The sequence below is a fragment of the Paenibacillus polygoni genome (assembly GCF_030263935.1).
Lineage (GTDB): Bacteria > Bacillota > Bacilli > Paenibacillales > Paenibacillaceae > Paenibacillus > Paenibacillus polygoni.
Window position 1 is genome coordinate 92,501 of the sequence record NZ_CP127162.1, and the last position, 47,500, is coordinate 140,000.

At 42.0% G+C, this 47,500-nt stretch carries 44 protein-coding genes, 1 tRNA gene, 2 rRNA genes, 1 other RNA gene and 1 riboswitch (2 of these 49 cut by a window edge); of the genes, 38 read left to right on the forward strand and 10 right to left on the reverse strand.

Features of this window, described 5'->3' with window-relative positions:
- From QPK24_RS00405 to QPK24_RS00455, 11 genes are all read left to right on the forward strand, one after another.
- Window positions 1-511, forward strand: a 23S ribosomal RNA gene (locus QPK24_RS00405) (it extends 2,418 nt beyond the left edge of the window).
- Window positions 512-626: 115 nt separating this feature from the next.
- Window positions 627-743, forward strand: a 5S ribosomal RNA gene (rrf, locus tag QPK24_RS00410).
- 933 nt (window positions 744-1,676) lie between these two features.
- Window positions 1,677-3,134 carry an IMP dehydrogenase gene (gene guaB, locus QPK24_RS00415; RefSeq protein WP_285745324.1) on the forward strand — a complete coding sequence of 486 codons (1,458 nt, stop codon included), beginning with the start codon at window positions 1,677-1,679 and terminating at the stop codon, window positions 3,132-3,134.
- Between the two features lie 402 nt (window positions 3,135-3,536).
- Complete coding sequence (locus QPK24_RS00420) at window positions 3,537-4,856, forward strand: D-alanyl-D-alanine carboxypeptidase family protein (RefSeq protein WP_285748984.1); 1,320 nt, start codon at window positions 3,537-3,539, stop codon at window positions 4,854-4,856.
- A 213-nt stretch (window positions 4,857-5,069) separates the two neighbouring features.
- On the forward strand, window positions 5,070-5,951 hold the full coding sequence (gene pdxS, locus QPK24_RS00425) for a pyridoxal 5'-phosphate synthase lyase subunit PdxS (protein ID WP_285745325.1): 882 nt from the start codon (window positions 5,070-5,072) through the stop codon (window positions 5,949-5,951).
- Window positions 5,952-5,969: 18 nt separating this feature from the next.
- Window positions 5,970-6,554, forward strand: a complete 585-nt coding sequence (pdxT, locus tag QPK24_RS00430) for a pyridoxal 5'-phosphate synthase glutaminase subunit PdxT (RefSeq protein WP_285748986.1) — start codon at window positions 5,970-5,972, stop codon at window positions 6,552-6,554.
- 134 nt (window positions 6,555-6,688) lie between these two features.
- Window positions 6,689-7,969: a serine--tRNA ligase gene (gene serS, locus QPK24_RS00435; protein ID WP_213535753.1), complete on the forward strand. Its 1,281-nt coding sequence runs from the start codon at window positions 6,689-6,691 to the stop codon at window positions 7,967-7,969.
- A 99-nt stretch (window positions 7,970-8,068) separates the two neighbouring features.
- Window positions 8,069-8,157: transfer RNA gene (locus QPK24_RS00440), tRNA-Ser, on the forward strand.
- Window positions 8,158-8,312: 155 nt separating this feature from the next.
- The gene (locus QPK24_RS00445; protein ID WP_213535755.1) at window positions 8,313-8,654 is read left to right on the forward strand and encodes a hypothetical protein; all 342 of its coding nucleotides are present in this window, start codon (window positions 8,313-8,315) and stop codon (window positions 8,652-8,654) included.
- Between the two features lie 12 nt (window positions 8,655-8,666).
- Window positions 8,667-8,816 (forward strand): small acid-soluble spore protein P, encoded by a 150-nt coding sequence (locus QPK24_RS00450; protein ID WP_213535757.1) that lies wholly within the window; start codon window positions 8,667-8,669, stop codon window positions 8,814-8,816.
- 183 nt (window positions 8,817-8,999) lie between these two features.
- Window positions 9,000-10,079, forward strand: a complete 1,080-nt coding sequence (locus QPK24_RS00455; protein ID WP_285745326.1) for a hypothetical protein — start codon at window positions 9,000-9,002, stop codon at window positions 10,077-10,079.
- Window positions 10,080-10,211: 132 nt separating this feature from the next.
- On the opposite strand, the gene tadA is transcribed toward QPK24_RS00455, so the two are convergent.
- Window positions 10,212-10,730: a tRNA adenosine(34) deaminase TadA gene (gene tadA / locus QPK24_RS00460; protein ID WP_285745327.1), complete on the reverse strand. Its 519-nt coding sequence runs from the start codon at window positions 10,728-10,730 to the stop codon at window positions 10,212-10,214.
- A 330-nt stretch (window positions 10,731-11,060) separates the two neighbouring features.
- Here tadA and QPK24_RS00465 point away from each other — a divergent pair, with 330 nt between their 5' ends.
- The gene (locus QPK24_RS00465) at window positions 11,061-13,346 is read left to right on the forward strand and encodes an ATP-binding protein (protein ID WP_285745329.1); all 2,286 of its coding nucleotides are present in this window, start codon (window positions 11,061-11,063) and stop codon (window positions 13,344-13,346) included.
- A gap of 44 nt (window positions 13,347-13,390) precedes the next feature.
- Window positions 13,391-14,092: a 23S rRNA pseudouridine(2604) synthase RluF gene (gene rluF / locus QPK24_RS00470; protein WP_285745331.1), complete on the forward strand. Its 702-nt coding sequence runs from the start codon at window positions 13,391-13,393 to the stop codon at window positions 14,090-14,092.
- A gap of 58 nt (window positions 14,093-14,150) precedes the next feature.
- Here the strand turns inward: rluF and QPK24_RS00475 are convergent, their stop codons facing one another.
- Both QPK24_RS00475 and motA read right to left on the reverse strand, forming a co-directional pair.
- A complete protein-coding gene (locus tag QPK24_RS00475) occupies window positions 14,151-14,945 on the reverse strand; it encodes a flagellar motor protein MotB (RefSeq protein ID WP_285745333.1) in 795 nt (264 codons plus the stop codon).
- Window positions 14,932-15,732, reverse strand: coding sequence for a flagellar motor stator protein MotA (gene motA, locus QPK24_RS00480; protein ID WP_285745335.1), 801 nt, complete (start codon window positions 15,730-15,732; stop codon window positions 14,932-14,934). Before motA ends, QPK24_RS00475 begins: the two co-directional genes overlap by 14 nt.
- A gap of 147 nt (window positions 15,733-15,879) precedes the next feature.
- Between motA and QPK24_RS00485 the strand changes: the two genes are divergently transcribed.
- Both QPK24_RS00485 and QPK24_RS00490 read left to right on the forward strand, forming a co-directional pair.
- The gene (locus QPK24_RS00485) at window positions 15,880-16,173 is read left to right on the forward strand and encodes a hypothetical protein (protein WP_213535771.1); all 294 of its coding nucleotides are present in this window, start codon (window positions 15,880-15,882) and stop codon (window positions 16,171-16,173) included.
- Window positions 16,174-16,381: 208 nt separating this feature from the next.
- Entirely contained in the window at window positions 16,382-16,678 is a 297-nt protein-coding gene (locus QPK24_RS00490; protein WP_160037032.1) for a 4a-hydroxytetrahydrobiopterin dehydratase, read from the forward strand.
- Between the two features lie 56 nt (window positions 16,679-16,734).
- On the opposite strand, the gene QPK24_RS00495 is transcribed toward QPK24_RS00490, so the two are convergent.
- The 5 genes from QPK24_RS00495 to QPK24_RS00515 form a co-directional block, all read right to left on the reverse strand.
- Window positions 16,735-17,100: a c-type cytochrome gene (locus QPK24_RS00495; protein WP_285745339.1), complete on the reverse strand. Its 366-nt coding sequence runs from the start codon at window positions 17,098-17,100 to the stop codon at window positions 16,735-16,737.
- A 109-nt stretch (window positions 17,101-17,209) separates the two neighbouring features.
- Window positions 17,210-17,716 carry a GNAT family N-acetyltransferase gene (locus QPK24_RS00500; protein WP_285745341.1) on the reverse strand — a complete coding sequence of 169 codons (507 nt, stop codon included), beginning with the start codon at window positions 17,714-17,716 and terminating at the stop codon, window positions 17,210-17,212.
- Between the two features lie 166 nt (window positions 17,717-17,882).
- Window positions 17,883-18,350 (reverse strand): C40 family peptidase, encoded by a 468-nt coding sequence (locus QPK24_RS00505; RefSeq protein ID WP_160037035.1) that lies wholly within the window; start codon window positions 18,348-18,350, stop codon window positions 17,883-17,885.
- A gap of 3 nt (window positions 18,351-18,353) precedes the next feature.
- A riboswitch (cyclic di-AMP (ydaO/yuaA leader) is annotated at window positions 18,354-18,493 on the reverse strand.
- A 247-nt stretch (window positions 18,494-18,740) separates the two neighbouring features.
- Entirely contained in the window at window positions 18,741-19,571 is an 831-nt protein-coding gene (locus QPK24_RS00510) for a hypothetical protein (protein ID WP_285745345.1), read from the reverse strand.
- Between the two features lie 10 nt (window positions 19,572-19,581).
- Window positions 19,582-21,561 carry a M1 family metallopeptidase gene (locus tag QPK24_RS00515; protein ID WP_285745347.1) on the reverse strand — a complete coding sequence of 660 codons (1,980 nt, stop codon included), beginning with the start codon at window positions 21,559-21,561 and terminating at the stop codon, window positions 19,582-19,584.
- 103 nt (window positions 21,562-21,664) lie between these two features.
- On the opposite strand from QPK24_RS00515, the gene QPK24_RS00520 reads away from it, so the two are divergent.
- Window positions 21,665-22,174 carry a YwhD family protein gene (locus QPK24_RS00520; protein ID WP_285745349.1) on the forward strand — a complete coding sequence of 170 codons (510 nt, stop codon included), beginning with the start codon at window positions 21,665-21,667 and terminating at the stop codon, window positions 22,172-22,174.
- Between the two features lie 74 nt (window positions 22,175-22,248).
- On the opposite strand, the gene QPK24_RS00525 is transcribed toward QPK24_RS00520, so the two are convergent.
- A complete protein-coding gene (locus tag QPK24_RS00525) occupies window positions 22,249-24,303 on the reverse strand; it encodes a transglycosylase domain-containing protein (protein WP_285745350.1) in 2,055 nt (684 codons plus the stop codon).
- A gap of 184 nt (window positions 24,304-24,487) precedes the next feature.
- Here QPK24_RS00525 and QPK24_RS00530 point away from each other — a divergent pair, with 184 nt between their 5' ends.
- The 10 genes from QPK24_RS00530 (at window position 24,488) to argS (ending at window position 34,755) form a co-directional block, all read left to right on the forward strand.
- The gene (locus QPK24_RS00530) at window positions 24,488-27,400 is read left to right on the forward strand and encodes a Na+/H+ antiporter subunit A (protein WP_285745352.1); all 2,913 of its coding nucleotides are present in this window, start codon (window positions 24,488-24,490) and stop codon (window positions 27,398-27,400) included.
- 2 nt (window positions 27,401-27,402) lie between these two features.
- The gene (locus tag QPK24_RS00535; RefSeq protein WP_160034311.1) at window positions 27,403-27,741 is read left to right on the forward strand and encodes a Na(+)/H(+) antiporter subunit C; all 339 of its coding nucleotides are present in this window, start codon (window positions 27,403-27,405) and stop codon (window positions 27,739-27,741) included.
- Window positions 27,734-29,218: a Na+/H+ antiporter subunit D gene (locus tag QPK24_RS00540; RefSeq protein ID WP_285745355.1), complete on the forward strand. Its 1,485-nt coding sequence runs from the start codon at window positions 27,734-27,736 to the stop codon at window positions 29,216-29,218. Before QPK24_RS00535 ends, QPK24_RS00540 begins: the two co-directional genes overlap by 8 nt.
- 3 nt (window positions 29,219-29,221) lie before the next feature.
- A complete protein-coding gene (locus QPK24_RS00545) occupies window positions 29,222-29,698 on the forward strand; it encodes a Na+/H+ antiporter subunit E (RefSeq protein ID WP_285745357.1) in 477 nt (158 codons plus the stop codon).
- Window positions 29,698-29,982, forward strand: coding sequence for a Na(+)/H(+) antiporter subunit F1 (locus QPK24_RS00550; RefSeq protein WP_285745359.1), 285 nt, complete (start codon window positions 29,698-29,700; stop codon window positions 29,980-29,982). The genes QPK24_RS00545 and QPK24_RS00550 overlap by 1 nt, the downstream gene beginning before the upstream one ends.
- Entirely contained in the window at window positions 29,966-30,364 is a 399-nt protein-coding gene (mnhG, locus tag QPK24_RS00555) for a monovalent cation/H(+) antiporter subunit G (protein WP_285745361.1), read from the forward strand. Before QPK24_RS00550 ends, mnhG begins: the two co-directional genes overlap by 17 nt.
- 306 nt (window positions 30,365-30,670) lie before the next feature.
- Window positions 30,671-31,498, forward strand: coding sequence for a polyamine aminopropyltransferase (gene speE / locus QPK24_RS00560; RefSeq protein WP_285745363.1), 828 nt, complete (start codon window positions 30,671-30,673; stop codon window positions 31,496-31,498).
- Window positions 31,499-31,514: 16 nt separating this feature from the next.
- Window positions 31,515-32,384, forward strand: a complete 870-nt coding sequence (gene speB / locus QPK24_RS00565; protein ID WP_285745365.1) for an agmatinase — start codon at window positions 31,515-31,517, stop codon at window positions 32,382-32,384.
- A 267-nt stretch (window positions 32,385-32,651) separates the two neighbouring features.
- Window positions 32,652-33,071, forward strand: a complete 420-nt coding sequence (locus tag QPK24_RS00570) for a YwiB family protein (RefSeq protein WP_285745367.1) — start codon at window positions 32,652-32,654, stop codon at window positions 33,069-33,071.
- A gap of 4 nt (window positions 33,072-33,075) precedes the next feature.
- Window positions 33,076-34,755 (forward strand): arginine--tRNA ligase, encoded by a 1,680-nt coding sequence (gene argS / locus QPK24_RS00575; RefSeq protein ID WP_285745369.1) that lies wholly within the window; start codon window positions 33,076-33,078, stop codon window positions 34,753-34,755.
- 122 nt (window positions 34,756-34,877) lie between these two features.
- On the opposite strand, the gene QPK24_RS00580 is transcribed toward argS, so the two are convergent.
- Entirely contained in the window at window positions 34,878-36,032 is a 1,155-nt protein-coding gene (locus QPK24_RS00580) for a S8 family peptidase (RefSeq protein WP_285745371.1), read from the reverse strand.
- A 414-nt stretch (window positions 36,033-36,446) separates the two neighbouring features.
- Between QPK24_RS00580 and rpoE the strand changes: the two genes are divergently transcribed.
- From rpoE to QPK24_RS00640, 12 genes are all read left to right on the forward strand, one after another.
- Complete coding sequence (rpoE, locus tag QPK24_RS00585; RefSeq protein WP_285748988.1) at window positions 36,447-36,992, forward strand: DNA-directed RNA polymerase subunit delta; 546 nt, start codon at window positions 36,447-36,449, stop codon at window positions 36,990-36,992.
- Between the two features lie 331 nt (window positions 36,993-37,323).
- On the forward strand, window positions 37,324-38,934 hold the full coding sequence (locus tag QPK24_RS00590; RefSeq protein ID WP_285745373.1) for a CTP synthase: 1,611 nt from the start codon (window positions 37,324-37,326) through the stop codon (window positions 38,932-38,934).
- Window positions 38,935-39,129: 195 nt separating this feature from the next.
- On the forward strand, window positions 39,130-39,504 hold the full coding sequence (locus tag QPK24_RS00595; RefSeq protein WP_160034335.1) for a response regulator: 375 nt from the start codon (window positions 39,130-39,132) through the stop codon (window positions 39,502-39,504).
- A gap of 189 nt (window positions 39,505-39,693) precedes the next feature.
- Window positions 39,694-40,548 (forward strand): class II fructose-1,6-bisphosphate aldolase, encoded by an 855-nt coding sequence (gene fba / locus QPK24_RS00600; RefSeq protein WP_285745376.1) that lies wholly within the window; start codon window positions 39,694-39,696, stop codon window positions 40,546-40,548.
- Between the two features lie 171 nt (window positions 40,549-40,719).
- Window positions 40,720-41,973, forward strand: a complete 1,254-nt coding sequence (locus tag QPK24_RS00605; protein WP_285745378.1) for a UDP-N-acetylglucosamine 1-carboxyvinyltransferase — start codon at window positions 40,720-40,722, stop codon at window positions 41,971-41,973.
- Window positions 41,974-42,249: 276 nt separating this feature from the next.
- The gene (gene rho, locus QPK24_RS00610; protein ID WP_285745380.1) at window positions 42,250-43,566 is read left to right on the forward strand and encodes a transcription termination factor Rho; all 1,317 of its coding nucleotides are present in this window, start codon (window positions 42,250-42,252) and stop codon (window positions 43,564-43,566) included.
- 107 nt (window positions 43,567-43,673) lie between these two features.
- Window positions 43,674-43,871 (forward strand): 50S ribosomal protein L31, encoded by a 198-nt coding sequence (gene rpmE / locus QPK24_RS00615; RefSeq protein WP_076315723.1) that lies wholly within the window; start codon window positions 43,674-43,676, stop codon window positions 43,869-43,871.
- Between the two features lie 120 nt (window positions 43,872-43,991).
- Window positions 43,992-44,259: signal recognition particle sRNA large type (gene ffs, locus QPK24_RS00620), an RNA gene on the forward strand.
- A 214-nt stretch (window positions 44,260-44,473) separates the two neighbouring features.
- On the forward strand, window positions 44,474-46,207 hold the full coding sequence (gene dnaX, locus QPK24_RS00625) for a DNA polymerase III subunit gamma/tau (protein ID WP_285745384.1): 1,734 nt from the start codon (window positions 44,474-44,476) through the stop codon (window positions 46,205-46,207).
- Between the two features lie 41 nt (window positions 46,208-46,248).
- Window positions 46,249-46,560 carry a YbaB/EbfC family nucleoid-associated protein gene (locus tag QPK24_RS00630; protein ID WP_160034347.1) on the forward strand — a complete coding sequence of 104 codons (312 nt, stop codon included), beginning with the start codon at window positions 46,249-46,251 and terminating at the stop codon, window positions 46,558-46,560.
- 30 nt (window positions 46,561-46,590) lie between these two features.
- A complete protein-coding gene (gene recR / locus QPK24_RS00635; protein ID WP_285745386.1) occupies window positions 46,591-47,190 on the forward strand; it encodes a recombination mediator RecR in 600 nt (199 codons plus the stop codon).
- A 225-nt stretch (window positions 47,191-47,415) separates the two neighbouring features.
- Window positions 47,416-47,500 carry the beginning of a DUF2508 family protein gene (locus QPK24_RS00640; RefSeq protein WP_285745388.1) on the forward strand. 227 nt of this gene lie beyond the right edge of the window, so 85 of the gene's 312 nt are visible here — the first part of the coding sequence; the start codon lies at window positions 47,416-47,418; its stop codon lies beyond the right edge, outside the window.

Sequence of the window (47,500 nt, forward strand, 5' to 3'; positions counted from 1 at the left end):
CGGGCTTAGTGATCCGGTGGTACCGCATGGAAGGGCCATCGCTCAACGGATAAAAGCTACCCTGGGGATAACAGGCTTATCTCCCCCAAGAGTCCACATCGACGGGGAGGTTTGGCACCTCGATGTCGGCTCATCGCATCCTGGGGCTGAAGTAGGTCCCAAGGGTTGGGCTGTTCGCCCATTAAAGCGGTACGCGAGCTGGGTTCAGAACGTCGTGAGACAGTTCGGTCCCTATCTGTCGTGGGCGTAGGAAATTTGAGAGGAGCTGTCCTTAGTACGAGAGGACCGGGATGGACATACCGCTGGTGTACCAGTTGTTCCGCCAGGAGCATCGCTGGGTAGCTATGTATGGAAGGGATAAGCGCTGAAAGCATCTAAGCGCGAAGCCCACCTCAAGATGAGATTTCCCAATGAGTAAGACCCCTTGAAGACGACGAGGTAGATAGGCTGGGGGTGGAAGTGCAGCAATGCATGGAGCTGACCAGTACTAATCGGTCGAGGGCTTATCCTACAAGCTTTCTGAAGGAAAGCTACTTCGGAAGCATAAGCTAATAAATCGCAAAGATTGTTTCGTATCTAGTTTTCAGGGAGCAATTCCTTGAATATCGCATTTGTAAAAATGCTCGTTTGGTGGCGATAGCGGAGGGGTTCCACACGTACCCATCCCGAACACGACCGTTAAGCCCTCCAGCGCCGATGGTACTTGGACCGCAGGGTCCTGGGAGAGTAGGACGTCGCCAAGCAAATAGAAAACCGTTGTTGACATTATGTCAGCAACGGTTTTTTTGTAATATGCCCTTTCTAGCAAGTGGAATGGCTCCAGCGAAACTTTGTCAATATGAGCAGTGCAGGAAGCATGGTATTCAATATCAATAACTTCACTCTATATTTATCATCGCAGTATCGACGGCTTGGCTCGTTCAGAGAACGGTGCTACCGAACTTGCCACGGGACTAGCATACTTGGTAATGAGTACTCAGTTAATGCTATGTAGATTAATACAGGTCAGTTAGCAGAAGATTTATTAGCTTGCGTCGGGAGAAGGATGCGTCTTAGGGATAGAAATGCTTCAGTCCGATGTATTAGGAGGAATTATTATTAGACTGGTTACAGCCATGCTGCACAATAAGCTACAACAGACAGCACATGGCTGCAGGATCGACATTGCAGGTAAGCTCTACAAAACGCTAATAACCAATTTATCGATCGTATTAGACGACACCGTATTTGGCCTCTATCTGTATATAATTTAGCTAGGGAACGAATTACTATATAGTAGTTTACTGCCGCAAAATAAAAAAACAAAATAAGTAGGCATTCTCACTATATAAATGAGATTAATACACGGTTAGTTTATAAAGGATAGTAGAGGAGAGAAAAGAAAAGTACAAAACAAAGCAAAGCAATTCATTTTCAAAATGATATGCATTAGTTTTGGTTTTACATTTTGTCGTTTATAGCTAAAATGTATGGAATAACCCAGAATGTCCATCAGGGACATACAGTTGTTTTTGTACAGCAATACACTCTTTCACAGCAGGTTACTTTTCCTTGACAGTGCAAATGGGCCTTTGCTAAGATTGCAATAATATATTTTCAGAAAATGTTCATTAGATCCATAAATGCTTTCATTTAGAGATCTACAGTCTATATATATTAAAAGGAGGAACATCGTAGTGTGGGGAGATAAGTTTAGTAAAGAAGGTTTAACATTTGATGATGTTTTGTTAGTACCGCGTAAGTCTGAGGTACTTCCCAAGGAAGTTGATGTTTCGGTTCGTTTAAGTGATAACGTGAAGCTTAATATTCCACTGATCAGTGCTGCGATGGATACTGTTACAGAAGCACCTTTGGCGATTGCAATTGCGAGAGAAGGCGGCATTGGTATCATTCATAAAAATATGCCGGTTGAACAGCAAGCGGAAGAAGTTGATCGTGTAAAACGTTCCGAGAGCGGCGTAATTACGAATCCTTTCTCTTTAACTAAAGATCATTTAGTATCTGATGCAGAGAATGTAATGGCAAAATATCGTATCTCTGGGGTGCCTATCGTTGATGAAGCACAGAAATTGGTCGGGATTCTAACCAACCGTGATTTACGTTTTATTAAAAACTATGACATTAAGATCTCCGAAGTGATGACAAGTGAGAATCTGGTGACAGCACCAGTAGGTACTACGCTTGTACAAGCTCAAGAGATTTTGCAAAAACATAAAATTGAGAAGCTTCCTCTTGTTGATGAATCAAATACTTTAAAAGGTCTAATCACCATTAAAGATATCGAAAAAGCAATTCAGTTCCCGAATGCTGCTAAAGACAGCCAAGGAAGATTGGTTGTTGGTGCTGCTGTTGGTGTATCCAGTGACTTGTACGAGCGTACAGAAGCATTGGTAAAAGCAGGTGTGGATCTGATCTCGATCGATTCCGCACATGGTCATAGTAAAAACATTCTTGATTCGGTTCGTAAACTTCGCGAACTATATCCAAGTCTTACAATTATTGCGGGTAACGTAGCAACGGGTGAAGCAACTCGTGATCTGATTGAAGCAGGGGCATCCGTTATTAAAGTAGGTATTGGACCTGGATCTATCTGTACAACTCGTGTTGTTGCTGGTATTGGTGTACCTCAAGTAACCGCAGTTTATGATTGTGCAAATGTAGCTCGTGAATACAATATTCCTGTCATTGCTGATGGCGGTATCAAGTATTCCGGTGAAATTACAAAAGCAATCGCAGCAGGAGCTCATGCAGTAATGCTGGGAAGTCTGCTTGCTGGTACAGAGGAAAGCCCAGGCGAGTTTGAAATTTATCAAGGTCGCCGCTTTAAAGGATATCGCGGTATGGGATCCATTAGCGCAATGAAGATGGGTAGTAAAGACCGTTACTTCCAAGATGATGATAAAAAACTTGTTCCTGAAGGTATCGAAGGACGTGTTGCTTATAAAGGTCCACTTAGTGCAACAATTCATCAGCTGATTGGTGGTCTTCGCTCTGGTATGGGATATTGCGGTACAGCAACGATCGACGAACTTCGTAACGATACTCAGTTCATTCGTATTACGAGTGCAGGACTTCGTGAAAGTCACCCACATGATGTTCAGATTACAAAAGAAGCACCAAACTATACATTGTAAGACAATTATTTTTCGTCATATAGCAGGCAGGCAAGGTGAAATTCACTTTGCCTGTCTTTTTTTGCGGAATATCGTGTGTTAAAATGAAACAGGACTTGTATAAGTATACAAGCAAGCATACGAACCTTATGAAAAACATGACAAGATGATCTCTATTTGATGTAATAGAGACATTACATATAAATCAGTTATTCTCTGATTCAATGGGTTCTTCTTTTGGTCCTTGTTAACCATTTCGATTATGCTCCACATTTACAAATGAACAGATTGCTATTATTGCCTATAGCGGCACTATGAAAGATTAGAGGAGGATTTATTCCATTGAAAAAGAAGTACAGTCATTCTTTGATTCGTTCTGAACAAAACGAGAGATCAAAGTTTAAGAAACGCGTTGCTACATTAATGGTTATGAATATGCTTTGTATGTCGGTGATTCCTGCAGCAGTGTCTGCTGAACAAGTAACTCAGGTAGCGGCGGCTGCCACTACAAGTGATACGACTAAAACAGCTGTTTCTAAAGTACCTTCGCCTGATACTCTAGGACTTGCAGTAAAGTCAGCAGTACTGATGGAAGCATCAACAGGTCAAATTCTATTATCAGTCAACGCAGATCAAGCTTATGCGCCAGCAAGTATGACAAAGATGATGACAGAATATATTGTTTCTGAAAAAGTGAAACAAGGCGAGATATCTTGGGATGACACCGTGACAGTTAAGAAGAATGCATCCTTAAGTGTGGGCTCCCGTATTTTCCTAGCTGAAGGGGATCAACATTCCGTTAAAGAGCTGTATATTGCTATGGCTATTGGCTCTGCAAATGATGCAACCGTTGCTCTTGCAGAATATGTGGCAGGTTCTGAGGAAGAGTTCGTAAAACTGATGAACGCAGAAGCTAAACGTATGGGGATGAACGATACACACTTTATTAACTCAACGGGTCTAAACCGTGAAGATATGCCGGCTGGTTTCCAGCCAGAAGATGACCGCGAAACCGTAATGACAGCGAAAGATGTCGCTACTTTGACTAGATATATTGTTCAGGATCATCCTGACTTTTCTGAATTTACCTCTCTTCAGTCCTATGATTTCCGAGGGAAAGATAAAATTATTAACTGGAACTGGATGCTTGAAGCAAACAAAAACATTACAAACTTTAAACAGTATGCGTATGAAGGTCTTGACGGTATGAAGACAGGACATACGAAAGCTGCAGGTTATTGCTTTGCAGGGACTGCGGAGCGTGATGGAATGCGTCTGATCAGTGTAGTAATGGGCGCTTCAACAGAGCCAGGCCGTTTCAACGAAACAAAAAAAGTACTGGACTACGGTTACAATAACTTTGAAGTGAAGCAAGTAGTTGCAGGTAAGACAACGGTAACTGGTGCAGAAACGGCACCTGTATCTAAAGGTAAAGAAGCAACTGTTCCGGTTGTAACGGAAGAAGCGGTTAATTTTATCGTTCCAAAAGGCACAGAATCTTTTGAACCTGAATTCACAACTAATTTTGAAGGTGAAGCGCTTGAAGCACCAATCGAAGCAGGTACTAAAGCCGGCACGATCACATACACCTACAAGGTAGAAGGTATGGATGAAGTGCAGGAACAAACCGTGAACCTTGTTACTTCCGAGAAAGTTGAAAAGGCAGGATGGTTCCGTCTTATGTTCCGAGGAATTGGTGATTTCTTTGGTGACATGTTTGATAGCATTAAAAACCTGTTTTAATTAAAAACAGCATTTATTTTCTTTCTGTAGCACACCTTTCTATAATTCTGTATTTAGTAAAATAGTTGTATAATCAGGATTCATACGGTAAAATATCAAGTTAGAATTCAAATTGGAAACTTTTGATAGGTACGAGTCTTTTTCTATAGGATATTACCTTTTAAAAGGGCATTGAATTGGAAAAACTGCAGATATAATACGGGGGGCTTAAACATGGAAACGGGCACATCACGCGTTAAAAGAGGAATGGCAGAAATGCAAAAAGGCGGCGTCATCATGGACGTTATGAATGCAGAACAGGCTAAAATTGCTGAAGCAGCAGGGGCCACAGCAGTTATGGCTCTTGAACGTGTACCATCTGATATTCGTGCAGCTGGCGGCGTAGCTCGTATGGCTGATCCAACGATTGTAGAAGAAGTGATGAAAGTCGTATCAATCCCAGTTATGGCGAAGGCTCGTATCGGTCATTTTGTTGAAGCGAAAGTGCTCGAATCCTTAGGTGTTGACTACCTTGATGAAAGTGAAGTATTAACTCCAGCAGATGAAGTTTTCCATATTGATAAACATGAATTTACTGTACCGTTTGTGTGCGGAGCCAAAGATTTAGGTGAAGCACTTCGCCGGATCGGTGAAGGTGCTTCGATGATTCGTACCAAAGGTGAACCAGGAACAGGTAACATTGTTGAAGCGGTACGACATATGCGTTTCATTAACAGCCAAATCCGTAAAGTTCAGAATATGTCCAAGGACGAGCTGTATGCTGAAGCTAAAAATTTGGGTGTGGCTTATGATCTTTTGCTTGATGTACATGAGAACGGGAAACTTCCTGTTGTAAACTTTGCAGCAGGTGGTGTTGCTACTCCAGCTGATGCTGCTCTGATGATGCATCTTGGTGCAGATGGTGTATTTGTAGGTTCTGGTATCTTTAAATCAGACAACCCTGAGAAATTTGCTCGTGCTATCGTAGAAGCTACGACTCATTACACAGATTATAAGCTGATTGCGGAAGTCTCTAAGAACTTGGGTGCGCCGATGAAAGGGATTGAAATTTCTTCATTGTCCCCTGCAGAGCGCATGTCGAATCGTGGTTGGTAAGAGAGAAGGATGTCTAGAGTGAAAATCGGAGTATTAGCGCTACAAGGTGCTGTTGCTGAACATATTCGCACTACGGAGCTTGCCGGAGCAGAAGGCATAGCTGTAAAGAGAGTAGAGCAACTTCATGAGCTGGATGGTTTAATTATTCCAGGCGGGGAGAGCACTACGATTGGCAAGCTGATGCGTAAGTATGGTTTTATCGAGGCAATTAGGCAGTTCTCTGAAGAGGGGAAGCCGATCTTTGGTACTTGTGCCGGTCTTATCGTTATGGCCAAGCAAATATCTGGGCAAGATGATGCTCATCTTAGCTTAATGAACATAACCGTTTCTCGTAACGCATTTGGACGCCAGCGTGAGAGCTTTGAAACAGATTTAGAAGTAGTAGGCATTGATGAACCTGTGCGTGCAGTGTTCATCCGTGCTCCGCTTATCGAGTCTGTTGGTGAGGGTGTCGAAGTTCTTTCCACCTATCATGATGAGATTGTAACCGCTCGTGAAGGTCATCTATTAGTTTCTTCTTTTCATCCAGAGCTTACGGATGACTACCGGTTGCATCAATATTTCGTAAATATGGTGGAAAGCAGCTTGAAATCCTTGAGATAAGATAACAATATAACGATCTTGACTCTCGTGATATTTGAAGACTTTCCCTTATGCTGGCCTGTAAAGCTCGTATAAGGGTGGAGTCTTTTCTCTGGTCGCAGGTCAAGATTATTTTTTTTAGGAGGGAAATTTGCGTGTTAGATATTAAAATATTGCGTAATGATTTTGGCAGAGTAGAGGAGGCCCTCAAGCGCCGTGGTAAATCCGTTGATTTAATTGCTGATTTTCCAAAGCTTGATGTACGCCGCCGTGAACTTCTTCAAGAAGTAGAAACATTAAAGAATCGGAGAAATACGGTATCTGGTGAAGTTGCCAAACGCAAGAAAAATAAAGAAGATGCGGATGAATTAATCGCTGAAATGCGCCAAGTGTCAGATAATATCAAGCAAATGGATGAGGAAATCCGTGAACTTGAAGCGCAAATTAATGAACTGACGATGGCTATTCCTAATATTCCTCATGAGAGTGTACCCGTAGGGGCATCTGAGGATGATAATGTAGAGATCCGCCGCTGGGCTGAACCACGTGAATTTACGTTTAAACCGAAAGCACACTGGGATATAGCGCAAGATCTGGGTATTCTTGATTTTGAAGCAGCAGCTAAGGTTACAGGATCGAGATTTACATTTTATAAAGGGCTTGGAGCACGTCTTGAACGGGCGTTGATCAGCTTTATGATGGATTTGCATAGTGATCATCACGGGTATGAAGAAATTCTTCCTCCGATGATTGTTAACAAAGACAGCCTTTACGGAACAGGTCAGCTTCCCAAGTTTGAAGAAGATCTCTTCAAAATTAAAGACACAGAGTATTACCTGATTCCTACTGCCGAGGTTCCTGTGACGAACTATCACCGCGAAGAAATTATTGATGCTGAGCAGTTACCACAGAAATTTGTAGCATACAGCTCTTGTTTCCGTTCTGAAGCAGGGTCAGCAGGCCGTGATACCCGTGGTCTGATTCGTCAGCATCAATTTAATAAAGTGGAGATGCTGAAATTTGCGTTGCCAGAACACTCTTATGACGAACTTGAATCGATGACTAAAAATGCAGAACGCGTTCTAGAGCTTCTAGAGCTTCCATATCGAGTTATGGCACTCTGCACTGCAGACATGGGCTTTACATCAGCCAAGACGTATGACCTGGAAGTGTGGCTGCCTGAGAGCGGGATGTACCGTGAAATATCTTCATGCTCAAATTGTGAAGATTTCCAAGCAAGACGTGCCAATATTCGTTTCCGCCGTGAAGCGAAAGCCAAACCTGAATATTTGCATACACTCAATGGTTCAGGACTTGCTGTAGGAAGAACTTTTGCTGCTATTCTTGAGAATTACCAACAAGAAGATGGCAGTGTGAAGATTCCGAAAGTGCTCGTTCCTTACATGGGCGGCGTGGAAGTTATTTCCCCAAAATAATTTTCGAATAAAAGTTGCATATGGGGACAATCTATGATAAAATAATTTTTGTTGAGCGTTAAGTAAGTTGCTAAAACGTTAATAAAATTATTTTATCCTGGAGAGGTACCGAAGCGGTCATAACGGGGCGGTCTTGAAAACCGTTAGGGTGCAAGCCCACATGGGTTCGAATCCCATCCTCTCCGCCATAACACATAAATGACAAGCCATTTTCCTTATTTAAGGAGAATGGCTTTTTTGGTTATCCAAAAAGATAGGTGCGAGAAGACAAGAATGAACAGTATTGAACAGTGCATAAAAAAGCGGTGAAAATCACACGTTAAAAGGTGTGGAGGTGTTACTAATGAGTGAAATTTTTAATATTGATCAAACCCAGCTTGTTCATGCTTGGAATGAGAGTTTGCCGAATGTGCTGAATAAAGGTGACCAAGCACAGGTAAAACCTGATGAAGCAGATCAACACACCCTTCGCATTCATATCGATACCGCAGGGCACCAGATGTACTCTTTTGATTTCAAATGCGCATATGTAGATAACCGTGAAGTCAAAGTCGATTTGATGGATGTAGAGAAAGACGGACGGCATGTTGATGAACGTACGGATACCATTCAGCAGCTTACGCATGATTATATGCGTCATATCCACGAGTGTGCACAAGCAGTGCAGTATTTAACAAACCCTTAAGGAGAGGATCTAATGAGTAAGCCAAAAGCGATTCCTGTACCGGAAGCACAGCCAGCTGGTGTGAGACATAAAAAGGATCATTCCTCTGGCCCAGAGCCCCTTTCGGGGTCCAAGAAGGTCAAGAACCGTAACCACGTAGATCATAATAATCCACAAGGCTGATTCTTTTATATCTTCATCATTACGAAGGGTTCTCCTCAAAGAGGGGGACCCTTTCTCTGTATACAACTCATTTTTATAAATCTTATGAACCAAATATCTCCAAAAGTGTTTATCTTATCTGAGAAATGAGATATCATTCTAAAGGTGTTTATGAAAAGGATGAATGACGAGAGGGGAGCAATCATGAACAAGAGTTACACAAGAGTCTTGTTAACAATGATGCTGGCGGCAATCGTCGTACTAGCAGGTTGTGGAGCTAAACAAGAACCTAAGGAAGCAGTGAGAGATGCTGCAGCTAAAGCAACGGAGATGACTTCGTTTGCACTTACAAGTAAAGTAGTGATTAATAACTTTTCCATGAGTCAGTCTGATGAACTTCCTGAAATGGAAATGGTCCTAGCCATGCTGAAAGATGCAGAGCTAAGTGTAGACGGGGTGTTCCAGAATGACCCAATGCAAAGCGAGTTCACTATTGGTATTCATCTGAAAGGTGATATGGAGTTTGCATACAACATTCCTGTTGTGATGACGGCAGATAAGATGTACATTAAAGTGCCGAATATCCCTATGCTTGGTATTCCAGAAACACTAGTGAATAAATACATTGAGATAGATATGAAGAAACTGGCTGAAGAAGAGGGAGTAGAGTGGAGTCCAGCAACTATGGATTTAACCAAATCTCAGCAGTTCTCTAATGAAGTGACAGACGCGGTATTATCCGAATATGATCAGGACACCTATTTTAAGAGTATTGAAAAAGAAGAGTTCTCTGTTCCTGAGGATGTTGATGCTAAACAGCTTGTTCAGTTCCAAGTAACAAATGATAATGCCAAAGAAGCGATTACCATTCTATTGAACAAGGTTATGCCTAAAGTAATTGATATTATGAGTAAAGCGGAATATAAAGAAATGCTTCAAATCACGGACGAACAAATAGCTGAAATGAAAGAAGAACTAAACAGTACAGACGAGAGCCAAATAGCTGCCGATCTTGAAGAGCTGAAAAACCACTTAACCATTAATACGTTTACTATGAATACTGCCATCAATAAAGAGGGAATTCCAGCTTACCAAGAAGGAAATGTTGATGTTATCATTAATGATCCCGACACAAGTGAGACAGTGAATCTAGACATGACGATCACTCAACACTATAAAGACATTAATAAAACGCAAAAATTTGAAATTGGCATCCCTGCGGGGGACGATGTCGTAACGATGGAACAATTTCAGGAATTATTAAGCGAAGCGTACAGTTACTAAGTAAAGAAGAAGAAAGGTCAAGTGAAGGATCTAGATCCCTCGCTTGACCTTTTTTGCGGAGAATAACAGTACAGTTATCCGGCTCTAAATGAACCTCCAAACATGGGAAAAGTCGAGTCGTTTGCTGTCACTTTATGATCCTTCTTTAGCACTATGTTTATGTCTTAGACGTCTAAAGAAGGAAGTGAGTAAGGAAGCGCAGGTTTCCTGCAGAACTCCGCTTGTAACTTCCGTTTGATGATTAAATCTAGATTCTTGCAACAAATTCATAAGCGTTCCAGCGCAGCCTGCTTTCGGATCGGTTGTCCCAAATATGACGTGAGGAACTCTAGATTGGACGATAGCCCCAGCACACATAGGACAAGGTTCAAGTGTTACATATAATTTGCAGCCAAGCAGGCGCCAAGCTTGCAAATGAGCACTTGCTTCTTTGATTGCTAAAATCTCAGCATGAGCCGTTGCATCATAATTAACTTCGCGGAGGTTATGACCTCTTCCGATAATTTGATTATCTTTGACGATGATCGCACCGATAGGCACTTCGCCAAGTGCTTCTGCTTTTAACGCTTCTTTAATTGCCTCATTCATCCAATACTCATCTGTATATAAGGAATCATCCTCAGTATGAATTTTTGGTTGGTCCTGTTTCATAAACGTAGTACATCCCTTCTGACGAGCATTTATCCAACGAACAAATATTCGGGTTGTTAACATGTTGTGCATAAGTTTGTGGATAACCTACTAGTTTTACACAGACTTATACACATATTATCCAAAGGCTTGTGGATTTGTTAACAACTTTGTGTATTACTTCTTTATTTTATTCAATACTTGTCGATATATCAATTTCATAACTACGTATGCAGTCATTCCTTTTCAAATAACTTGTAAGAAGGTATGATGTTCTTATACATAAATCCCTAGAAAGTCGTACATATAGTCACTTTTCGCCAGGATACGAGCCAAGAGGTGAGCTGGAGATTGTCCATTAAAATTAAATTGTCTTTGGTGATGTCGTTCTCGTTATTAATTTTACTTGGACTCAACATCGCGCTCAGTTATTACACGACCCAGGAAAATTTGCTGCAAGATAGTGAAAAACGAATTGAATCTGCAGCAAAGCAAATTGCACTGGCCATGGAGCAGAATCAAGACAATGCAGATGTCGTTAAGAAGCAGGTAGCTAAAAATTTATGGCTTTCTGCGAAGTATGCAGCTAAAAGTTTGGACCCGGATATTAATAAGATAACAAATGAGCAGTTAGAAGAACTAAGTGAAGAGATAGGGGTATCTGCTATTTCTCTAATGATTCAGACAGAAGATGATATTGTTGTTACCAAATCCTCAGATCCTAATGAACTTGGGTTATCAACAAGAAAAATGACATTTTGGTATATTGCATTTAACCAGCTTTTTAAAGAGTATCAAGTGACAATCCCCCAAGGGATAAAATATGACCATTATTGGTCAAATGGATTTGAATATGCTACATCGGACCCCGGGAATGTAAACATTTGGGGCTATTATCATGACGGGAAAAGAAATTATATAATCAATCCATTCATGAATTCAGATGAGATTGAGGACTATGTTCTTTTTTTCAACCCCGAAGGGAATATTAAAAAGTTTCAAGATGTGAATCCATCGATTCTTTCCATTGCTGGAATTAATCCTGCTACGTTCGGACAACCAACGATGGAGGAAGATGGAACAGATGAACTCTACCCTAAATTTATCAATAAACCTATATTCTTTGGGGAATATCGATATGGAGAAGTTGAAAGGGATAAAAAAGCAGTTAATAAAGCGATTGAAACCGGAAATAATGTGTCATATACCTCTTTAGTGGATGGAAAAAAAGTATTGAAAAATATGATTCCCATTACTAACTCTGTAGGACAGAAATATGTGATTAGTATTGTGACCGACTATCATGAAATTGAAAGTGTAATGTCAGAACAGTTAACTAGTCATATTGCGGTATCTCTTGTACTGATGGAAATCGTTATTTTTGGAAGTTATTTATTTGCTTCTGCTTATACAAAACCGATACAGACTATCCTTTCTAAAGTGAATGAAGTAGGAGACGGTCATTTTAATTATGATCTCAAACTAAAGCGCAACGATGAATTGGGACAATTATCGAACGGGATCAATGCAATGATTCGGAATCTCGGACATTATACGAGCAGACTAAAGCAGATGTATGAAGAAAATCGAGCGGTAAAGGAACATTTGGAGTCTGTTATCAATCAGACAGCGGATGCTATTCATATTACCGATGAAAAAGGAAATATTATTCAGGTCAATCGTGCTTTTGAACAATTATATGGCTGGTTAAGTAAAGAAGTCATTGGTCAGCCCCTTAGTAATATTCCTGAAGAATTAATGGAAGAAGAACAGGAGCAACGGAGGAAACTAAGCAGCGGGCTAACCATCCCCTCAAATGAATCATATCGATATGCGAAAGACGGCAGCCGCATCGAGGTTAGTGTCAGTACGGCGCCAATCAGAGATGATGAGGGGAAGATAACGGGCTATATTAGTATATCAAGAGATATAACGGGCCGTAAGCGAATGGAAGAGCTCTTACGTCGCTCTGAGAAGCTTACAACCGTAGGTCAGCTTGCTGCTGGTGTTGCGCATGAAATTAGAAACCCGCTTACGACATTGAGAGGCTTTATACAACTTCAGCAGCAGACTCAGAAAATGAATCCTCGTCATATTGATTTGATGTTATCTGAACTGGATCGAATTAATTTAATTGTCGGAGAGTTTCTTATTTTAGCTAAGCCGCAGGCTACCAATTTTACTCCTAAGGATATCCGTTTTATTATGGGTGATGTGATCTCTCTTTTAGACAGCCAAGCACATATGCTTGGTATTGAGATCTTCCTGGATGCAGAGGTTCCTACCATTGTTCACTGCGGAGAGAACCAGCTGAAACAAGTATTTATTAACCTTCTAAAAAATGCGATGGAAGCGATGGCGGAAGGTGGAACAATAAAAATCAGAATTAGAGTGAACGCTGGACAGAATGCTGAGATTATAATTCAAGATGAAGGCGAGGGCGTCCCTGAAGAGTTACTGCCTAAGCTGGGCGAACCTTTCTTTACAAGTAAAGAATCGGGAACGGGTCTTGGACTAATGGTAAGTCAGCGTATCATTCAAGCCCACAAAGGAACAATGGAAATTGATAGTATCCAAGGCCAAGGAACTACAGTTACCATTCTGATGCCAGCTTTGAATCACAGTAAGTTTAAATAAATAGTGAATCAATAAAATATATGAAAATAAGGTGTGTGATCCGATTGCGGATAAATAAATTTATAAGTGAAACCGGATATTGCTCTCGCCGGGAAGCGGATAAGCTTGTAGACAGTGGGAGAGTAACGATTAACGGAATAGTTGCAGTCTTAGGAAGCCAAGCGGAAGAGGGCGATGAGGTACTGGTAGACGGCAAACCTTTGAAGGAAAAGAAGAATACAGTCTATATCGCCCTTAACAAGCCGGTTGGAATTACAAGTACTACCGAACAGCATATCGAAGGAAATATCGTCGATTTTGTGGGTCATAAGGAAAGAATATTCCCTATTGGCAGACTAGATAAAGACTCTGAAGGATTAATCCTGCTAACGAATGACGGAGATATAGTAAACAAGATATTACGATCCGAAGGCAGACATGAGAAAGAATACATTGTGACCGTAAATCGGCCGATAACCGAATCGTTCATAAGAGGAATGTCTACTGGTGTGAAAATTCTCGGGGAGAAAACTCTTCCTTGTACGGTTACACGGATCTCAGAACGTACTTTCCGAATCATACTGACAGAAGGAAAGAATCGCCAAATTCGGCGGATGTGCAGTGCTTTTGGCTATGAAGTGCAGCATCTACAAAGAATTCGAATCATGAATATTCAGCTGGGTTCTCTGAAAAAAGGTTCTTGGCGTGATTTAACACCAGACGAAAAGACAGAGCTTGGCCGTATGCTTAACTATCGTCTGCTTTAATTCTATAAATAGAAGAAGCTGTGCTCTGGGCACAGCTTCTTCTATTTTGAGTCTTTAATTATTGTACATTTGTTGTTTTCGTTTCTCCGTTATACTTCCGAATGATGGAGATTTCAACTCTTCTGTTTTTTGCACGTCCTTCTGCCGTAGCATTCGACTCAACGGGATGGTATTCGCCATATCCACTTGGGGTGAATTTAGAAGGGTCTAATTTAGAATTCTGAAGTACGATTTTCAAAAAATTCAGCGCACGGTCACTGCTCAAATCCCAGTTATCTGTGTACTTGTAATTGCTAATAGGCATATTATCTGTATGTCCGGTAACAATGACATCATAAGAGGGGAATTGTTCAAGCATTCGGGAGATATTTTTGGCAAGCACTTTTGCCTCTGGTTTCACATCCGCCGCTCCTGATGCAAATAGAGCATTATCCGCGATAGTAATCATAAGCTGGGATTGATTGAGCTTCGTATCAAGCTGATTAGTTAAGCCGTTTTTATCAATATAATCGTCGAGCTGTTTCTTTAATTTTTCTAAGTCTTCTTGCTCCTTTTTCGCAAGTGCAGCATCTGTCGCCGTATTTGGATTACTGGAAGGACTCTTGTTTTTACCAAGATCCGCACCAGGGCCAGCATCGTAAGAGGAGGAATGTTCTAGAACTCCTGTACCTCCATTAAGAGCACTGCTAAGTGCCTGGGACATCTCTTCAAACTTCTTAGCATCTACGGAACTCATGGAGAACAAGGTGATGAATAAGGCGAGTAAGAGTGTCATGAGATCTGAATAAGGCAAGAGCCAGCTTTCGTCTGCATGTTCTTCGTGTTCTTCGTGACGCTTATTACTCTTTTTCACCTGTTCCTCCCTCCTTATTAGCAAGTTCAGCGCGTTCACGCGGGGTCAGAAATACAGATAATTTTTGATTAATGGCAATGGTAGAAACACCGGATTGAATGGAAAGGAGACCTTCCACCATCATCAGTTTGACCTCTGCTTCCTGTTTAGACATACGCTTCAGTTTGTTAGCAATGGGATGCCACAGCACATAACCTGAGAAAATACCGAGCAAGGTAGCGATAAAAGCGGCTGCGATGGCATGAGACAACTTTTCCATATCGCTCAGATCAGCCAGAGCTGCTATTAAACCAACTACTGCTCCGAGCACACCGAGAGTTGGAGCATACATACCTGCTTGTGAGAAAATAAGAGCACCTACTTTATGGCGATCTTCGGTTGCATGAATATCTTCCATAAGTACGTCGCGTACAAATTCCTGATCATTACCATCAATAATCATTCGCATACCGCCGCGAAGGAAATCATCATCGATTTCTTCTACTTTCGATTCCAAGGCAAGCAGACCTTCACGTCTAGTAATGGAAGCCCATTCGGCAAACATACTAATGAGCGTAATTTTCTCGATAAGTTTTGGTTTTGTGAAGACAATCTTGAACAGCTTCGGTATTTTTTTGACTTCAGACATGGGAAATGCCATGAATATCGTGGCAATGGTACCGCCAAAAATGATAAGGTAAGCCGCAGGGTTATTTACCAAGTTGATAATTGGCGCTCCCTTCAGGATCATACCAAATACAAGTGCAACGATTCCTAAGATTAATCCGATAATAGTTGAAATTTCCATGATACACCTCGTCCGTGAGATTTAATCTGAATCCTTTCATTGAGACATCCGGCTCATTTATTTTATTTATCGACATGTGATTCGTTTTTATGAAGGTTTATTTTCGGTATAATAGAACTACGATATGGAAATGGAGTGAACATTCAAATGGGTGTAAAACATGGACGCGAGTATAATGATATTTTGCAAGATTTAATACAGGCTCTTGGAAAAATACCGGATCGGTATATCTTTTTCGAGATGGAGGAAGAAGACTGGGCGAGACTCGGAGAAAAAGATCGTTTGGAAGTAGATGAAGCACTTGCAGAGGATCTGTTCTACGCGTTGGGATCTGAGAAAATGATTAGCGTTGGCAGCGGGGTTGTTATTCATGATCAGGAACTCCATCGCTTAAATATTCTTATCGGGGATGATGAACTCGACTTTGTATCCCTCATCTAAAGGAATAGGTTACAACTGGATTTAACGTTCCTTCCGTGATAAGATGGAACACGAATAAAGCCGTTCGGGAAGCGAACGGCTTCCTATTTTCCAGTGATAGGCTTGTGCAGCAGGGCATACTATTTAAGTCACAAGCTAGAGTATCTACAAAGGCACCGGGCATGCTGATTTGGATACGTTTTTTGATTAGGGGAGGTTAGATTGAACGATGGTCTTTACGCAAGAGGAAGTAGAAGCTCATCTCGATAAACTCGAAGGTTGGGAGTACGAGGAAGGTCGGTGGATTGTTCGCAAATTTACATTCACCAACTTTATGAAAGGCATAGCTTTTGTGGATGAAGTAGGTTTAATCTCCGAAGCGTTTAATCATCACCCTTTCATTACGATTGACCATAAAGTAGTCACATTAAGACTTACTTCCTGGGACGTTGGTGGCATCACTGCTATTGATATTAAAGAGGCTCAGCAATATAACGAGGCATACAACAGAATGATGCAAGTGTAATGAAAACACGCCTTATCGTCTCCTAGAAGGGAGAGGATAAGGCGTGTTTTGTTGATTCACTTTTTCTCGGATAGCCAAAGAGCAAGGTTCGCAATTTCTTCGTCGGAAAGTTGTCCTTCAAAAGCAGGCATTTTGCCTCCGCCTTTACCCTTACTAATCGTCTTATAAAGCTGCTCAGCATTTAATTCAGCGCCAACCTTTTGCAAGGAAGGACCAACGCCTCCTTCAAGCTGATTTCCATGACAAGAGATACAGCTTCCTTTAGCTTTTTCCTCAGCACTTGCAGCATCCAGAGTTACCTCGGGCATAGTGGGTCCGGCTTCTTCTGCCATCTCTTGTTCTCTTCCTGGTACCGTAAACATTAACACGAGGGCAAAAGCGCAAGCGAAGAAAAACAAACCGCTCATGATCCATTTCTTCATTTGTAGTGTCCTCCTACTATGTACATTCCTTATTTCATTATAATGTAACCGGCTTCAGGTTCATAGTATTTTATGGTAAATATTTAAACAAAAGCGAGAATAAGTAAACTCAGCTAGATATGACATGTTTTTTGTAAATCATGCAGTGAAATAATTGAGTACCTTCAGGAGTCAGCCGCTCATATGTGTCATCAATAACAAACCCAGCTTTTTCGTACGCCCGAATGGCTCTCGTATTCCAGGTGAGCACTTCCAAGTCAATGACATGGCTTGGATTCCTTTTTTGAGCTTCATGTACAACAGAAGACACAAAGGCCTGACCGTACCCATTGCCACACAAAGAGGGACGCATACCAAAGCCAAGCCGAGTGACTCCTTCTATAGGAAACAGCTGAGCAAAACCACATAGTGCAGGCAACTCTTGTTCTCGTACTACAGATACATATTGCTGTGCTCTTAGCACGGGATCTCCAAACTCAATCTCTAAAGCTTTCATCTGATCCCAAGGCAGCCAGCCGTATATATTATAGGGAGGCTCGTACTCCCAGGTACTAATCTCCGCAGCTTGCTCTTCGGTCATGGGCATGACTCGGAAAACAGGGGATGTTTGTGTCATAGGATCGCTCCTTTAATCTAAAATTTATCTTTCCTACCACTCTACAGGTTAAGAGAGAGGCGAGGCAAGCAATATGGAATAGAGGATAAATAAAAAAACTCGAACCTGATTACTTTTTGTAAAAAAAGTAGTCAAGGCCGAGTTATTAGGGTAATGATTAGAAATATTAGTCTAGAGTAGCTGTTTCGAACTGTTCAGTACTCATAATTCGCTTTGCACCTACATAACGCTTTGCATAGTAGCTTTCGTCAAGCTTACTGATCGTCACGCCTTTAGAGGAAGAAGCATGTGCAAACTTACCATCCCCAACAAAAATACCTACATGGGATACCCCTTTACCGCTGGTATTAAAGAATACAAGATCACCCGTTCTAATATCAGAACGAGACACTTCTGTACCCATATTGAACTGTGAACCCGATTGTCTTGGTAGTTCAATTCCCAGCTTCTCGAATACGTACATCGTGAAACCAGAACAATCAAAACCACTAAGAGTAGTTCCGCCGTATTTATAGTCTGTTCCCTGAACGCTTTCAATAACCTTGTCCATTTTGGAGTCAGCAAATGCACTCCCTGTTCCAATGGATAATGCGATTGCTAGGCTTAGCGCTGCAGCAGTTAATGTCTTTTTCAAAAAATAAACTCCTTCCAATGCCTGCGAGGTTAGCTTAAGGATTCGGTAGAAGGTTCCCCTATGACCACTCTGTTGCGAGATCAATTCACCCGTAATATGGTTCCCCCGCTTCCCAGGTACCAGGAATTTGGCGTATCTGATGATATGTACCTGTGAAGACGTATGTACTATGTATTTCCGATTCATAAAAACAATGAAATGATTATGTAATAAAAGCTTGGTCAATTTAGTTACAATAGATTACAAAGTTGTCACAACATGTTCTGGGCTTATTGTAACAGAATATGTGTAAATTTGGCAATCGTTTTCAGGGAAAAAATACAAAATAAGCCTGACTCATACGATAATGAGCCAGGCTTATCTTTTGGTAAGAAGTAGTTCGTGCTAACTTTAGGAGTGATTAGAGCTGGTTTTTGAATTCCACAGACTAAAATGAGAACTGATTTTCCACACATTCATAATGGACCGAATGAGATGATAGGATTGCTGTAGAATCAGAGCTAGAAGTCCCGTCCAAATTAAGGAGACAGCTGTGAATGAACCAAATATGGCTAGCGTAATGAAGCCGAGCAAAAGGGAGACCAAAGTGACAGGAACGGCATAACGGATACAGATCCATATCGATACAGAGCCGCTGCGTTTTCCAATGAGGCCAATCTGGCAGTAAAGCAGCAGCTGCTTTACTATATAGCCGTAGATCATCCACAAGAGAAGGTAAGGAATGATTTTAGTAAGTACAGGCAGATTATAAATAGCTGTAATAAGATTCGGAAGAATAACTGGAACAATCCAGTAAGCAGGGATGAGTAATAGGATGATCTCTATAAAATAGAGAAGAGATGTTTTTCTCCAATGTTTCTTAATGCCTTGAAAGAAAGCCAGACCTTTTGCTGAATTCCCTTGTTCATGCAGACTGTGAAGTAAACCTGCTCGAATAAGCGGGGTCATCAGCATTCGAATGAGGAACATAAGGATTAGCAGCCAGGCGTACTGATGAACTAACGGGCTTACCGATAAACTAAGCTGACCCTCCATCCAAAACAGCACCTTACTAAGCTCGTGAGGCGGAGGATCGGGATAGCGCATCAACAGCGGCACCACAGCAGAAGAAACAATCTTATAAAGAAACATTCCCCAGACCAGCTGGTATATAAAAAGAAACAATACAACAAAATAATGCTCTCTCATAGATTTGAATCCTTCTGATATATATACTTTCATCGACTCCACCTCACCATGACAGACTTCCAAGCAGGGTTTCAATCAGTTTCGTAATACTGATGTTAAACCGAGTCTGTATTTCTTCTTCTACTTCAGCTCTCATATAATTATTAATATGTTTGTTTTCAATGGCGATCGAGTAGGAAGGGTCTACCATGACCCATTCTATAGGTTCTTTATACGTTAGATTGTAGATAACATTCGCATCTTTGCCGTCCCACTCTTTGCGAATCATATGACCGTCTTTAAAGGCAAACACTACTGGGATTCCGGTGTAGTCTCCAGCTCTCTTACTCAATTTTACAGTTGAGATGTAGTTTGGTTCCGTTTCTGTGCTTTGATCCTTCACCTGGACCGAGTCTACAGCAAAGTCAGCCATCATGTTGCTGTATACATACTGATCGAAGAAAGCAGCCCAAGATTTGCGGGTAACTTGTTCGAGTACGGTCTGAAAATCTTTCGTCGTTGGATGTTTAAAACGGTACTTGGCAGCATAGGCAGACATGACTTTGTCCATTTTTTTGATGCCGATTTGCTGCTCAATGGCTCGCAAGACGAGTTTGCCGCGGGTGTATACATTTTCTGCATAATGCTGCTGTGAATCATATTTCCATGCTTCCTGCGTGAGGGAGGCAGGAGAAGTAATATAACCAGACTGCAAAGGGATGTGGGATGAAAGCCCATATTCTTGTTCCATTAAGCGTTCCTCAGCATAGGAAGTAAAGGCCTCGTCAAGCCAAGCTTCTTCAAATTCATTACTTGCAATCATGCCATAGAAGTATTGATGTCCAATCTCATGAATGACAGTGCGCTCCAGCTCATAACCAGGCGATGTTTCATCTGCGCCGAAAGCGGTAACCAAGGTAGGATACTCCATCCCGCCGGCTCCATTTCCTGCTTTGGGAGGCACAACGATGGATAATGTGGAGTACGGGTATTTTCCGTACCATTTGCTAAAATTGGATAAAGCCGATTTTGCTGCATACAGGTAGCGGTCTTTAAGATCAGCATGAGCAGGGTCTAGAAAAAGCTTAATTCGGACTCCAGGTACATTCGGTGCAGAGAACGGTTCTTCTACAACGACAAAATCGGGGGAAGCGGCCCAAGCAAAGTCATGAACATCATCAGCATAGAACTGATAAATACGCTGATCGTCCTTTTTATAATAAGGTTTGGTTGGGAAACCCGTTGCTGCTACGGTATAATTAGCAGGTACCGCAATACGTACACTATAAATTCCAAAGTCTGAGTAAAATTCGGAATTACCGTGATATTGATGTAAATTCCAACCTTCGGTCTTTCGGTTGCGTGTTCCGACAGGTTCATAGACACTTAGTTTGGGAAACCATTGTCCTGCCATAACGAAGTTATCTGCTGTTCCCATCCTGGCAAAGATCCTGGGCATATCCACTTCAAAGGACATATGGAGGGTGATCGATTCTCCCCCTTTTACAGGCTTGGGCAAACGGACTTTGACCAGACTCTTATCGTGTATATTTCCGTCATCGGGCTGTACATATTGAATGCGATGAAGGAGAGAAAGACCGTCTGGTGTTTTTATTTCTGTAAGTTTCATGGAGCCGTAACCATCTTTCGGCATCGCATCTCCTCTGAGTTTGCCTCCCGATTCTTTCATAAAGGTTGTCTCATCTGAGGCAAACGCATTGGGATACAAATGAAAATAAAGCTCACTCACCGTTTTCTTACCTGGATGGGTCCACGTCAAGGTAGAAGTGCCTTTAAGGACATGGTCTTCTGTTAATTGAACATCAATGTGATATTCAACTACACGGTCACTAAGCACCTCGGCAAGCGGTGTCTGTACAATTCCCTCTGTGGGCGCAGGCACTTGGGCATTTACATTGCCCGGTATCGGCGCAAGGGCAGATTGCGTAGATGGGGCTTGGCTTAAACTGAGCAGCAGTGTGCCGCCGAGAACACAAATAGCAAGAACAGAGGATAGAATTATTTTCGCGCGAACTGGGGTCATACGTTAAATACCTCCCACTTGACAAGCATCTAAGGCATGTATATGTTTGCAAGCGGAGAAATATTAGTTAAAATATTGGTATCAACTTTTGGAGGCCATAAAAATGGAACAAAACGGTCAAATTGGCAAGAAGCAGATTGCCTTAAATATTGTGAACAGCAAGAGTAAGCATAAAGGTTTTGGTTCAGGTTCGATTGATTTGAACAACGTTTCTCCTGTTATCATTGATGGAGGCGTTGCTACCATTGATATTGGTGCGATGCATGCAAAGAGTAAGGTAGAACGCGGTATTAAATTTTCTACGGAAAAAGCAGATGTACCGAATGGCCGGCAAGTATGGTTAGTATGGGTAGCAGTAGATCGTACGGCAGAAGGCCAGTTTTACGCAGGAGCGACCGCATGTGAGATGTTGATCGATACAGAAGCAAAACGCGGCTGGAAGATTCTCGCTGACCATGTAAATAAAATGGATTATGCAATGAAGCGCCGTGTCATGTTAGATGAGCTGGGAGATGAAGATAAGGCAGCATTAAAGCATCTGCTTATTTCTCATAATGAAGACTGGTGGAATGCAGCTCCAGATGAACTCAAACAGGCACTAGAGACGAACTAAACAGCAAAAAGAAGAGGGTTTCGGCATTAGCCGAAACCCTCTTTGTATTGTAAGAACGTACAGTTGATTGACCCTTAATTCGTCCACCAACGTTTAAAGTGATTCCACCAAGAATCATCTCGGTCATTTTGAATGTCATCTTCTCCGTTTGAGCCCGGTTTTGCTTCATGTTCATCACAGTATTCCGTAGGTTCTGTACCGCGGACAAACACTTCAAGTCTACGGCTTTCACAGTTCTCCCCGGCAAGTTTTCCGGTAGAAGGATCGATATAGACACTAACCACTTCTTCAGGAACAGGGAATATTTTCGGCGGAACATTTTCGAGCGCTTTTTCCATATATTCTGCAAAAATAGGAGCGGCTCTTCGGCTTTCAGAAGTAGTAATCTCCTGATTATTATCATATCCTACCCATACTGCTGTCGATAATTCAGGTGTGTAACCTACAAGCCAAGCATCTGAACTTGTGGTGCCTGTTTTCCCGGCAACCGGTCTCTTGATCTTATCGGCTACCCGGTGAGCGGTTCCCCCTGTATCAAAGACACTTTCGAGCAGACTTGTTACTACATAAGCAGAAGCGGTATCTACTACTTGTTCGGGGGTCTGTTCCGGCACTTTGTAGACAATTCGGTCTGCTGCATCCGTAATTTTCAGCACAGCTATAGGGGCATTACGAAGTCCCTCATTAGCGAGAACTGAATAAGCCGACGCCATCTCAAAAGGACTGACAGGCGATGTACCCAGCGCGAGTGATGGTACGGGATTAAGGGAACTCGTAATCCCGAGTTTTTTGGCCATTTCAATAACTGGGTCCGTTCCAATTTGCATTAGAGTACTCACCGCATAAATATTATCAGAGACCGCAATCGCTTTTCTCATATCAATGGGTCCAAGATATTTATCACCAAAGTTTTTTGGTTCATACGTTTTACGATCATTATCGTACTTGAACACAGTCGGTTTACTATCAAATTGCGAGATAGCGGTCATCTGCTTTGATGAAATGGCAGCCAAGTACATAATCGGTTTAAAAGAGGATGCAGGCTGCCTATTATCCGCCAGTGCATGGTTGTACTGACTGGAGTTATAGTCTGTTCCTCCGACCATGGCCTTTACATATCCATTTCTCGGATCAATGGATACTAAACCTACTTCAAGATCACTTTCTTTATCCATTCCGTTAGCGATCGCATCTTCAGCAGCTTCTTGCATCTGCATATCCAGGGTGGTGTAAATGTTAAGACCGCCATGTTCTAATTTAGCTGAATCGATCCCCAGATCATTAACCACTACGTTTCTTATATAGTCTCGGAAATAGGAGGCTTTTTCATTTGTCTTTGGCTGACTTTTTGGCTTGATATCAAGCAATTCATTATAAGCCTCATCAGCTTCCTCTTGCGTAATAGCTCCGGTAGTGACCATTGAATTCAGTACAACCTTTTGACGATCTTTCGCCTTCTTCATATTGTTGTAAGGAGAATAATAGGTCGGTCCTTTTGGAATGCCGGCAAGCATGGCACTTTCCGCTAAATTTAAATCGGCTGCAGACTTGCCAAAATACATTTGCGCTGCAGATTCAATACCATAAGCACCATGGCCGTAATAAATTTCGTTAAGATACATTTGTAAAATTTCATCTTTGGTGTACTTCATTTCAAGTTGTGCCGTGTATATAGCCTCTTTAATTTTACGAGACCACGTTTTCTCATGAGACAGATACAAGTTTCTTGCCAGCTGCTGTGTGATCGTACTAGCCCCTTGCGACATGTTCATCTCTTTTATATTAACGAGAATGGCACGAGCCACTCCTTTCCAGTCAAACCCAAAATGAGAATAGAACTTCCGATCTTCTACCGAGATGGTAGCCTGGGTAAGCGCAGGTGCAACTTGGTCTAACTTGACGGGAATGGAATCCTTCCCTTCGGGAGAGAATGTGGCGATAACTTCACCATCTATATCAAAAAGTCTGGAGTTATGGTCATTATCTGCAAGAGGAAGACTAGTCGCATATAGATAGACAAGAAGTATAACAGCAAATATCAGACCCAGTACGGTTAGTCCTGCTAACCACTTCAGAATCTTTTTGGTGCGAGAATATTGCGTTTTTGACTGATCTGTAGATTCTGGCATCACATAGGTCTCCTTTCAAAAAAACTGCCTTATATTCCATTATGGGAATACAATTCATCCATTATTCACGATTTATACAGATTCTTTACACCGGTATTTAGGGTAAAGGTTAACATAAAGTCTAGTTCATGCTAACTCTGCTCTACGACTTTTGGATTCTTTATCTTACATAGGGGGTGTACTTGTGTACTTGATTCATGCGGCCATACTGCTCCCCATTCTAGCAGGAGTTGGGATAGCCTTTATGAAACGTTTGTCTCGCAGCTTCCACCTGGGCTGGGCAGTTCTAACCATCCCGCTTGTCCTACTGATTTACTTTCTGAGCTTGATTCCACAAATAAGTAACCGGAATTTGATTAGTGAATCGCTAGATTGGATGCCATCCCTTGGGATTAATTTCACCATTTTATTGGATGGGTTAAGCCTGCTGTTAGCACTGCTTATTACGGGTATTGGCTCATTGGTTGTACTGTATTCCATTTATTATATGAAGCAGGATGAGGCTTTGCATCGTTTCTATCTATATCTGCTCCTTTTTATGGGAGCCATGCTTGGTGTCGTTCTTTCAGATAATATGATGGTTTTGTATGGGTTCTGGGAACTAACCAGTATTGCTTCTTTTTTACTTATCGCTTTTCATCACAAGAAAGAGGCATCAATTCGCGGCGCGAGTAAGTCATTCCTGATTACTGTTTTTGGTGGATTCGCCATGTTAACTGGGTTTATCTTACTGTATCTAATCAGCGGATCTTACAGTATTCGGGAGACGATCGAATCTGTATCTAATATTGCAGAGCATCATCTATTTGTTCCTGCTCTTATTTTAATCCTAATCGGAGCTTTCACCAAATCAGCGCAGTTTCCGTTCCATGTTTGGCTGCCTGATGCAATGGAGGCCCCAACACCCGTTAGTGCATACTTGCACTCGGCAACCATGGTCAAAGCAGGAATTTATATCGTTGCCAGGTTTACACCTGTTTTTGGCGGAGAAGCCACTTGGTTTTGGATTATTTCTTTAGTGGGGACGATATCAATGGTTTATGGTGCACTGATTGCCATAAAGAAAACAGATTTAAAGGCAATCTTGGCATATTCCACGGTATCGCAGCTGGGGCTAATTATGTCTTTGTTTGGACTAGGATCAGCCGCACTCTACTTTGGTTATGGCGCAGAGTCCATGCTTTATACCACGGCTACAATGGCAGGATTACTTCATTTGTTCAATCATGCGCTGTTTAAAGGTTCTCTATTTATGATGGCAGGGATTGTAGATCATGAGACCGGTACACGTGATATCCGGAAACTTGGCGGGTTAATTACCGTTATGCCGTTTACGTTTACTGTTGCGCTGATCGGCACCTTTTCTATGGCCGGCCTGCCGCCATTTAATGGATTTGTCAGTAAGGAGATGTTCTTCAAAGCTACACTTGAAGCAGCAGACTTTTCTATATTTAGCCTTGGCACATGGGGGATTATTTTTCCTGTACTTGCCTGGATCGGTAGTGTAATGACGTTTATCTACTCGCTCGTTATTGTGTTTCGCACCTTCCTTGGTAAGAACAAAACAGATATTCCACTCCAAAAGCTGCATGAAGCTCCAATTGGAATGTTGATTCCTCCCCTTATTCTTGTATCTATGGTCTTAATCACCGGTATTTATCCCGATATTTTATCCTCGTCGATTATAGAACCGGCAATGGCTTCCGTATTATCTCCACTCCTCGCTGAAGGAGAACGGTTTGATGTCCATTTGTATCTCTGGCATGGTGTTACTCCAGAATTATGGATGACGGCAGGAGTCATTGTACTGGGTGTTATCTCATATAAATTGCTGCCTCGCTGGAAAACGGTTTATGAAGATTACATCCCTGTGTATACCGTTAATAAGTTTTATAATGCTGTATTTCGTGCATTGCATCGATTTTCTAAACGTTGGACACAAACTTATATGAATGGTTCGGTTCGGAACTATCTCATCTATATCTTTGTGTTTATGATTGTGTTGATCAGCTACGGTTTCTATCATGCAACGAATATTGAATGGAATTTCAGCGGATATAATTCCTTTAAGTTGTATGAGACCATTTTACTTGTTGGTCTTGTCGTTACAGCAATCTGTATACCCTTTGCTAAACATCGTTTATCAGCTGTCATTTTAACAGGAGCAGTTGGTTATCTAGTTAGTTTGTTCTTTGTGTTATTCCGTGCACCGGATCTCGCACTAACACAGATGGTTGTAGAGACGGTATCCGTAGCACTTTTCCTGCTGTGCTTCTACCATCTGCCTGAACTTACGCCGAAATCTAGCAAGAAGTATAAATCTGTAAATCTTATCATCTCCGTAGGTGTAGGTATTATTGTGATGCTGATTGCTCTCGCTGCTAGCGGAACCATACAACTTGATACCATATCTGAGTTCTACACGGCGGAAAGTTATAACCTAGCAGGCGGAAAAAATATTGTAAATGTACTGCTCGTTGATTTTAGAGGTTTTGATACATTACTTGAAATTATGGTCTTGGGGGTAGCAGCACTTGCTATTTATTCTATGATTAATCTCAATTTGAATGGTAAAGACTTGGGGTCTTCTCATCATACACTCGCAAGAGAGAAGCAAGAATCAACGGAAAAAGAGAGAAGTAACTCAAATCCGGAGAGCTGGAACAGTGTTTCACTTCGCAGTAATGATGTGTTCCTGCAGATGAGCACGAAAATTATCGTGTTTATCATCCTTATCTTTGCACTCTATCTATTCTTTGCAGGACATCATCAGCCAGGCGGGGGCTTTATTAGTGGACTGGTTACCGCATCTGCTCTTGTTCTTTTAGCCATTGCGTTTAATACAGATACCCTTCGCCGAATTCTACCCGTAGATTATCGTACAGTTATTGCCTGCGGTCTCTTAATCTCATTGGCAACAGCGGCTGGTTCCTTTGTCTTTGACTTACCATTCATGAGTCAGGCATTTGGATATTTCGATATTCCTTTGCTGGGAGAAGTGGAATTAACGACAGCTACCCTGTTTGAGACTGGAGTATTTATGGCTGTCTTGGGTGTTACGATGACGATCATCTTACAGATCGGGGAGGACCGTTAGTTATGGAAATTATTATGAGTGTTACCGTAGGTATTCTATTTGCTATAGGAGTGTATTTAATTCTTTCAAGGAGTTTGCTTCGTCTTGTACTAGGTCTTTCCTTGTTAACCCATGGCGTACATTTACTCCTGATGACCATGGCCCGTCTAAAAACGGGAGCACCTCCCCTATTAGGAGAGAAGGCTGAGAATTACGTAGATCCGCTGCCACAGGCGTTAATTCTAACCTCCATAGTTATTAACTTTGGACTTTTGGCATTCTTTTTCGTCCTTGCATATCGGTCCTATTTGAAGTTAAAAACAGACGATATGGAAGAAGTAAGGGGGCCGAAATATGAATAATGTGGTTGTTCTTCCCATCTTCTTGCCAGTACTAACCGGAATTTTGCTCGTTTTCTTTATGAAATCTGTCCGGATGCAGCGTCTGATTAGTGGAATTGGTTCAATAGCTACGCTCCTCGTTACGGCTTTCTTATTTTATACGGTGTCCACATCAGGGCTTCAGCTTCTTAATATGGGGGGGTGGGCAGCCCCCTACGGCATTGTATTTGTTGCAGATACACTTGCTTCATTATTAGTATTGGTGTCTTCCATAATTTCAGTCGCCTGTACTTTTTATGCTTTTCAAAGCATTACAGAAGAGCGGGAGAAACATCATTTCTATGTATTTTTTCAATTCTTAATGGCGGGTGTAAATGGATCTTTTCTAACAGGTGATCTATTTAATTTGTTTGTTTGCTTTGAGCTGATGCTGATTTCCTCTTATGCGCTTTTGGTACTGGGCAATACAGAACGTCAGCTTAGAGAATCACTGAAATATGTACTTATTAATATGGTTTCGTCATCTTTACTAGTAGTTGCTATTGGGTATTTGTATTCTGTGACAGGAACCATTAATATGGCCCATCTGTCTGTACGGGTGGCTGAAGTAGGTCAAGATGGGATTTTAGGGGTCATTGCTTTATTGTTTTTGCTTATCTTCAGCATTAAAGCAGGTCTGTTTCTCTTTTTCTGGTTATCTGGATCTTACGCAGCTCCGCCGGCTCTTGTCACTGCCTTATTTGCTGGTCTGCTGACCAAAGTAGGGTTATATGCCATCGTAAGGGTATTTACGCTAATCTTTTATCATGATCTGCAATTTACAAATGCTATTATTGGCTGGATGGCAGGAGCGACAATGTTGCTTGGCGTTATTGGAGCGATTGCTTATAAGGACGTGAACAAAATACTTGTCTACAATGTCGTAGCGGGTGTAGGGTTTGTTGCTTTTGGTATGGCAGCTGGCAATAAGCTGGCACTTGAGGGTCTCATGTTTTATCTCATACATGACATGATTATCAAATCACTGCTCTTTTTGCTCGGAGGAGCACTCATTGCTGCTGCGGGTACATCTAATTTGAACAATATGGGCGGGATGATTAAGAAATACCCTTTACTCGGCTGGATGTTCTTTGTTACTGCACTTGCTCTTGCCGGAGTACCGCCGCTTAGTGGATTTCCAGGTAAACTGATGTTGTTCGAAGGCGGACTTGATGCAGGCCTCTATGGGCTTACAGCCATTGCTGTTATTGCAAGTTTTATTATGCTGTACTCTGTGCTGCGGGTGTTCATTTATGCATTTTGGGGCAGGGATAAAACGATGCATGGAGGGACAACACAGATTTCAGTCAACCAGCTGCTTGTTCCGTCAGGGTTCCTGTTTATTCTGATTATTGGAATAGGAATATTTGCTGAAGTTCTTTATCCTGCACTCTCCACAGCAGCACACGTACTCATAGACCCTAATCTTTATATTGATAACGTTATGAAGGAGTGGTGATCGATGGCACGACAAATCGTACTAAATTTGATCATCGCCTTCTTATGGATGCTATTAAATCAATCCTGGAATGGAGCCGGTTTCGTAACGGGATATGTATTAGGTCTATTGATTATCGGCGTATTCCGGCGCTTTTTTCCCACTCCGTTTTATATTATCCGTATTTGGGCTGTGATCAAGCTGCTGAAATTGCTTCTTGTCGAACTGTTCCGCTCTTCATTTCAGGTGATTGGCGCCATACTGAAGCCAAAGCTGGATATTACGCCAGGTACGTTTAAGTATCGGACGGAGCTGACTTCGGATTTTGAAATCATGCTTTTATTTCTATTTATCTCCTTAACACCGGGAACACTTGCGCTGGAAATTTCGAAAAACAAACGCACCTTATATATCCATGCTTTTAATATGTCTGAAGAAGAGGAAATGGTTTCAAGCATCCGGGATTCCTTTGAAAAAGCCATAATGGAGGTGACGAGATAATGCTGCAAGTCATTCTAAATATATCTTTGCTTCTATTAGGTATCTCTATAATCGGCTGTCTATATCGGATATTAAAAGGTCCTTCAATGGCAGATCGAATTACTGCACTCGACACGATAGGAATTCAGCTCATAGGAAGTGTGGCGATTCTCTCCATGCTGCTTCATACACAGGCTTACGTAGATATTATTTTGCTTATAGGCATCTTGGCTTTTATTAGTACAGTCGCCTTTGCAAGATTTATCGAGAGGGGGGTCGTACTCGAAAATGATGACGATCTTTAGTATACTCATCGGGCTCTTAGTTCTGTTTGGCTCCATCATCAGTGTGCTGAGCGCCTTTGGACTCATCCGACTTCCAGATGTTTATCTCCGTGCTCATGCTGCAACAAAGAGTACGACACTTGGGGTTTTGTGCATCCTTTTTGGCAGTTTCTTGTTTTTCATTGTATATGACGGGTATATAAGTGCAAGGCTCCTTCTAGGTATTCTCTTTGTGTTTATGACAGCTCCTGTTGCCGGTCATCTTAATGCTCGGGCAGCCTATCGTACAGACGTCCCGCTGTGGAAAGGGACTGTTCAAGATGCACTAGCTCCTGTTCTTCGAGGGAAGAAGCGCATTCTAGCAGAGGAAGAAGAAGTATCAGTGGATGAAAAAGACGAATAAAAAGGCGAATAAAAAGACGCAGAGTGATGTTCTTCACAATTTCTTTACAGTTATTTCTGGTTTAACGTATAATGCAAAAGTGCGTTTATAAGCATTTACGTTTAGTACAATATTTAGAAGTGAAACGGAATTCATACTGGTGCGAGCCAGGAACGTCTTTTCCATATCGCTTCGTAAACGCTGTTTACGATGGAGAACTCCAGCTGAGCTGGCCTAAATTACAGGGAACCCTTGCTATATAGGGCCATTTTACGGCGATCATATGACGGCTGAACACTTATTCTAATCGAGAGAAGGTAGTTAACGATGGAATTGTGGTTTACGGAGAAACAAACTGAAGATTTTGGTATTACCATGAAGATTAAAGAGACTTACGTAAGTGAGAAGACAGATTTTCAGGATTTGGCTATGGTAAAAACCGAAGAGTTCGGCAACATGCTTTTGCTTGACGGTATGGTAATGACAACAGAAAAAGACGAATTCGTATATCATGAAATGGTTGCGCATCCGGTTCTATATACACATCCAAACCCAGAACAGGTTCTTGTTGTTGGCGGCGGAGACGGCGGAGTGATTCGCGAAGTACTAAAACACCCGCAGGTGAAAAAGGCAGTTTTGGTTGATATCGATGGAAAAGTGATTGAATATTCCAAAAAATATTTACCAAGCATTGCGGGCGGGCTAGAGGATCCTCGTGTTGAAGTGCTTGTAAACGATGGTTTCATGCACATTCATGATCATAAGAATACTTATGACGTTATTATGGTAGATTCCACTGAACCAGTGGGTCCTGCAGCAAATCTCTTTACACGTGGGTTCTATCAAGGAATTTATGAAGCTTTAAAAGAGGATGGAATTTTTGTTGCTCAAACGGACAATCCTTGGTTTAAGGCAGATTTAATTCAAAGTGTAAACAAAGATGTGAAGGAAGTATTCCCGATTGTTCGAGTATACACTGCGAATATTCCAACCTATCCAAGTGGACTATGGACGTTTACTATGGGAAGCAAGAAATATGATCCGCTTGAAGTGGATGAGAGTGCAATTCCTGAAATAGATACAAAATACTATACACCACGTCTTCACAAAGCAGCATTCGTGTTGCCTAAATTTGTAGAAGATTTGATTAAATAGAGGAGGTCTTTTACAGATGAAGCTTGATCAAGCCTATTCAGGCAACGTGTTTATTTGCAGTTCCGAAGATTATGAGGGAGCTAAAGCTGTAATTTATGGCATGCCTATGGATTACACGGTAAGTTTCCGCCCAGGTTCTCGTTTTGGCCCGGCACATATTCGTCAGGCTTCGGTTGGGCTGGAGGAGTATAGTCCTTATCTCGATAAAAGCATTGTAGATATGAATTATTATGATGCAGGAGATTTACTACTTCCTTTTGGTAATGCAAGCCGCAGTCTCGATGTGATTCGTGAATATGTGGAAGGTTTGCTTGCGGATGATAAAATTCCAGTTGGCCTAGGCGGAGAACATCTTGTGACTTGGCCGGTCATTGAAGCAACATATAAAAAATATCCTGATCTAGCGATCATTCATATTGATGCTCATGCTGATCTTCGTGATCAGTATGAAGGGGAGCCGCTCTCTCACTCTACTCCAATTCGTAAAGCTGCTGAGCTTATGGGTGGAAAGAATATCTATCAATTTGGTATCCGCTCTGGTTCAAGAGAAGAGTTCCAGTATGCACGTGAGCATATTAACTTCCATCCGTTTGATGTGGCCGAGCCGCTTAAGAAAGAACTTCCTACTATGGGTAATCGACCTGTCTATGTCACCATTGATATTGATGTGCTTGATCCTTCTGCAGCACCGGGAACGGGTACAGCGGAAGCAGGCGGAATTACTTCTAAAGAACTGTTGGAAGCTATTCATGCGATTGCTGGCTCAAATGTAAATGTGGTAGGTTTTGACGTGGTAGAAGTCGCTCCAATCTATGATCCTACACAGCAGACTCCGATTGTGGCAGCGAAGCTCCTTCGTGAGATGTTGCTTGGATTTGTGAAGTAAACTTTCTGCTTTCAAATCTTAATTAATTACGAAGATCAGAGATCTCCGTAAAGAATACACCCTTTAAACCTTCTGATTTTTGATTAGTCAGGGATTTAAGGGGTGTTTTTATGCGTGCCGGGTACAAATTTCTTGTTTCTACCGAAAATCAGGTTCTTTTTGTAGCTACAGGCAGGATTTAAATTTGAACAATATCGGTAAACTATATAGAATATATAAAAGATGAATGAAGAAAGTACGCCTATGAATAGATGGGAGAAGAAAAAGATGTCAGTATGGAGTCCTGTCAAACTCCAAATTCACAGTGTCTTTGATGGTGAGAAAGTAAATCAGCAGGTTGTGGGTGAAGCTTTACGGAAAGGCAATGCCTTATATATACGGTATGTGGAAGAAGAACAGCTGCCTGGAAGTAAACCTATTCGTAACACGGTGAAGATAACAGATCATAGTGTAAAGCTGATTCGGCACGGCGGTGTAGAATCAGAGCAAACATTTGAACAGGGGAAAAGGCTGCCCGGTTTTTATCGTTCACCTTTTAGTTCCTTTGCTTTATCTACCGATACGAAAGAGCTGTCCTTATCCTTGTCGAATTTATCGGGGAAGATTTCGTTCAGCTATGATTTATATGTATTTGAGGAACAATCAGGACAATTGTCTATTAGTATAGAATTTCAGGAGGATCAATAAAATCATGACACGCAATCCACTCGATCTAATTAATGAGCAGGTAACTAAAGGAATTGAAGAAGCCATAATTTCTGCAGGGCTGGTTACCTCAGAAGAAATGCCGAATATTGTACTCGAAGTACCAAAAGATAAGAACCATGGAGATCTCGCAACAAATGCAGCGATGCAGCTCACTCGTATTGCTAAGAAAAACCCTCGTATGATCGCTGAACAAATCATTGAACATCTGAATCTTTCTGATGCAGGGATTGAATCAGCAGAAATCGCGGGACCCGGATTCATTAACTTTCGTTTAACGAAAAGTTACTTGTATCCTATCGTTGAACTTGTTCAAGAACAAGGCGACGACTATGGCCGGGTAAATCTGGGCGAAGGACGTAAAGTGCAAGTTGAGTTTGTTAGTGCGAATCCAACAGGAAGCCTTCACTTAGGCCATGCTCGCGGTGCAGCGGTAGGGGATGCGCTTTGTAATATGCTAGACTTTGCAGGTTATGAAGTGACTCGTGAATACTATATTAATGATGCCGGTAACCAAGTATTTAACCTAAGCAAGTCTATTGAAGCCCGGTATCTTCAAGAGCTCGGTCAAGAAGTTGAGATGCCAGAAGACGGATACCATGGCGCTGATATTCGCGGTTTTGCTAAAGAGTTAATTGCGGAGAAAGGTTCTTCTCTCCTTGAAATGAGCCCAAGCGATCGTGCAGCATTTTTCAGAGACTATGGTCTAGAAAAAGAACTGGATAAAATCAAACGTGATCTAGGCCGATTCCGGGTATCCTTCGATAATTGGTTCAGTGAGACTTCACTTTATGATAACGGTGCAGTACTTAATGCGCTCGATGAACTGCGCGAAAGAAATGAAATTTTTGAAGAAGAAGGAGCAACTTGGCTCGAAACTACGAAATATGGCGATGATAAAAACCGGGTGCTTATTAAGAATGATGGTACCTATACTTATCTGACTCCAGACATTGCTTACCACCGTGATAAATATGCTCGCGGATATGATACCATGATTAATATTTGGGGTGCCGATCACCATGGTTATATCCCAAGAATGAAAGCGGCAATGGAAGCACTCGGTAATGATCCGGATAAATTGATCGTATTGATTGCTCAAATGGTCAGCTTGTTCCAAGATGGCGAGAAAGTGAAAATGTCTAAGCGTACAGGTAAAGCAGTAACGATGGAAGATCTGATGGATGAAGTAGGAGTAGATGCAATTCGCTACTTCTTTACAATGCGCAGCATGGATTCTCATCTTGATTTTGATATGGATTTGGCCATTTCCACTTCCAATGAGAACCCGGTATTTTATGTTCAATATGCACATGCTCGTGTATGCAGCGTATATCGTCAGGCAGAAGAGCAAGGAATAACGGTTTATCCCGTGCGTGATGTTGATCTATCCAAGCTGACCTCCGAACATGAATACAACTTGCTTCGCAAGCTTGGTGAGTTCCCTGAAGAAATTGCAACTGCAGCAAAAGGACATGCGCCGCACCGTATCGTTCGTTATGTATATGAACTGGCCTCTATGTTCCACAGTTATTACAAAGCTGAACGAGTAATTACAGATGATGCTGAACAAACACAAGCTCGTCTTGCTCTGCTCGGTGCAGTACGGATCGTAATTAAGAATGCATTGAAGCTAGTAGGCGTAAGCGCTCCGGAAAAAATGTAACAACGTTTATGTACCTCTGCTGAAAATAGATAAAACCCTCCTTTGAACAGGAGGGTTTTTTGTTGTTTTAAGTTCCTATGAAATGATCATTAGCTCGTTGCCATTAAACTGTTTTATGAAATTTATAATTTCATACCTTCCCGAAGAAGGCGCAGTGCATGTAATTCTCCGCCTTGTTCAGCCCCTCTTGTGGCCTTACGGGAACGCAAAGGGGTTGCCGTTTTCCTAATTAGGTTCTTAATTTCATCAGGAGATAACCCGGGTTTCTCTGCCATAAGTAAGGCGATTGCCCCGCTCACATGCGAAGTAGCCATCGATGTTCCGCTCATTTCATGATATCTTCCCTGTACCCAGCAGGAGTTTATATTTTTCCCTGGTGCATAGATATCTACATGCGGACCTCGGTTGCTAAAATCAGCGATTTGCCGATTCTCATCTGATGCCCCTACTGAAATGGTTTGAGCATATCTTGCTGGATAATCAATGCTTCTTCGTTTGCCATCATTTCCTGAAGATGCAACGATAACAATACCTTGTTTGGTAGCTCTGTTAACGACATCTAGGAGCGCTTTGCTCTTCGTTCTCATACCAAAGCTCATATTAATGATATCTACTCGGTTCCGGACGCACCAATCAATCCCTAGAATGATATCTGATACATAGGCAGAGCCTTGATTGTCAAAAGCCTTAACCGGATAAATAACGGATCTCGGCGCCACACCTATAATTCCTTCCATGCTGTTCGCTGCTGCGATCGTTCCTGCAATATGAGTGCCATGACCGTTATCATCAAGCGGGAGCATATTCCGATTCAGCAAGTTAATTCCTCTAGCTAATGAATGTCTAAGATCAGGATGCTGATAATCAGCTCCAGTATCAATAACGGCAATTTTAATTTTGTGTCCCGTTGACGTAGACCATGCCTTAGGAGCTCGGATTTGTTTTACTCCCCAAGGGACACCGAGACTGCTTTCTGGTTTTGGAATTCGAGCAGAAGCGGAGTGGACCTTGATTTTAGTGTCCTGTTCAATAATAACTTCGTTGTGAGAGTGAATGAGTCTTGCGGAGGAGGGGAGAGGGACAATGAGCGCTTTTATTAAATGCGAGGCACGTATATACTGGAGCTTGCTGAGGGAAGATTTCATTTTGCGTAACTGATCTAGGCAGTCCCAGTATTGGTGTGGTTTCATAAAGCGGATAATTTGATGTCTTCCGGCTGGGCGGGAGGTGTGCTCAATTTCATTATGGATCATTTTTAAAAATGTGGAATAGTCCATTTTGGGAAGTCCCCCTCTGGATGCCATGCTTGAGGTATACTATGAGGAAGACATCTGAACTGCATGGGAAACTTGCCTGTTTTTTTTAATAAATAGGCCCTTTGGTTCGTGTCAAAACGGAAGTATACTCATACTATACATGGAGAGCTTTATAGCTCTTGCGGGGACCCGTAGAAGAGTATTTCTTCAGGGCGGATACAGTCAGAAGGCGGGGGAGGGACCTCCGTCTTTTTTAACTTAAGATTCGCTTTCAAAGAAGCGAAATTATTTTTGCAAGATATCTCCTTACATAAAACTTGCATTTTAGTGCTAAATAGGTTTTACTTATGTTTGTTAATGGATATGTTAGATATAGATCCAAGTTAGTGAAACGAAAAAAGTCAGTGAATTATGTGTGAGAGGAAGTGTCCGCAAGTGAGTACCTCACTCAAATTAAAATTAGATCCAGAGCAAATTCGTGAGATGCCGTTAGTTGACTTGGCATTTATGGTACTGAAAGCAGTCAATACACCGATGTACTACCGTGATCTTATGCAAGAGGTAGCTAAACAACGTGGTTTGAATGATGCAGAATCTAATGATGTCATCGCTCAGCTATATACCGAAATCAATATTGATGGTCGTTTTGCCTATGTAGGCACTAATCTTTGGGGTTTGAAGCGTTGGTACCCAATAGATAAGTCCGAGGACGGTGTGACAGGTACGAAACGTCCAAGAATCATCAATGACGACGATGATGATGATGAGGAATATGTTGAAGAAGAAGATACACTAGACACATTTGCAAGTGAAAAAGAAGATTTCGACAGTCCAGATGAAGACGAAGACGAAGATGAAGATCTCTTTGATGACGACTCTGATGAGGAAGAAGAAATTATCGGTGATGAAGAGCTTGATGAAGAGGACGACCTGGAAGAAGACGATGATGACTCTTCAGAAGATGAAGACGATTTAAATTAGTCCCAAACCTAGTCTTATAAAGTCTGTGAACATCCTTGACAAAAGATCATGCAAACGAGTAAACTATTGCATGGGCTTATGATTGAACGACAATAATTACACTTGTTTTTATATAAAAAAGTGCCCCGTTTTTTCGGGTGTGCTTTTTTGTTTTTTATAGGGGAAGTTGATAGGTAAGAAAATGGACCGCCTTGAACGTGTGAGGCGGGATGTTTTTTTGCAAGCAATTTTTGCATGTTCCCTTTTTTACGATGATAACCTGAAAAATGGGTTAGGATAACATCATAATGTCGCCTGATTTTAACGGACTTTTAATAGGAGGGTATTAGTAGTGACAACAAAGTATATTTTCGTGACGGGCGGGGTTGTTTCTTCCCTGGGTAAAGGGATTACGGCTGCATCTCTTGGGAGATTGCTCAAGAACAGAGGTCTTAAAGTAACCATTCAAAAATTTGATCCATACATCAACGTGGACCCAGGAACAATGAGTCCTTATCAGCATGGTGAAGTGTTTGTTACAGATGATGGTGCGGAGACAGACCTTGACCTTGGACACTATGAGCGTTTTATTGATATTAATCTGTCCAAGAACAGCAATGTGACGACAGGTAAGGTATACTCGTCTGTTATTAGTAAAGAACGCCGCGGAGAATATCTGGGTGGTACGGTACAAGTTATTCCTCATATTACGAACGAAATTAAGGAACGTGTTTTACGTGCAGGTCGTGAAGCGGGATCGGATGTTGTTATTACTGAAATTGGCGGAACTGTAGGCGATATCGAGAGTCTGCCGTATCTCGAAGCCATTCGTCAACTTAAAGGTGATGTAGGCCGCGACAATGTAATGTATATTCATGTTACGTTAATTCCTTATATTAAAGCAGCTGGCGAAATCAAAACAAAACCGACACAGCACAGTGTAAAAGAACTGCGCAGCATCGGTATTCAGCCTAATGTTATCGTCTGCCGTACGGAGCAAGAACTATCTGCAGATGTAAAGGCTAAGCTGGCTCTTTTCTGTGATATTGATCCTCACGCTGTGGTGGAATGCCGCGATGCAAGCACTCTATATGATGTTCCTTTGATTTTACGTGAAGAGGGTCTTGATGAGATCGTAGTAAACCATTTGAAGCTGACGACTCCGTTGCCAGACATGAGCGAGTGGGAAAATCTCGTTAGCCAAATTAAAAAGTTGGAAAGAACTGTAGAGATTGCGATTGTTGGTAAGTATGTTGCCCTTCATGATGCCTATCTCAGTGTTGTTGAGTCTCTTTCCCACGCAGGATTTGCTGCAAATTCAGATGTGAAACTTCGCTGGGTTAATGCAGAAGAAATTACAGATGAGAACGTAGATGAGCTTCTACACGGCATCGGCGGTATCTTGGTACCAGGCGGTTTTGGTGATCGCGGTATCGAGGGTAAAGTATCTGCCATCCGTTATGCTCGCGAGAATAAAATTCCATTCTTCGGTATTTGCCTTGGAATGCAAGTGTCTGTAATTGAATATTCACGTTCCGTAGTGGGACTTACCGATGCAAACAGCTCTGAAATTAACCCTTCTACAGAGTTCCCTGTAATCGATCTTCTTCCTGAACAGAAGGATATTGAAGATATGGGTGGTACGATGCGACTTGGACTATACCCTTGTAAGTTGCAAGAAGGTTCTCTTGCAGCAGCATGTTACCAAGATGAACTGGTATACGAAAGACATCGTCACCGGTACGAGTTCAACAATCAATATCGTGAAATGATTGAGAATGCGGGTCTTGTTATTTCTGGTACTTCGCCAGATGGCCGTCTCGTAGAAATTGTGGAACTGCCAGAACATCCTTGGTTCTTGTCTGTTCAATTCCATCCGGAATTCATTTCACGTCCAAACCGTCCGCACCCTCTTTTCCGTGAATTTGTAAAAGCATCTCTTACTCATTCAGAGAACTTGTAAAGATCGGAACAAAGTCCCAGATTGGGCTTTGATTAATATAGATACAAAAGACCCCGTCCAGGGGTCTTTTTTGTTTGAGTAAGAGAAGCAGGATTTACCGGAGAAAGGTAGAATCTTTAAATAAATAACCTAATGGTCATTTAGGTAAGAATGATGAGCGGGTAGAATCGAGAGATAAGATCGCAGGAGGTTTAGATGAATAATAAAAAGGTGCTCATTGTCGATGATCAAAATGGAATTCGAATTTTGCTCATGGAGGTATTTAACAGTGAAGGGTATACAACTTATCAAGCAGCCAATGGTAAGGTCGCTCTTGAGATCGTTGAGAAGCACACACCTGATCTTGTCCTGTTAGATATGAAAATCCCTGGAATGGATGGTTTGGAGATCCTTAAACATATTAAGGAAATGAACCCTTCCATAAAAGTGATTATGATGACGGCATATGGAGAACTAGATATGATTAAAGAAGCAACAGAGCTTGGTGCACTAATGCATTTTACGAAGCCTTTTGATATTGATGAGATGCGGGTTGCGGTAAATATGCAGCTCAGCGGGGTAAACACATAGTAAGGAAGGTGTATGAAGTTCTGTCTTCCTGGGCAGGATTTTTTGTAGTGAGTTTTTTCCTGTGGAAAAGAGCACAGCTATTTTTATTACCTATGTTTAGTATTTGACATGGGATGTGGTATAATAAGTCTCGTATGTGAAGTCGGCTTTAAACCATAGACAAACAATCATTTTAGGAGGATTTAAACCATGCCATTAGTATCTATGACAGACATGTTGAACAAAGCACTTGAAGGTAAATATGCAGTTGGTCAATTTAACATCAATAACCTTGAGTGGACTCAAGCAATCTTGGGTGCAGCTGAACAAGAAAAATCTCCAGTAATTCTTGGTGTTTCTGAAGGTGCAGCTCGTCACATGGGCGGTTTCTATACCGTTGTAAAAATGGTGGAAGGTCTTATGCACGATATGAAAATCTCCGTGCCTGTAGCTATTCACCTGGACCATGGTTCCAGCTTTGATAAATGTAAAGAAGCGATTGACGCTGGTTTCACTTCCGTTATGATCGACGGATCTCACCATCCAATCGACGAGAACGTTCAAATCACAAAACAAGTGGTTGACTACGCTCATTCCAAAGGCGTTTCTGTTGAAGCAGAAGTTGGTATCGTTGGTGGACAAGAGGATGATGTTGTTGGTGAAGTAATGTACGCGAAACTTGACGATTGCCTTCGCATCGTTAACGAAACAGGTATCGATACACTTGCTCCAGCTCTTGGTTCTGTACACGGTCCTTACAAAGGTGAACCAAACCTTGGATTTAAAGAGATGGAAGAGATCTGCAACGCAGTTCACACTCCACTTGTTCTTCATGGTGGTACAGGTATTCCTGAGCACGACATCAAAAAAGCGATCTCTTTGGGTACATCCAAAATCAATGTAAACACAGAGAACCAAATCGCATTCGCTAAAGTTGTTCGCGAAGTTCTTGCTGCAAAACCAGATGCTTACGATCCACGTACGTTCATCCAACCAGGACGTGAAGCAATCAAAGAAACAGTTATTGGAAAAATCCGTGAGTTTGGTTCCAACAACAAAGCATAAGATTGCTCTTTAATTAATAAATATAGATATTAATGGAAACACACCGCTTAGTCGGTGTGTTTCCATTTTTAATACAATTTTTAATTCGTGATTAGGATATGTTATACTAACTTTGCCAATTAGAACTATTTTTTTCGGCTAGAAGTGATTTCTAGGGGGACCCTTTACCTTATGGAAAAATTAATGATTAGTGGTGGACGTCCACTCCAAGGTACCGTTACAATCAGCGGTGCTAAAAACAGTGCGATTGCACTGATTCCGGCAGCGATTTTAGCCGAATCAGAAGTTATACTTGATAATTTACCTTTACTCAGTGATGTTGCCGTTTATTCCGAAATTCTTGAAGAACTTGGTGCAAATGTGTCATGGGAAGGCAACCAGATGAGAATTGATCCTACACACATTATCTCGCTGCCGATGCCTAATGGTCCCGTTAAAAAACTTCGTGCTTCCTACTATATGATGGGAGCGATGCTTGGTCGTTTTAAGGAAGCGGTTATTGGACTTCCTGGAGGATGTAACTTTGAGCCACGGCCAATTGACCAACATATCAAGGGGTTTGAAGCTCTGGGCGCTACAGTTACTAATGAGCATGGAGCTATTCATCTTCATGCCAAGGAATTAAAAGGCGCTAAGATCTATTTGGACGTTGTTAGTGTAGGGGCAACTATTAATATTATGCTTGCGGCCACTCGTGCCAAAGGCTCTACAATTATCGAAAATGCGGCCAAAGAGCCTGAGATTATAGATGTAGCAACACTTTTGAACTCTATGGGTGCTTCGATTAAGGGAGCAGGTACAGAGACGATCCGAATTGAAGGCAAGTCGGAACTTCGGGGCTGCCGTCATTCTATTATCCCTGACCGTATTCAAGCTGGAACTTATATGATCGCGGCAGCAGCGACACGTGGAAATGTTCTTATTGACAATGTCATTCCTAAACATCTGGAAGCTTTAACAGCCAAGCTGATTGAGATGGGTGTTGGGATTGAGGAACTAGATGAGAGCATTCGAGTTATTGGAAAAGAAAAATATGAGAGCATTGATGTTAAGGCGCTTGTTTATCCAGGCTTCGCAACGGACTTGCAATCACCAATGACGAGTCTGCTGACGCAGGCAGAGGGAGTCAGCGTGCTGAGCGACTTTGTATATAGCAACCGCTTCAAACATGTTCCTGAACTCGCCCGAATGGGTGCGAAGATTCGAGTTGAGGGGCGCTCTGCCATAATAGAAGGACACCCGCTTAATGCAGCGAAAGTAAAAGCAACAGATTTACGTGCCGGTGCTGCGTTAGTTATTGCTGGACTGACTGTGAGTGAAGGAATAACAGAAGTGACCGGGGTAGAGTTTATTGATCGGGGTTATGATCATCTAGTTACCAACTTGAGAGAGCTTGGTGCTGACGTTTGGCGACAGAATGACTAAGAAATGATTCTTGTTTTCATAAGGGGTATAAAACTTGTGTAAGAAGTAGATCTTCGGTTGAATATCCCTTGTGAAAATGGGTAAACCTATTTTATAGATTTGTTTATTACAGTGTATGAAAGCGCGGAACATATCATTTGCAATATACAGGGTATTTTCCGTACAATGGAGAGGAAGAGCATCTGAATGCAATTCATGAGCTTATAATACAAGGCTGCACTGTCAGCTGTTCTCCTTACAACGAACGGACTTAATAATTGAATAGGTGGTTATTTTATGGATCTACAAATTTCTGATCTGGAGGTAATGAAGCTAACTGATTTGTACAAGTTAGCAAAGAAGTACCAGATCCCTTATTATGGGCAGCTCAAGAAGAAGGAACTCGTTTTCGCTATTCTTCGTGCACAAGCAGAACAAAGCGGACTTATGTTTATGGAAGGTGTTCTAGAAATTCTGCCTGAAGGTTATGGTTTCCTTCGCCCGATCAACTATTTGCCAAGTAAAGAAGATATTTATATTTCTGCTTCACAAATTCGTAAGTTTGATTTAAGGACAGGAGATCTTGTATCAGGTAAATGTCGAACTCCTAAAGAAAATGAGCGATATTTTGGGCTATTGCAAGTCAACGCTGTTAATGGTCAAAGTCCTGATCTTGCCGCAGAAAGACTCCATTTTCCAGCCTTAACTCCTCTATATCCACAGAAAAAGCTAACGCTTGAAACATCCCCGACGAATTTATCTACCCGAATTATGGATGTGCTTGCTCCCGTAGGATTGGGACAGCGCGGTCTTATCGTTGCTCCACCCAAAGCGGGTAAAACGCTTCTTCTGAAAGAGATCGCAAACAGTATTTCAACCAACAATCCGGAAATCGAATTATTTGTATTACTGATTGATGAACGTCCTGAAGAAGTAACGGATATGCAGCGCTCTGTAAAAGGGGAAGTAGTAGCATCTACATTTGATGAACTGCCGGAAAATCATATTAAAGTAGCTGAACTTGTACTTGAGCGTGCTTTACGTTTAGTAGAAGCTAAAAAGGATGTCGTCATTCTTTTAGATAGTATCACCCGCCTTGCGCGTGCATACAACCTGGTCATTCCTCCTTCTGGACGAACACTCAGCGGCGGTATTGACCCCGCAGCATTCCATCGTCCTAAACGGTTCTTCGGTTCGGCTCGTAACGTAGAAGAGGGTGGAAGTTTAACGATTTTGGCTACCGCTCTGATTGATACAGGCTCCCGGATGGATGATATTATTTATGAAGAGTTTAAGGGTACGGGCAATATGGAGCTTCACTTGGACCGCAAACTTGCGGAACGCCGTATTTTCCCAGCCATTGATATTCGTCGTTCTGGTACACGCCGTGAAGAAGTTCTCCTTAGCAAAGAAGAACTCGATGCAATCTGGGCTGTACGTAAAAATATGAACGAGAGCCATGACTTTGTGGAAGGTTTCCTCAAAAAGCTGCGTAATACCAAGACCAATACAGAATTCCTGGCTTCACTGGATACAGCAGGTCAGAATACGAATACAGGAAGCAGTGCACCACGCCGATCAAACCGTACAACAACAGCTTCTGCGACAACGTAAATTTGGGAAAAAGTATTGCATTTGTAAAATGTACATGCTATAATTTACTTTGTGTTCTTAATAACTCTGGATCCGCATGAGGTTCAGGGCAAGAAGAGGTGAAAGTCATGAATGAAGCGATTCAACCAAAATATCACGTAACTACTGCAACTTGCGCTTGTGGTAACACATTTGAAACGGGTTCTGTTAAAGAATCTTTGCGTGTAGAGGTATGCTCCGCATGTCACCCGTTCTTCACTGGTAAACAGAAATTCCTGGATGCTGGTGGTCGTGTTGATAGATTTAAGAAAAAATACGGTATGTAATTTTGATATGAGGCTTGCGTTTATACGCTGGCCTCATTTTTGTTTTCGGCAGAGAAGTAAATACTGGAACAGTCCATATTTGGTTGCAATTTTGCTTTTTTTGCGATATAATTGTTTTCACCGTGCTAGATGGGGAGGTAGCGGTGCCCTGTAACTCGCAATCCGCTGTAGCGAGGTTGAATTCCTGTTAGAGGTTTTGTCGATGTGAGGTTTGGTCTCTGCATGCAATGTTGACGGCTGGGTCCTCCGCAATGAGTACTTGTGAACTTGGTCAGGTCCGGAAGGAAGCAGCCATAAGCAAGACCACTCTTGTGCCGGAGGGGTGCCTAACCCGAGTTGTTATGCAGGGGTGCCGCTTGGATCGCAATTATCGATAACAGGTGCACGGTTCTATTTTTATAAAAAGCATTGAAGAAATGTGTTATATAGAGAAAAACGGACATCTTTGCATATATTTGCAAGGATTTTTTTGTTTTATAGGGTTCAAAAGGAAAGGCTAATTTATACGCGGCTGCTTTTTAAAGTTTTGATTGAGCAGGGAATATAGTATAATGAAGCCACGACAAAAGGTCACGAGACATGTGGAAAGAGGGTAAAGCACAGTGGAACATATTGCGTTGTACCGTGCTTGGCGGCCTCAGTCGTTTCAAGACATGGTTGGACAACAGCATATTATTCAGACCTTACAGAATGCCATTCGTGAACAGCGGATTTCTCATGCGTATTTATTCAGTGGTCCACGAGGAACAGGGAAGACAAGTGCGGCCAAAATTTTGGCCAAAGCTGTTAACTGTGAACGTGGCCCAAGCACTGAGCCGTGCAATGAATGTGAAGCGTGCCTTCGAATTACATCTGGAGCAGTAATGGATGTTCAAGAGATTGACGCGGCCTCTAACCGAGGGGTTGAAGAAATTCGTGATCTTCGCGAAAAAGTAAAGTATGCTCCAACAGAGGTACGTCATAAAGTGTACATTATTGATGAGGTACACATGCTGACGACAGAAGCATTTAATGCACTTCTTAAAACGCTTGAAGAACCGCCGCCGCACGTGATGTTTATTTTAGCAACAACAGAGCCTCACAGACTTCCTGCAACGATTATCTCTCGCTGTCAGCGGTTTGATTTTCGCCGAGTTTCGCTGGAGGAACAGACAGAGCGACTTGCTTTAATCTGTAAAGAAGAGGAGATTACTGCCGAGGAAGAGGCACTTCAGTATATTGCTCGTCTTTCGGACGGGGGTATGCGGGATGCGCTGAGTATTCTTGACCAAGTATCTTCTTTTACAGGAGGACAAGTGACTTACCGTCAAACGCTGGATATGACCGGCGGCTTGCCAGCAGAGCAGTTTAGTAAGCTAGCTCATTTTCTTCTAAAGGGAGAAGTGGGTGAGGTGCTGCAGACGGTAGAGCAGTTTATGCAAGAAGGAAAAAGCGCGGATAAGAGTATGGAGAATCTTCTTTATTATTTCCGAGATCTTCTCCTGATCAAAATGGTTCCGAATGCGGAACATATGACGGATCGTCTGCTTGACCCTTCCTCTTTTAAAGGTATGGCAGAGGCATTTTCGAGGGAACAACTTTTTTATATTATTGATACACTGAATCGTTATCAGAGCGAAATGAAATATGCGGCACAGCCGCAGACGTTGTTTGAAGTAGCGCTTCTAAAATTGTGTAGTCTTCCTAAGGGTGCAGGTGAGTCTGCTTCTGAGGCAGGAGGGGGCACTGCAGTAAGTTCTTCTGAGTTAACTGCAATGAAACGACAAATTGCAGAACTTGAGCAGAAACTTGAGAAAGCATTAAAGAATGGCGGTGTAGCGACTGCGAACCAAAATTCAGCAGCTCCGGCTAGGTCTAACCGTCCTTCTGCTCCGAGATCCTCAGGGGTAGCCAAAATACCGCCTCATATGGATCAATATATTGCTGAGAAGGATAGTGCAGAATTCACTGATATCAGCAAAAAGTGGAGTCAAATCCTCCAGCGTGTGAAAGAGGAAAAAGTGACAGTCCACGCCTGGTTTGTGGATGGAGAACCTGTATCTGTTCTAAATGATGCTGTTCTTGTTGCTTTTAAGAATAACATTCACCGTGAAACAACAGAGAAACCAGCAAATAAACAAGTGATTGAGAGTGTTCTTGAGCAGGTGGTTGGAAGACCGCTTCGGCTTGTTACGATGCTGCAAAAAGACTGGCTCGCCGCGATTGAAGGTTCCTCTGATCCGAAAAAGGAAGAAGAGTTCACGCTTGAAATGGAACAGGTGGATGGAAAAAAGGAGCCTTGGATTGACGAGGCGCTTGAGCTTTTTGGTGAGAAATTGGTTATCATTAAAGAATGAAACTTTAAATCAAATAAAACTCAATTAGGAGATGATGAACGATGAATAACATGAACCAAATGATGAAGCAAGTGAAGAAGATGCAAGAGCAAATGCTGAAAGCTCAAGAAGAGCTTGGAACAAAAACAGTAGTGGGTACCTCTGGTGGCGGTGTAGTCACTGCAGAAGTTAACGGTCATAAAAAACTGACTTCCATCACAATTAAACCAGAAGCTGTAGATCCAGAAGACGTAGAAATGCTGCAAGATCTAGTTATGGCTGCAGTAAATGATGCAATGACTAAAGCTGATGAGTTGGCTAACCAAGATATGGGTAAATTCACAAACGGCATGAAAATCCCTGGCTTGTTCTAAATTGAATTGATCTAGAAGGAGAATGTAATTTTGTATTATCCTGAACCGATCGCGAAACTTATAGATGCGTTTACTCGTCTGCCTGGCATTGGCCCCAAAACGGCGGCACGCCTAGCTTTTCATGTGCTGAAGATGAGCGAAGACGATGTAATTGATTTTGCTAAGGCACTGGTAAGTGTGAAGAGAAATCTTCATTACTGTTCGGTATGCTGTAACATTACAGATACAGATCCTTGCCGAATATGCCAAGATAAATCCCGCGACCCTTCTGTCATTTGTGTAGTTCAGGACTCGAAAGACCTTGTGGCTATGGAACGGACAAAAGAATTCGATGGTTACTATCATGTACTTCAAGGAGCCATCTCTCCTATGGAAGGAATCGGTCCCGACGATATCAAACTTAAAGAACTGCTTATGAGACTAAGTGATGAGCGGGTCAAAGAATTGATACTTGCAACCAATCCTAATATTGAAGGAGAGGCTACAGCGATGTATATCTCAAGGCTGGTTAAGCCTTTTGAAATTGTGGTGAGCCGGATTGCTCACGGACTTCCTGTGGGCGGCGATTTGGAGTATGCAGATGAAGTGACTTTGTCGAAGGCGCTTGAAGGACGGCGCCAGTTGCATTAGTGTACCGTGAACTTAATATGATGAATTATAAAAAAGCTCCCCAATGGGGAGCTTTTTTGGTTCTAAGGTGATCTCTCCTGCGATATGAATGGAATAACGTTAGCTTTTTACATAATTGCTTTGTTGAGAAGGACGAGCATTCATGGATCAGTCACTGTGTATCTGTTTCATTTCAATGTTTCTTGCTTCAAGAATGATATAAGGACAAGAGCGGGAGGGGTCATTATGGTTAGTTGGATAAAGTCTATGAGATTTAAAAGCGGGAACTTGTTAAATGAAAGGGTAGAGATACAAAAGGAGATTTTCGAAG

Bases quoted from the DNA above. Each gene is read 5' to 3' on its own strand.
- QPK24_RS00550 (WP_285745359.1), top strand. From the start codon at position 29,698: ATGCTGCAAGTCATTCTAAATATATCTTTGCTTCTATTAGGTATCTCT.
- QPK24_RS00455 (WP_285745326.1), top strand. From the start codon at position 9,000: ATGAACAAGAGTTACACAAGAGTCTTGTTAACAATGATGCTGGCGGCA.
- speB (WP_285745365.1), top strand. From the start codon at position 31,515: ATGAAGCTTGATCAAGCCTATTCAGGCAACGTGTTTATTTGCAGTTCC.
- argS (WP_285745369.1), top strand. From the start codon at position 33,076: ATGACACGCAATCCACTCGATCTAATTAATGAGCAGGTAACTAAAGGA.
- motA (WP_285745335.1), bottom strand. From the start codon at position 15,732: ATGGAAATTTCAACTATTATCGGATTAATCTTAGGAATCGTTGCACTT.
- QPK24_RS00535 (WP_160034311.1), top strand. From the start codon at position 27,403: ATGGAAATTATTATGAGTGTTACCGTAGGTATTCTATTTGCTATAGGA.
- QPK24_RS00520 (WP_285745349.1), top strand. From the start codon at position 21,665: ATGGAACAAAACGGTCAAATTGGCAAGAAGCAGATTGCCTTAAATATT.
- rpmE (WP_076315723.1), top strand. From the start codon at position 43,674: ATGAATGAAGCGATTCAACCAAAATATCACGTAACTACTGCAACTTGC.
- QPK24_RS00495 (WP_285745339.1), bottom strand. From the start codon at position 17,100: ATGAAGAAATGGATCATGAGCGGTTTGTTTTTCTTCGCTTGCGCTTTT.
- QPK24_RS00485 (WP_213535771.1), top strand. From the start codon at position 15,880: ATGGGTGTAAAACATGGACGCGAGTATAATGATATTTTGCAAGATTTA.
- QPK24_RS00595 (WP_160034335.1), top strand. From the start codon at position 39,130: ATGAATAATAAAAAGGTGCTCATTGTCGATGATCAAAATGGAATTCGA.
- pdxS (WP_285745325.1), top strand. From the start codon at position 5,070: ATGGAAACGGGCACATCACGCGTTAAAAGAGGAATGGCAGAAATGCAA.
- rho (WP_285745380.1), top strand. From the start codon at position 42,250: ATGGATCTACAAATTTCTGATCTGGAGGTAATGAAGCTAACTGATTTG.
- QPK24_RS00540 (WP_285745355.1), top strand. From the start codon at position 27,734: ATGAATAATGTGGTTGTTCTTCCCATCTTCTTGCCAGTACTAACCGGA.
- QPK24_RS00490 (WP_160037032.1), top strand. From the start codon at position 16,382: ATGGTCTTTACGCAAGAGGAAGTAGAAGCTCATCTCGATAAACTCGAA.
- mnhG (WP_285745361.1), top strand. From the start codon at position 29,966: ATGATGACGATCTTTAGTATACTCATCGGGCTCTTAGTTCTGTTTGGC.
- QPK24_RS00420 (WP_285748984.1), top strand. From the start codon at position 3,537: ATGGTTATGAATATGCTTTGTATGTCGGTGATTCCTGCAGCAGTGTCT.
- speE (WP_285745363.1), top strand. From the start codon at position 30,671: ATGGAATTGTGGTTTACGGAGAAACAAACTGAAGATTTTGGTATTACC.
- QPK24_RS00515 (WP_285745347.1), bottom strand. From the start codon at position 21,561: ATGACCCCAGTTCGCGCGAAAATAATTCTATCCTCTGTTCTTGCTATT.
- QPK24_RS00510 (WP_285745345.1), bottom strand. From the start codon at position 19,571: ATGAAAGTATATATATCAGAAGGATTCAAATCTATGAGAGAGCATTAT.
- fba (WP_285745376.1), top strand. From the start codon at position 39,694: ATGCCATTAGTATCTATGACAGACATGTTGAACAAAGCACTTGAAGGT.
- QPK24_RS00450 (WP_213535757.1), top strand. From the start codon at position 8,667: ATGAGTAAGCCAAAAGCGATTCCTGTACCGGAAGCACAGCCAGCTGGT.
- tadA (WP_285745327.1), bottom strand. From the start codon at position 10,730: ATGAAACAGGACCAACCAAAAATTCATACTGAGGATGATTCCTTATAT.
- QPK24_RS00525 (WP_285745350.1), bottom strand. From the start codon at position 24,303: ATGCCAGAATCTACAGATCAGTCAAAAACGCAATATTCTCGCACCAAA.
- QPK24_RS00545 (WP_285745357.1), top strand. From the start codon at position 29,222: ATGGCACGACAAATCGTACTAAATTTGATCATCGCCTTCTTATGGATG.
- QPK24_RS00580 (WP_285745371.1), bottom strand. From the start codon at position 36,032: ATGGACTATTCCACATTTTTAAAAATGATCCATAATGAAATTGAGCAC.
- QPK24_RS00445 (WP_213535755.1), top strand. From the start codon at position 8,313: ATGAGTGAAATTTTTAATATTGATCAAACCCAGCTTGTTCATGCTTGG.
- QPK24_RS00500 (WP_285745341.1), bottom strand. From the start codon at position 17,716: ATGACACAAACATCCCCTGTTTTCCGAGTCATGCCCATGACCGAAGAG.
- QPK24_RS00605 (WP_285745378.1), top strand. From the start codon at position 40,720: ATGGAAAAATTAATGATTAGTGGTGGACGTCCACTCCAAGGTACCGTT.
- QPK24_RS00570 (WP_285745367.1), top strand. From the start codon at position 32,652: ATGTCAGTATGGAGTCCTGTCAAACTCCAAATTCACAGTGTCTTTGAT.
- QPK24_RS00630 (WP_160034347.1), top strand. From the start codon at position 46,249: ATGAATAACATGAACCAAATGATGAAGCAAGTGAAGAAGATGCAAGAG.